The sequence below is a fragment of the Pseudomonas sp. PDM31 genome, from assembly GCF_019218965.1.
Taxonomy (GTDB): Bacteria; Pseudomonadota; Gammaproteobacteria; order Pseudomonadales; family Pseudomonadaceae; genus Aquipseudomonas.
Map to the genome: position 1 here is coordinate 113,078 of NZ_JAHUWS010000009.1, position 56,908 is coordinate 169,985.

Sequence of the window (56,908 nt, forward strand, 5' to 3'; positions counted from 1 at the left end):
CAGCATCTGCCCGGTGACTGCCTGGGGAAACGCCGACACCCCCTCGGCGACTACGCCGTGGTCGCCGGCAAAAATGGCGATCCATAGCTGATCCAGGCTCGGTTTGACCCGCCCTTGCAAACCGGCAAGCTGCACTGCCACCGACTCCAGCTCACCGAGAGAACCCGCTGGCTTGGTCAGTTGCTGTTGGCGCGCCTGCGCCTGTTCGAGCACTTGCGCATCGATCGGCTGGCACGGGTTCAGCCACCAGGATTGAGTCATAACGCAGTTCCTTTCAGAGTCAGGGGCAGGCCCGCCACGGTCAGCACGACTCGCTGACAGCGCTCGGCCAGGGCTTGATGCAGCCAACCGGCTTCATCGACGTAGCGGCGAGTCAATTCGCCCAGTGGCACGACACCCATTCCGGTTTCGTTGCTGACAAAAATGACTTCACCCGGCAAGGAAGCCAGGCAGTCGAGCAAGGCTTCGCGCTCGGCGTGCAGGCGTTCGGGGTTGTCGAGCATCAACAGGTTGGTCAGCCACAAGGTCAGGCAATCCACCAGCAGGCAACGGTCACTGCCGGCGTTTTCGCTCAGGACCCGGGCCAGTTCCAGGGGTTCTTCGACCAGCGCCCATTCGGCGGGACGGCGGGCGCGGTGATGGGCCACGCGATCGCTCATTTCACCGTCCAAGGGCTGGCTGGTGGCGATGTAGGTCACCTGAAGCTGACTGTCTGTTGCCATTTTTTCGGCCAGGCGACTTTTGCCGGAGCGCGCGCCGCCGAGGATCAGTTGGAGCATGGTTTATTCCTTAAGAACTTCGGTGAGGATGCAGGCCTATTCGCGGGCAAGCCCGCTCCCACAAGGATCGGGGCTGTTCACAACTTTGGGCACAATCACCGACCCGGTGGGAGCGGGCTTGCCCGCGATGGCGCCCTCAAACTCACCTCAAATCCCACAGAGCTGCCGCAGCTGTCGGGTATCCAGATGCTTCTCCACCAAATCTGCCAAGCGCTCGATATCGCGTTCGCGCAAGGCGTGGTAATCCACCGCCTGCACATCCTGCAAACCTGCCCAGCGCAACAGCGCGCTGCACGCCGCCGGTGACTCGAACAGGCCATGCAGATAGGTGGCGAAGATCTGCCCGTCGGCGCTTTGCGCACCATCACAGCGACCGTCATCGAGTTGCACCGCTGCGTTTTCCAGGGCCGGCCCGGTGGTCACGCCGGCGTGAATCTCATAGCCGGCAACCGGCGCATCTTCAAGCGCCAGGCGACCGCGCACATTGCGCAACTGTTTCTCTTGTTCGAGCTGCGTCTGGAACGCCAGCAAGCCCAGGCCGGCGCTGGAGCCCGGCGCCCCTTCGAGGCCGAGCGGGTCGTGCACTTGCTCGCCGAGCATTTGCAGGCCGCCACAGATACCCAGCAACTTGCCGCCGTAACGCAGGTGGCGGGCGATAGCGCTTTCCCAGCCGTTGGCGCGCAGATGAGCGAGGTCGCTGCGCACACTTTTCGAGCCGGGCAGAATGATCAGGTCGGCAGGCGGTATGGCCTGGCCGGGGCCGATGAATTGCAGGTCCACCTGCGGATGCAAGCGCAAAGGATCGAAATCGGTGTGATTACTGATGCGCGGCAGCACCGGCACCACGACTTTCAAGACCTGGTCGGCCTTGGCGGTCTGGCGCTGATCGATGCCGTCCTCAGCCTCCAGGTGCAGATCCATCACATACGGCAGGACGCCGATCACCGGCTTGCCGGTGCGTTGTTCCAGCCAGTCTAGACCCGGTTGCAGCAAGGCGATGTCACCGCGAAAACGGTTGATGATGAACCCCTTGACCCGCGCCTGCTCGCTCGCCGACAGCAGTTCCAATGTGCCCACCAGATGGGCGAACACGCCACCGCGATCGATGTCGGCAATCAGCACAACCGGGCAGTCCACCGCTTCGGCAAACCCCATGTTGGCAATGTCACCGGCACGCAGATTGATTTCGGCCGGAGAGCCCGCGCCTTCAACCATGACCAGCGGATACGCCGCGCTCAGGCGCTCGTGGGAGGCCAGCACCGCCTGCATGGCGATGGTCTTGTAGTCGTGATAGGCGACAGCGTTCATGGAGGTGACCGCACGGCCATGAATGATTACCTGGGCGCCGGTGTCGCTGTTGGGCTTGAGCAGCACCGGGTTCATGTCAGTGTGCGGTTCGAGGCCGGCCGCCTGGGCCTGCACCGCTTGCGCGCGACCGATCTCGCCACCGTCGGCGGTCACCGCGCTGTTGAGGGCCATGTTTTGCGGCTTGAACGGCACCACCCTCACGCCCTGGCGCGTGACCCAGCGACACAGCGCGGTCACCAGCGTGCTTTTGCCTGCATCCGACGTGGTGCCCTGCACCATCAGCGTGGTCATTGGTTATCCTTGGCGTATTCTTCGAAAGCCTGACTCAGGCGCACCCAATCCGCCTCTTCGCCAGGCAGGCCGAAGCGCAGACTGCTGTTGTGGGTGAACAAGCGCAGCAGAATGCCGCGCCGGGCCATGAACTCATACAGTTCTTCGGCGCGCTCGGTGATCAGCCACTGGAACAAGGCGCAACCACCCTGAGGTTTGAAGCCATATAGGTCCAGCAGCGCGGCCAGGCGTTCGCTGGCCTCCTCGGCGCGCTCTCGTTGCCTGGCCTGCGCTTGCGTATCGCGCAGGCAGGCTGCACCCGCCACCCGGGTCGGCCCGCTGACCGCCCATGGCCCCACTTGCTCGGCCAGCAACTTGAGCAGCCTGCGCTCGGCCAGCACGAAGCCCAGGCGCACACCGGCCAGACCAAAAAACTTGCCGAACGAACGCAATACAATCAAACCGACCTGGTGGGCAAATGGCGCCAAACTCAGTTGCGGCGTGTTGTCCATGAAAGCCTCGTCCACCACCAACCAGCCACCGCGCTGAGCCAGTCGCGAGTGCCAGTCGAGCAAGCGAGCGGGCGTCAGGCTCAACCCCGTGGGGTTATTCGGATTAACCACCACCAGCACGTCGAGGCTGTCCAGGAAGAAGTCGACTTCATGCTCCAGCACTTCGCGCACGATGTAGCCGTTGCGACGCCACGCTTCGGCATGCTCGGCATAACAGGGCGACAACACGCCGACCTTGCCCGCACGACGCAAGCGCGGCAGCAGTTGAATGGCCATTTGCGAGCCGGCCACCGGCAAGGCCTGCAAGGTGCCGTAATAATCGCAGGCAGCCTGCTCCAGTCCATCGTCGGTTTCCGGCAAGCGCGCCCAAGCCCGCAACGGAATGTCCGGCACCGCAAAAGGCCAGGGGGCAAGGCCGGTGGACAGGTCGAGCCATTCGGCTTCATCTATGCAGTAATCGAGCGCCGCCTTGCGCAACCGTCCACCGTGCTCAAGCATAAAATTCGGCCCCTATGCACAGGATCAGCAGCCATAACCATACCCCGCGCTGGACCAATTGCCAGCCCCGGTCGATCGAGTCGGCATCCGCCGGCAAGCCTTCGCCCAACTGTGGACGCTGATGCAGTTCGCCGTGATAAATCGCCGCCCCACCCAGCTCCACGCCCAGCGCCCCGGCTCCCGCCGCCATCACCGGACCGGCGTTGGGGCTGTCCCAGGTCGGCCCCTGGGTGCGCCAGCATTTGATCGCCAGCCGGGTTTTGCCAAGCACAGCGTAAGTCAACGCCACCAGCCGCGCAGGAATGTAGTTGAGTACGTCGTCGATCTTCGCCGCTGCCCAGCCGAAGCGCTCGAAGCGCTCATTGCGATAACCCCACATCGCATCCAGGGTGTTGCTCAAACGATAGAGCACGACGCCCGGCGCTCCGGCCACGGCAAACCAGAACAACGCGGCGAACACCGCGTCACTGCCGTTTTCCAGCACTGACTCGGTGGCGGCACGGGCGACCTCGGTTTTATCCAGGTCAGTGGTCTTGCGGCTGACCAGATAGCTCACACGGGTGCGCGCCTCCTCCAGGTCATCACTGCGCAGCGCTCTGGCAACTGGCTCTACATGCTCGCCGAGACTGCGCATGCCGAGCGCGCAATAAAGCGCGAGGATCTCGACTATCCAGCCAACATAAGGCGCCCAGGAAAATGCGGTGGCCAGCAGAGTCAGCGGCAATACGGCGATCACCCAGGCGGTGACGCCATGGCTGCGCCAGCCACGCCCACCACCATTGAAACGTTGCTCGACGCGCTCGGCAAAACGGCCGAACGCCACCAGCGGATGCCAGCGTTTGGGTTCACCCAGCAGCGCATCCAGCGCCACTGCGGCGACACTCAACAACGCCACACTCATTGACTCACTCCCCAATAATTTTCGTACAGCAGTTCGCTCAACGGACGCGCTTGCGCCCAGCCTTCGAGTACCAGCATCGGCGCTGGATAGAATTCTTTGACCGGCCCCAGGCACAGCACCGCGAGGGGTTTGGCGCCGGGTGGCAATTTCAGTAGATTGGCCAGCGCCTGCGGTTCGAACAGAGATACCCAGCCCATGCCCAGCCCTTCGGCGCGGGAGGCCAGCCACAGGTTCTGAATGGCGCAGGACAACGACGCCATGTCCATTTCCGGCAGGGTGCGGCGGCCGAAGATATGTCGCTCGCGATCATCCATCAGCGCGGCGACCAGCACTTCGGCGCAATCGCTGATGCCTTCGACCTTGAGTTTCATGAACTCATCGCTGCGCTCGCCGAGTGCTTCGGCGGTGCGGATACGTTCTTCTTCCACCAGTTGCCGGATCTGCCCGCGCAGCGTTCCATCGCTGATGCGGATGAAACGCCATGGCTGCATCAGGCCGACGCTGGGTGCCTGGTGTGCGGCTTCGAGCAGGCGCCGGAGCAGTTCGGGCTCGACGGTGCCGCCACTGAAATGGCGCATGTCGCGGCGTTCGGCGATGGCGCGGTAGACGGCAGCGCGTTCGGCTTCGGAAAAGGCGTTGTCAGTCATGGCCTCTTCGCGGGCAAGCCCGCTCCCACAGGGTTCTGCATTTCTTCAGGCAATACATCAATCCTTGTGGGAGCTGGCTTGCCAGCGAAGGCGGCTTCAGGCTCGGGGGCAAATAGTGCGGCAATCGCTGATGGGTTGGATGGAAAATAGAAGTGCACGTAGGAAGCCGTCATCCGCCCCTCGCGATAAACCGCCTCGGCCCCACGTCCGCCATTCGGGCTCAAGCCTCGGGCAATCGGCTCAAGTCCAGTGGTGGTCAGCGAATGGTGATACGTGTGCCCACGCAGCGCTCCCTCTGGCAACTCCACCGCTTGCAACGCCAGCGCCGCCAGACGCTTTTGCATGACAGCCTCACCCGGCAACAAACCGACCAGTTCGGCGCGGGTGCCCTCGACATCGGTCAACGAGTCGAGCAGGTAAAGCATGCCGCCACACTCGGCCAGTAGCGGTTTACCAGCTGCATGGTGGGCGCGGATCGCCGCCAGCATCGACGTGTTCCGCGACAGCGCCACGTGATGCAATTCCGGATAACCGCCCGGCAGATACAAACTGTCCGCCTCAGGCAAACCACTGTCGCGGATCGGCGAAAAGAATGACAACTCGGCGCCCATCGCTCGCAGCAGATCCAGGCTCGCGCCGTAGGTGAAGGCAAAGGCTTCATCACGGGCGATGGCAATGCGCACGCCGGCCAGTAACGGTTCGACTTCAAGCACATCGGGAGTCGCAAACTCTACCGCCGGTGGCAGCGTTACTTCGCAACTGCTGGCCAGGGCGTCGGCCGCGGCATCGAGACGCAAGTCGAGATCGTTCAATTCACTGGCCTGGACAAGTCCCAGGTGCCGGCTCGGCAATTCGATCCCGGTCTCACGGGACAAGGCACCATACCAGCGCAACCCTTCGGTGAGGCTGCCTTCGAGCAATTGCGCGTGACGCTGGGTGCCCACGCGGTTGGCCAGCACCCCGGCAAATGGCAAGTCCGGTTGATAACGCGCCAGACCCAGGGCCAGTGCGCCAAACGTCTGCGCCATGGCGGTGCCATCGATGACACCCAACACCGGCACACCAAAATGCCGGGCCAGATCGGCACTGGACGGCGTGCCATCGAACAGGCCCATGACCCCTTCGATAAGGATCAGGTCGGCCTCGCCGGCGGCTTCCCACAACAGGCGACGACTGTCCTGTTCACCGACCATCCACATGTCCAGTTGATACACCGGCGCACCGCTGGCGCGTTCGAGGATCATCGGATCGAGAAAGTCGGGTCCGCACTTGAACACCCGCACCTTGCGTCCCTGATTGCGATGCAAGCGGGCCAGCGCGGCGGTGACGGTGGTCTTGCCCTGACCGGAAGCCGGCGCGGCAATCAGCACCGCCGGACAATGACGGGATTGCTTCACAGCTCGACGCCTTTCTGCGCCTTGATCCCGGCCTGGAAGGCGTGCTTGATCATGCCCATTTCGGTGACGGTGTCGGCCAGCTCGATCATTTCCGCTTTCGCGGCGCGGCCGGTAACCACCACGTGTTGCATGGGCGGGCGGGCCTGCAGGTCGCTGAGCACCAGATCGAGGTCGAGGTAGCCGTGCTTGAGGGCGATATTCAATTCATCGAGTACTACCAGGCCTATGGCAGGGTCACGCAGCAGCTCGCGGCAAACCTGCCACGCCGCTTGCGCGGCGGCGATATCGCGCTGACGGTCCTGGGTTTCCCAGGTGAACCCCTCGCCCATCACATGAAAGCGCACCTGCTCCGGGAAACGCCGGAAGAACAGTTCTTCTCCGGTGCTGTTGCGTCCCTTGATGAACTGCACCACGCCGCATTGCATGCCATGGCCCATGGCGCGCGCGAGCATGCCGAAAGCCGAACTGCTCTTGCCTTTGCCGTTGCCGGTCAACACCAGCAACAGGCCGCATTCATTCGGGGAATTGGCGATGCGTTCGTCGATCACGGCTTTTTTGCGCTGCATGCGCGCCAGGTGACGTTCGTCACGATCGGGGGTATCAGTCATGGGGGAGCTCTCCGTTGAGTCTGGATAACGGCGGGCAGGCACAAGAATAGGTGGCAACAAGCCTGGCATCGCCCACCGTGATGCCACTGGATGAATCAGGCCGGTCTCCGGGCTCATGAGCGGCTTTGCGCCAGGCTGCGCGCCTTCCCATGTCGACAATGGACACAGTGGCTCAAGGCGCAGCTTTCACTCATTTACCGTTGCGGGGGCAGCGCCGGGATTGTGGGCTTTCGAACCCATCGAAGGCTCACTCACCGGCTTCCCTGTTTCACTCTGTCGACCCAAGCCACAGAGCACCTGAAACAAGCCGCGAAGGTTAGAGGGTTGGGGGTGGAGCGTCAATTAAAGCCGGGACGCTGGAGAGCAATTAAGTGCGCTTATCAATAATCCGACAGCGATCTTGTGCCTTGGCCTCAGCAGTGATATCAAAGCGCCATAAATTTACTACACAATAACAAGGGTGAACCCCATGCAAGGCATGATCATCAGCAATCCGAAGCTGGAATTCCTGCGCCCGGCGCTGGAACGCTGGTTCGACTGCATCGACCGTTACAACGCCATACGCGGCGACGCTGAAACGCCGTACTGGCACGACGAAAAGGCCAATCTTGGATTGCTCTCCGTGGCAGCCTGGATGGCCGAAATGGTCACCCTGCAACAGACGCAAACCCGCAAACAGACCGAAGAAGGCGAACGCAACAGCCGCGCCGATCTGTTTCTCGCGACACCCGACACCCGCGCCTACATCCAGACCAGCCAGCGCTGGCCACGGGTCAACAGCCTCAATGTGACTCAGGCATTGCTCGACGTCACCAGCGATGCCAGGCGCCTGAGTCATGCCAGCGAGCTGAAACTGGGCTGCCTGTTCGTCGCCCCGCACAAAGCCCAGCAGGGTGCCACGCCGGAAGAGCTGCAGGACATGGTCGACGACCTGCAAAAGGAGCATACCTGCGCCGTGGCTTGGTACTTCCCCTACGCCTATCGCAAGTTGCGCAACGAGGCCGGCAACTACCACCCCGGGATTGCCGTGCTTTTCAAAGAAGCTCGCACCTGAGGCGTTGAACCTTCGCGCGATAACGCTTCTCTATGATTAGAAGAAGGTATTCATAGGGAAGCCCAGCATGCGCACCGCCCAGCTCTTTGTCATGATTACGCTCGTCGGTGGGCTCGCCGCCTGCGGTGAAAGCGCCAGCCTGAAAGTCGCCGACGGCACCGGGCCGTCCCCCCAGCTCCCGCAACCCAACAAAACCCTGCTGCCGACGATCAACATAGCGCCGGCAACAGGCTGGCCGCAGGGCGCGAAACCGGTCGCCGCGACAGGAACTCAAGTGGCGGCGTTCGCCGAAAACCTGGACCACCCTAGATGGCTGTACGTGCTGCCCAACGGCGACATTCTGGTGGCGGAAACCAATGCGCCACCCAAACCCGATGATGGCAAGGGCGTTAAAGGCTGGGTAATGAAGAAGGTCATGGGCCGCGCGGGTGCTGGCGTACCGAGCCCGAATCGAATCACATTGTTGCGCGACAAGGACCACGACGGCGTTGCCGAAACCCGCACAGTGTTCCTGCAAAACCTCAACTCGCCGTTTGGCATGACCCTGGTCGGCAATGACCTGTACGTGGCCGACACCGACCGCCTGCTGCGTTTTCACTATGAAACCGGCGATACGGTGATCAAGGCGCAACCAATCAAAGTGCTCGACCTGCCGGGCGGCACGCTGAATCACCACTGGACCAAAAACGTCATCGCCAGCAAGGACGGCAGCAAGCTGTACGTTACCGTTGGCTCCAACAGCAACGTCGCCGAACACGGCATGAACAAGGAAGAGGGTCGCGCGGCGATCTGGGAAGTCGATCGCACCACCGGCAACCAGCGGATTTTCGCCTCCGGCCTGCGCAACCCCAACGGTATGGACTGGGAACCGAAAAGTGGCGCGCTGTGGACGGCGGTGAACGAGCGGGACGAGATCGGCAGCGACCTGGTGCCGGACTACATTACCTCGGTCAAGGACGGTGGCTTTTACGGCTGGCCGTACAGCTACTACGGCCAGCACGTCGACGTTCGCGTAGACCCGCAAAACCCGCAACTGGTGGCCAAGGCCATTCCTCCGGATTATGCCGTCGGCCCGCACACGGCCTCCCTGGGCCTGACCTTCGCCGAGGGCAGCAAGCTGCCTGCGCCATTTACCCAGGGTGCTTTCATCGGCCAGCAAGGCTCATGGAACCGCAAGCCGCACAGTGGCTACAAAGTGATTTTCGTGCCCTTCAACGCTGGCAAACCCGCCGGGCCGCCGGTTGATGTGCTGACCGGCTTCCTGAATGACGAGGAGCAAGCCATGGGTCGGCCGGTAGGCGTGGTGATAGACCGGCAGGGTGACTTGCTGGTGGCCGATGACGTGGGGAACAAGGTGTGGCGGGTGTCGGCGGTCAAATAACCGCGACGCGCCCTTAACTGTAGGAGCGAGCATGCTCCGGGCGGCGTTCCGACGATGAACTCAAGAACACCGCGGGGTATCAGACTCCCCGCGTTATCGTTAACGCCCATCGCGAGCATGCTCGCTCCTACAGAGGGGCGTCAGCGTTTGCGGCAGAGGGTCAGCCCATCCCCCAACGGCAACAACGACAGATCCACCCGCGCATCCTCCTTCAACGCACGATTGAGCGTCTGGATGGCACGGGTGTCCGCACTCTCGGGATCGCTCTCCAGCACCCGCCCACTCCACAGCGTGTTATCGAAAACCACCAACCCGCCTGATCGCAACAAACCCAAGGCATGCTCCAGGTATTGCGGGTAATTGGCCTTGTCAGCATCGATGAATACCAGGTCGAACTGCCCGCCCTGCCCTTGCCGTTCAAGCTCGGCCAGGGTTTCCAAAGCCGGCGCCAGGCGCAGGTCAATCCGCTCGGCGAGGCCGGCCTCCTGCCAGTAACGGCGTGCGGTAGCGTTGTAGTCCCCCGGGATATCACAGCAGATCAACGCACCGTCCGCCGGCAAAGCCGCCGCCATGCACAGCGCGCTATAACCGGTAAAGGTGCCAACCTCCAGCACACGCCTGGCACCGGTCAGTTTCACCAGCAGAGCAAGAAACTGCCCCTGCTCCGGTGCCACCTGCCAACGCGCCATGGCTAACGCCTGGGTTTCATCGCGCAGGCGCTCGAGCAACGGCGTTTCGCGCAGGGAAACATCAAGCAGGTATTGATACAAAGCGTCGTCAAGGTTGAGTGTGCGGGCGGTCATGGCCACAACCTCGGGCTACTACGGATTACGCGCCAGGTGCTCAGGTTCCAGCACACGTTTGGCACTCAGATAGGCCTTCTGCCAGTACGCCTTGGACAAACTGTCGAGCTTGACCGTGCCACCCGTGGCCGGTGCGTGCACGAAGCGTCCCTCGCCGACATAAATCCCGGCATGGCTGACCTGGGAGCCGCCATTGGTGGCGAAGAAGATCAGATCGCCGGTCTGCAGGCCTTCCTTGCCCACGTTGGCCGCTCGCATGGAGATCATTTCGCGAGTGGTCCGCGGCAAGGAGATCCCCGTGACATCACGGTACACGTAGGCGATCAACCCACTGCAATCAAATCCGGAATCCGGTGTGTTACCTCCCCAGCGATAAGGTGTACCCACAAGGCCCAGGGCGCGAAACAGCACATCTTCCGCTTCAGGTGAAAAGGCTTGTGAGGATCCGAATACGATGGGCGCGCGAACCACCGGCGCAGGAGGCGGTGTGCGACTGGCGCAGGCGCTGAGCAGCGCTGCGAAGCAGATGATTGCGAGGCGGGCCGAGGTCATCATTAGCAGTGCATCCTGATCTGGCTGCGGCTTTTTTCTGCCGGGAGTGCAGAAAAGAAAACCGCCTGCGTGTCACGCAGGCGGTTTGCCATCATTCGTAGATCAGAATTTTAGCGGCTACGCGGCAAACTTCAAGTAAGACTTTAAGTTAACCCTACAAAATGTCGGATTACTTGCGCGCCGTGACGATTGCAGGGCTTGCCGCCGGAGCCATCGCAAGGGCGCGCTTGGCTTCGATGAAGGTCTTGCTCCAGTAGCTGTCGCCCAGGCTATCGATGCGCACACCACCGCTGCGGCGGCTGCTGGAGTGGATGAACTGGTTGTCGCCCAGGTAGATGCCGGCGTGACTGACGCGACCGCGACGACCATTGGTAGCGAAGAACAGCAGGTCGCCCGGCTCAAGCTTGCTGCGTGAAACCAGCGGCGCATCGACGTTGATCATTTCGCGAGTGGAACGCGGCAGATTCATGCCCGCCTCTTCGCGGAACAGGTAACCGATGAAGCCACTGCAATCGAAGCCGGCTTCGGAGGTACCGCCGAAACGGTAACGGGTACCGATCAGGGACATGCCACGTTCGAGGATGCTGTCAGCCAGAACCGGGAGCTGGTACGACTTGCCATCGGCGAAGTCAGCCAGTTCTTTTTCAGTGGCCAGCTCTTCCTGAAAAACGCTGGAAGACTGGGCGGTAACAGAATTTTTTACCTGCTGTTGCGGGGCTTGCTCGGACACCGGAGTGTGGGCAGCGCAACCAAACAGAAGGGTAACGAGTGCGAGAGGCACGAGGGGTGCGAAGCGATTTAGCATGGGCACGACCGTGGCTGAAGTTGTAAAGAAGCCGAGACTATGCCCGCTATCAACCTCATTTGCAAATTCAATCAATCTTTTTGTGACTTATCAGTTTCTCGTTAACATCTAAGCGCTTAAGCCCATTTTGAAAAGTCGCGCAGCCTGCAACCCTGCAGGAAAGCGTGTTTTCTGGCGCCTGAAATATGCCGAGCCGGCCAAAAGCCCCGGTTTTAGCGGGCTCTACCAGCCCAGGGTTTCTTTGAGGAACGGGATGGTCAGCTTGCGCTGAGCCTGGAGCGAGGCCTGATCGAGACGCTCGAGCAACTCGAACAACGCACTCATGCTGCGGGTACCGCGAGTGAGGATGAAATGCCCGACTTCGTCGGTCAGGTGCAGACCGCGACGTGAAGCGCGCAATTGCAGGGCACGCAATTTGTCTTCATCGGAAAGCGGACGCATCTGGAAAATCAGCGCCAGGGTCAGGCGGGATTTGAGATCCGCCAGCTTGACCGGCAATTCGCGAGGCGAGGTCGATGCTGCAATCAGCAGACGTCGGCCACTGTCGCGCAAGCGATTGAATAGATGAAACAGTGCTTCTTCCCAGTCGGCTTTTCCGGCCACCGCCTGCAGATCATCCAGACAGACCAGCTCGTATTGTTCGAGGTTGTCGAGAATCTCAATGCCGCGATCGAGCAATTCAGCCAGCGGCAGATACACCGCAGGCTCCCCCAACTGCTCGAAACGCAGGCAAGCCGCCTGCAACAGATGCGTACGCCCTACCCCGTCCTTGCCCCAGAGGTAGATCAGGCTCTCGGTCCAGCCGGCGTCGGCTTCGCACAGCCGCTCGACATAGCCGAGTGCAGCGGCGTTGGCGCCTGGGTAATAGTTGATAAAGGTGGCGTCGTCACGCAGACGCACACCTAGGGGCAGCTGAATCGGTTTCATGCTGACTGAACAGTTCCAAAGGAACCGTTAGTGGCCTCTGTGTAAAGTTTGCGAAGTTTATACCCGTGAAGCTGGCCGCACAATGCGACAGACCACAAGCAAAATCAAAGGTTTGCGTTAACGCACTGGTTTTATGACAGTTTCTTTGGCGGTACATGTGACAGTCAGATGACGGACAAGGGCCACCCCGGCATCAAACCGGGTAGCCCGATGAACCCCGGCGACAACCTTATTGCCCAGGCCCCTCTACGTTGCCATAGGCATTTGAAACCTTATATAGGTCATGCATATGTCGCACCAGCACCATGATCACCGCCGCAACGGGCAACGCCAGCAGCACGCCGGTAAATCCGAACAGCTCACCACCGGCCAGAATCGCGAAGATCACTGCCACCGGGTGCAGGCCAATCCGGTCGCCCACCAACAGCGGCGTCAGCACCATGCCCTCCAGCGCCTGGCCGACCATGAAGACGGCGGCGATGCCCATCATCGGATACAGATCGCCACCAAACTGGAACAGACCCGCGATCAATGCCGCGCCAATGCCGATGATAAACCCCATGTACGGCACAATCGCGGCCAGGCCGGCAATCATCCCGATCAACAGCCCCAGCTCCAGGCCCACCAGCATCAGGCCGGCGGAGTAAATCACGCCCAATGCCACCATCACCAGCAACTGCCCGCGAATGAACGCACCGAGTACTTCATGGCATTCATCCGCCAGGGCGACAACGCGCTCTTCGCGATCACGGGGCAGCAGGCCGCGGATCTTGGCCATCATCAGATCCCAATCGCGCAGCAGGTAAAAACTGACCACCGGAATCAACACCAGATTGGCCAGCCAGCCAATCAACGCCAAGCCTGAAGCCGTTGCTTGCGTGAGTACCACGCCGACAATGTCGGATGTCTGGCCCACATGCTCGCTGATTGCCGCCTTTAGCTTGTCGAATTTCCAGAAACCTTCCGACAATCCGAACTTCGATTGCGCCCAGGGCAACGCCGTATGCTGCAGCCAGTCGAGCATTTGCGGCGCCAGCTCATACAAATGAAACAACTGCCTGGCAAGCATTGGCACCAGCACCAAAAGCAGCGCGCTGAAGATCAGGGTAATCAGCGCAAACACCGCTACCACGCTCCAGGTCCGTGACAGCCCGGCCTTCTCCAGCCGGTCGACCACCGGATCAAACAGATAAGCCAGCAGCAACGCCACCAGGAACGGCGTCAGGATCGGATGCAGCAACCAGAAAAAACCACAAAGCAGGACCACCCCACCAAGCCAAAACCACTGCCGCGTATCGGCCATGCACAACTCCTGCTTTTATATAAGGAAAGAAAAACTACCAGCGAAAACTCAACTGAGGCGTAGGCGCAGGCGCAGGCACAACAGCCGGTGCCGAACCGTCTGCCGCAGGCTGAGCCGGGGCTGGCGGCGCACTCACCGGCTGCTCCTGCAACCTCGCCAGCGACAGTTGCGCACGCAACTGGTCGGCGCTGCCATTGACCCGATAGAGAATCCGCTCGCCATTGACGCTTTGCACACGCCCGCCAAAGGGCTCCAGCAACCGCCCAAGCGTCGCATACCGCTCAAGGTTCATGCCCTGCACCTCGAGCAATTGCTGCCCCGTAGCGCCCGGCTTGGCGACGAATCGAGGCGCCAGGCGCTCGTTGACCTCCAGCATGACTGCATCGGCCACGCCGGCCTGATCAGCACCCTGGACGCTGCCTGCCTCTTTCTGGTCGCCCAGCCACAGCCGCCAATTGGCTTGCCATTGCCCACCTTCCTCACGGGCATGCACCGCCAGCAACGCATCGGCGTTGTAGCGCTCGGAGGCAGCATGCAAAGGTGCCGGATCGGCGCTTTCCAGGTTCGGCGCGGTGGCTACTATCTGCTCATTCAGGTCCGCCAGCGGCAGACGCAAGGGCAAACCACGGTGTTGGGCCGCCCGCCGCAGCGGCGCCGCGCTGGCCTGACCGTCACCCACCAGGCTGGTTCCCTCGGCAGATTCGTTCAGCCACCAGCCCAGGATCGACGGCCGATTAGCGCCCCACATGGGTAATCCGGCACGGCGCAAGGCCTGCTCGGTGGTGCCCGGATCGAAATCGACTTTCAACACTTCCGGTGGTCCGGCATCAAAGCCGTACTGGCTGATGATTTGCTGAGGGTCCTTGCGAATGGCCGCCAAACCCGGACTTTGCGCGGCTTTTGGATCGCCGGTCAGGCGCACCACCAGCGTATCGAGTGCCCGCTGAGTGGCCTGATCGCGCTCCTCTGCGGACTGCCCATTCACCGGCTCGCGCACCTGATAAAGGCCTTTGACGGTTTCTGCATGGCTGATCAGGCTGAACAAGGACAGACAACCCACAAACAAGAATTTACATAAACGCATGGAAGATTCCTGACGACAAGAGCGGCTGGAACTGACCGCATGAAGACAATAGAGCAAGGCTGTGACCCTCGCCCGACGCAAAACATTCACAGGTACCGGGTAAGTTTTCGCACTGTCATAACGATAGCCGGTTAATTGCGATACCTTTATACAGCCGTGCAGGATGCCACCGACACCGAGTCTGTAGCGGTTTTTTTAAGCGGATATGACCCTGTGGTCGGCCTGAGGATGGCCGCTGCGGCTCAAGCCTGATAAAATCGCGCGCCTTCGCAGACCGGCAACAGCCGGGCAGTGTCCGAATAGCGTGCAAGGCTCTCGCCTACGCAGTTTCGGCGTTCCCGCTGGGCTCGGTCGTTACCCAGAAATCCCCCCTAAAGGCCTGGATCATGAGCAAGCAACCCTCCCTGAGCTACAAGGACGCCGGTGTAGACATCGACGCCGGTGAAGCATTGGTCGAACGCATCAAGAGCGTCGCCAAGCGCACTGCGCGCCCGGAAGTCATGGGCGGCCTGGGCGGTTTCGGCGCCCTCTGCGAAATCCCGGCTGGCTACAAGCAGCCTGTGCTGGTTTCCGGTACCGACGGCGTCGGCACCAAGCTGCGCCTGGCACTGAACCTGAACAAGCACGACAGCATCGGCATCGACCTGGTTGCCATGTGCGTCAATGACCTGGTGGTGTGCGGCGCCGAGCCGCTGTTCTTCCTCGACTACTACGCCACCGGCAAACTGAACGTCGACACCGCTGCTCAGGTTGTGACCGGTATCGGCGCAGGCTGCGAACTGTCGGGATGCTCCCTGGTCGGCGGTGAAACCGCTGAAATGCCGGGCATGTACGAAGGTGAAGACTACGACCTGGCCGGCTTCTGCGTCGGCGTCGTGGAAAAATCCGAAATCATCGACGGCTCCAAAGTCGCTGCCGGCGATGCCCTGCTCGCCCTGCCGTCTTCCGGCCCGCACTCCAACGGTTACTCGCTGATCCGCAAGATCATCGAAGTGTCCGGTGCCGACATCGAAAACACCCAGCTCGACGGCAAGCCCCTGACCGACCTGCTGATGGCCCCGACCCGTATCTACGTGAAGCCGCTGCTCAAGCTGATCAAGGAAACCGGCGCTGTCAAAGCCATGGCCCACATCACCGGTGGCGGCCTGCTGGACAACATCCCGCGCGTTCTGCCAAAAGGCGCCCAGGCGGTGGTTGACGTGGCGAGCTGGACCCGCCCGGCAGTGTTCGACTGGCTGCAAGAGCAAGGCAACGTCGACGAAAACGAAATGCACCGCGTGCTGAACTGCGGTGTGGGCATGGTCATCTGCGTGGCTCAAGAGCACGTAGAAACCGCCCTGAAGGTTCTGCGCGAAGCCGGCGAACAGCCATGGGTCATCGGTCAGATCTCCACCGCTGCCGAAGGCGCGGCCCAGGTCGAACTGAAGAACCTCAAGGCACACTGATGCAAGAGCGGATGTCCAACACCTGTGATGTCGTGGTGCTGCTCTCCGGCTCCGGCAGTAACTTGCAGGCCTTGATCGACAGCACGCGGACCGGCGACAGCCCGGTCCGCATCGCCGCGGTGATTTCCAATCGTGCCGACGCCTACGGCCTGCAACGCGCCAGGGATGCGGGTATCGACACCCGTACCCTGGATCACAAGGCGTTCGAGGGCCGCGAAGCCTTCGATGCCGCGCTGATCGAACTGATCGACGCCTTCAACCCAAAACTCGTGGTACTGGCCGGATTCATGCGCATTCTCAGCGCCGGATTCGTGCGCCACTATCAGGGTCGCCTGCTCAATATCCACCCGTCGCTGCTACCCAAATACAAGGGGTTACACACCCATCAGCGCGCGTTGGAGGCCGGCGACACCGAACACGGCTGCTCCGTTCACTTCGTCACCGAGGAACTCGATGGCGGACCACTGGTCGTACAGTCAGTAATACCCGTAGAGTTGCAGGATTCGCCGCAGAGTCTGGCGCAGCGAGTCCATGTTCAGGAACACCTGATCTACCCGATGGCCGTACGCTGGTTTGCCGAAGATCGTTTATTGCTCGGCGAGCAAGGTGCTTTACTGGATGGACAGTTACTTGCGGCCAGCGGCCACTTGATTCGACCCTAGGAGATTTTATGCGTCGCGCCCTGCTCTTCGCTTGCGCTCTGCTCGCCCTGCCCTTTGCCCAGGCGGCAGAACTTCAACCTTTCTCCGCCAGCTACACCGCCGACTGGAAACAGTTGCCCATGAGCGGTACCGCCGAACGCAACCTGGAAAGTCTCGGCGATGGAAAATGGAAGCTCAGCTTCAAGGCGTCGATGATGATCGCCAGCCTGACCGAAGAAAGCACCCTGACCCTGGACAAGGACACCTTGCTGCCACAGTCCTACCACTTCGAACGTGGCGGTTTGGGCAAGGCCAAGAAGGCCGACCTGGACTTCGACTGGGCCAGCAAAATGGTCACCGGGACCGATCGCGGTGACGCGGTCAAGATTCCACTCAACCGTGGCATGCTCGATAAATCCACCTACCAGTTGGCGCTGCAGCACGACGTCGCCGCTGGCAAGAAAAGCATGAGCTATCAGGTGGTCGATGATGGCGAAGTCGATACCTATGACTTCCGCGTGCTGGGTCCGGAAAAAGTCGACACCAAGGCCGGCCAGATCGATGCGATCAAGGTCGAGCGCGTACGCGACCCGACACAAAGCAAGCGCATCACCGTGCTGTGGTTCGCCAAGGACTGGGACTATCTGCTGGTTCGCCTGCAACAGGTCGAAACCGACGGCAAGGAGTACAACATCATGCTCCTGGACGGCAAGGTCAACGGCAAGGCCGTCAAAGGCAACTGATCCGCACCGATACGACAAGCCCCGCACTCGCGGGGCTTTTTTTTGTGAATCAAAAGATCGCAACCTGCGGCAGCCCCTACACCGATCTCTAAGCTGCAGCAGGCTGCGATCTTTTGATTTGCCCCCGAAGCAATCCATTGGAACGCGAATCCAGCGTAATGCTCTATACCTTCAAGATCTTTTTGATCGAATGATTTTTCCTGCTACCAGCGAGGTTTGCTATGACTGTTACCGTCAATACCGTCTCCGCCGAAGGTTTTCGCCACAGCGTACAAATCGACGATCACGAACTCTTTGCCGATGTCCCGGTTTCCTCGGGTGGAGAAGGCTCGGCACCGGAACCCCACGATTATTTCGATGCCGCACTGGGCGCCTGCAAAGCCCTGACCCTGAAGCTGTATGCCAGGAAAAAAGACATTCCGCTCACTGGAGTAGGCGTCGAGGTCAAGCGCGACAACAGTCAGGAGAACAAAGGCCAATACGCGCTGCACGTCAAACTGACCCTCAAGGGCGTGCTCACCGATGCCCAGCGCGATGAACTGCATCGTGTGGCCGATCGCTGCCCGATCCACAAGCTGATGACCACCAGCGACGTCAGCATCGAAACTCACCTGTCCGAAGGTGCGTTCAGCCAATAGCGGCAAGGGCTGAGCAAGCGGGTTATGCTCGACCGCATCACCCGCTCAACCTGGAATGCACCATGAACACTCCGCTCGTGATCCGCCCTCGCGCCGAAGATGTAGAAGGCCAGCCGATTCTGCGTCCATTGCCGTCGGCCAAATGTCGCAGCGTCGGGCCATTCGTGTTTTTTGACCACATGCTGGAAACCCGTTATCCGGCAGGTAAAGGCATGAACATCCGCCAGCATCCACATATCGGCCTGTCCACCCTCACCTACCTGTTCCAGGGGCAGATCCAGCACAAGGACAGCCTCGGTTCCGATCAGGTGGTGGACGCCGGAGACGTCAGCTGGATGACCGCAGGCAGTGCCATTGCCCACGTAGAACGCACGCCGCAAGCTCTGAAGGACAGCGGTTTCACGATGCATGGCCTGCAGATCTGGCTGGCCTCGCCCAGGGATCACGAACAGGGGCCGGGGCACTACAGCCATCATCCGGCGGCGACACTGCCGGTCAGCGAAAACCTTGGGGTGAAGATCCGCATGATTGCCGGAACAGGCTTTTGCCTGGAATCACCAGTGCCGGTGCTTTCACCGACGCTGTACGCGCAATTGGAGCTGCAAACGGCGACGACGCTGGTGATTCCCACCGAGCATCAAGAGCGTGCGCTGTATGTATTGAGCGGCGAGGTGCAACTGGATGGCGAACTACTGGAGCCGCATTCGCTGGTGGTGCTGCCGGTCGGGGAAGAAATGACACTGTTCGCCGAGAGCGACTGTCATGCGGTGCTGTTTGGCGGTGCGCCGCTGGATGGGCCACGACGGATCAACTGGAATTTTGTCGCCAGCGACCCGGCGGCTATCGACGAAGCACGCCGGCGCTGGGCGGCCGGGGATTGGCCGACAGTGCCGGGGGAAGTTGAGCGGATCGAGTTGCCCTGATTTCTCTGGTGCCTGTGCTGGCCCCTTCGCGAGCAAGCCCGCTCCCACAGGGTTCGACGGTGAATCAAACCCTGTGGGAGCGGGCTTGCTCGCGAAGAGGCCGGTACAGGCGCCGACTGAGTCACCCCTTGAACACTTCATCCAGCAAATTGTGCATCGAGGTGAACGCCCGAGCCGCGATCTTCGCGTCATACATCATCATCCCCGGCACCTGGGCGTGCGGGTCGGTGAACGAGTGGAACGCACCGCCGTAGCTGAGCAACTGCCAGTCCACCCCGGCCGCGTTCATTTCCTCTTCGAACGCCGGCAGTTGCTCCTTGGGCACCAATGGATCGGAAGCGCCGTGCAGCACCAGCACCTTGCCCTTGATGTCGTTCGCATCGGCCGGGTTCGGCGTATCGAGGGTGCCATGGAACGACACCGCCGCTTTCACTGGCGCACCGGTACGGGCGAACTCCAGCGCACAGCAACCGCCAAAGCAGAAACCGAACGTCGCCAGTTTCGAGCTATCGACCACCGCCTCACCCTGGCTTTGCAGCTGTTCGAACGCCACTTGCATGCGCTTGCGCAGCAATGCCCGGTCATCCTTCAACGGCATCATCGCCGCGCCCGCCTCGTCGTTGTTCTGCGGGCGAAGTGATTGGCCATAGATGTCCGCGATCAACACCACGTAACCCTTGGCTGCCACCGATTTGGCAATCTCTTCGGCACCGGCGCTGACGCCCATCCAGTTCGGCGCCATCAACAGGCCCGGGCGCGGGCCTTTATGGTCAGCGTCGAAGGCCACACGACTTTCATACGGCTGGCCGTCAATCTGATAGACAACGGAACGTACAGTGACTTGGCTCATTTGTGACTCCTGATTGTTGAACACCAGAATGAAAAAACCCGCCGAAGCGGGTTTTTCTGCAACACAGTTAAGCCGATAACTCGACCAACAGCTTGTTCAGTCGGCGCACATATTCCGCCGGGTCTTTCAAGCTGTCACCGGCCGCCAGGGCTGCCTGATCGAAGAGGATGTGCGACAGGTCGCCGAAGCGCTCGTCGCTCTGCTCGTTGTCGAGCTTCTCGATCAGCGGGTGAGCCGGGTTGAATTCGAAAATCGGCTTCGAATCCGGAACCTTCTGACCGCTGGCTTCGAGGATCTGCCGCATCTGCAGGCCCAGGTCCTGTTCACCGATGGCCAGGATCGCCGGGGAATCGGTCAAACGATGGGATACCCGAACTTCAGCCACGGACTCGCCCAACGCGGTTTTCAGACGCTCAACCAGACCTTCTTTGGACTTGGCGACCTCTTCTGCGGCTTTCTTGTCTTCTTCCGAATCCAGATTGCCCAGGTCCAGGTCACCGCGAGCCACGTCGACAAAACTCTTGCCGTCGAAATCGCTGAGGTAGCTCATCAGCCACTCATCGATGCGGTCGGTCAGCAACAGCACTTCGATGCCTTTCTTGCGGAAGACTTCCAGGTGCGGGCTGTTCTTGACTTGCGCGTAGGTTTCGCCAGTCAGGTAGTAGATCTTGTCCTGACCTTCCTTGGCGCGGGCCAGGTACTCGGCCAGGCCGACAACCTGTTCGCCGTCGTTACCGTTGGTCGAGGCGAAACGCAGCAGGCCGGCGATTTTCTCTTTGTTGGCGAAGTCTTCCGCCGGGCCTTCTTTCATGACCTGGCCGAAGTTTTTCCAGAAGCCCTGATACTGCTCAGGCTCGTTTTTCGCCAGTTTTTCCAGCATGTCCAGGACGCGCTTGGTCAACGCCGACTTCATGGAGTCGATGATCGGGTCTTTCTGCAGGATCTCCCGCGACACGTTCAGCGACAGGTCATTGGAGTCAACCACGCCCTTGATGAAACGCAGGTAAAGCGGCAGGAAGGACTCAGCCTGATCCATGACGAACACGCGCTGTACATACAGCTTCAGGCCCTTTGGCGCTTCACGCTGGTACAGGTCGAACGGAGCACGGGTCGGCACGTACAGCAGCGAGCTGTATTCCAGCTTGCCTTCGACCTTGTTGTGGCTCCAGCTCAGCGGGTTTTCGAAGTCGTGAGCGATGTGCTTGTAGAACTCCTGGTATTCCTCGTCCTTGATTTCGGTGCGAGGACGGGTCCACAGGGCGCTGGCGCGGTTGACGGTTTCCCATTCGACAGCCGGCTGCTCTTCGCCTTCGACAGCGGCCACTTCTTTTGGCAACTCGATCGGCAAGGCGATGTGGTCGGAGTATTTCTTGATGATGTTGCGCAGGCGCCAACCATCGGCGAACTCGTCTTCACCGGACTTCAGGTGCAGGACGATGCGAGTGCCGCGCTCGGCCTTGTCGACGGTTGCAACTTCGAAATCGCCTTCGCCTTTGGACGACCAATGTACGCCTTCGCTGGCCGGGCTGCCGGCGCGACGGCTGAACACGTCGACTTTGTCGGCGACGATGAAGGCGGAGTAGAAACCAACACCAAACTGACCGATCAGGTGCGAATCTTTCTTCTGATCACCGGTCAGGTGCTTCATGAAATCTGCGGTGCCGGATTTAGCGATAGTACCCAGGTGGGTGATCGCATCTTCGCGGCTCATGCCGATGCCGTTGTCTTCGAGAGTGACGGTTTTAGCGTCCTTGTCGAAGCTCACACGGATTTTCAGTTCCGCGCCACCTTCCAGCAATTCTGGTTTGGCCAAGGCCTCGAAGCGTAACTTGTCGACGGCGTCAGAGGCGTTCGAGATCAATTCGCGAAGGAAAATTTCCTTGTTGGAATACAGCGAATGGATCATGAGGTGCAGCAGTTGCTTCACCTCGGTCTGGAAGCCCAGGGTTTCCTTTTGAGTTTCCACACTCATGGTCATCAAACTCCAATCAGATGGCATAAGCCGCGACCTTGAGGGTCGGCGGCGGGTTGTCATCAGAGTTTGGGGCGCCGTTCAGGATTTCAAGGGCTCCTGGAGTTTGAAATGTGCCCGGGCCGTCGCGATGGGTTCGGCCTCGGTGCTTTGCCAGGCGGTAATCGCCACGTTGGCGACCCGGCGGCCCTGGCGGCAAACCTGGCAACGGGCCCAGGTGTCGCGAAATTGTCCCGCCCGTAAATAGTCCAGGGAGAAGTCGATGATCTTCGGCACTCCGGGCGAGCCGGTAAAAATCAGCAGGTGCAAGGCTGCTGACAATTCCATGAAACCGGCAATCACCCCCCCATGGATTGCCGGCAACAGCGGGTTGCCGATGTTGTCCTTGTTGGCCGGGAGGCGGAACAGCAACTCATCGCCAACGCGAGAGCATTCGACACCGATCAGTCTGGCGTAGGGAATAAGATCGAGCAGCGAGGCGTAGTCGCCCTGCTCATGGGCCTGGCGCAATTGCTCCTGCAAAAACTCAGTCATTTCGCACCTCCGGCAATCCTGCCGGCCATGCCTTTGCCGCCCTTGATGCCCGTGCCCATGCGCATGAAGGTGCCGACTACATGCGCGATCGGTTGTTCGGGATCGTCCTGATAGGCAAAGCCACGGGCGAAAATCACGTCAGTGGTCACTCGGTAACACTGGGCAAAGCCGAAAACATCTTTGTGTGGTTCGGCGGCATGCATGTAATCGATGCGCAAATCGAGGGTCGGGCAGACTTCGAATTCGGGCAGCACGCAGAGCGTGGCCATGCCACACGCCGTATCCATCAATGTGGTCAAGGCACCGCCGTGAATGACCCCGGTCTGTGGATTACCAACGATTTGCCGGCTGTAGGGCAGAATGATCGTCATTCCATCGTTGCTGGCGCTGTGAACCTGCAAACCGAGTACCTGACAGTGCCGCAGGGCCGACATAAACCGTGTTGCGCGCTCAAAAACGGGGTTTTCAGCCATTTCATTAAACTCTGATGAGTGTCCGCGCTCTGGGGTAAAAACCCCTGCAAAAGTTCCGTTTTAGACTAAACATATATATCTGAAGGTTTTGAGGAACTTAACCCTGATGCCTGTGCTCGAAAGGCCAAGTAGATATTTTCCATAAGGAGAGACACCCCATGCGTAAGACTTTAGCTATTGCCTTGATGTTGACCGCTTCCCTCGGTCTCGCTGCCTGCGATAAAAAATCCGAGGACAAAGCTCAAGATGCAAACCAACACGCCGAGCAAGCTCAGCAGGACATGAACAAAGCTCAGGATAAAGTGAACGACGCTGCGAAAGAAAACGCCGAAGCCGCCAAAGCTCAGGCTGAATCGAACGAAGCCGCTGCAAAAGAAGCTGCACCTAAAAACTAAAACAGTTTTTAGCGTGATAAAGAAAACCCGCCTGCTGCGGGTTTTCTTTTGCCTGCGATTTTTTGTTTACAGCAAGATCGTTCTGAAAGTCGGACTGACCATCAGCAACAACGAACACACCAGCCCAACCAACCACACCAGACTGCGCTGCCAGGCCAGGTCTGCCCAGTAGCACAACAGGTACAGGATTCGTGCAATCACAAAGATGATTGCAAACGCGTCGATCAGCCATCCCGCCGTTTGAGTGGTATGCGCCATCAACACCCCCACCGCGAACAATATGAACGCCTCGAAACTGTTCTGATGAGCCGCAACCGCGCGGGCGCCGAAACCTGTGAGCTGTGCCTGTTGCTGACGCGGCAGGTGATTGTCGTAACCGCCCTGCTCTTTCATGGCCTTGGCCACCGGCATGCGGGCGACATAAATCAACAGTGCACTGATAAACACACACCAGAACGGAATACTCATCAAGCGGCCTCTTTATTCACCTCAGGCAACGGCGCCTCTGTAGGGGTATAGACCATCACGTCGAGAACGTCGGAATGAAACTCGCGGCGATACAACACCAGCACCACGCCGGCACTCATCAACATGAATAGCCAGGGGCTGACGAACCAGGCCAGCATGGTCATGCCGAAGTAGTAGGAACGCAGGCCGAAGTTGAACTGGTTGGCGGCCATGGAGATCACCCGTGCCGCCCGGGCGGCAAAGGCTTTGCGCTCTTGTTCGGAAACAAGGCGCTCGCCGACCATGGGCGCCGAGCCAACCAGAATCGCTGCAAAGTTGTATTGGCGCATGCACCAGCTGAAGGTGAAGAATGCATAGACGAACACCAGCGCCAGGCACAGCAGCTTGATCTCGGACATGCCTTGGGAGGCTTGCTGCACCATCGGGATATCCGCCAGCAACGAGACTGCCCGCTCTGATGCGCCGAGCACGGTGAGAATACCGGCGAGGATAATCAGTGTGCTGGAGGCGAAGAACGATGCGTTGCGCTCCAGATTGCCAATCACGCTGGCGTCGGCAATGCGGTTATCGCGCAGCAGCATGCGACGCATCCAGTCCTCACGGTACAGATGCAGCACACTGGCCAGGCACGCGGTGTCGCGGCCCTTCCACGTTGCGTAACGGGTGTAGCCACCCCAGCAGATGACGAACCAGAGGGCGGCGAGGATGTGGATCAAATTGGCTTGGATGAACGACATGCAGGTCCTTGTGATGTAGTGGCAGAACACCGAAACCTTGTGGGCGCGGGCTTTTGTGTGAGGGGCCTTTGTGTGAGGGGCCTTTGTGGCGAGGGGGCTTGCCCCCGTTGGGGCGCGTAGCGGCCCTTTACCAGTGTTCCGGGACTGCTACGCAGTCCAACGGGGGCAAGCCCCCTCGCCACAAGAGCAGCCCCCACATTCGGGTTTTGCATTGCTTCGACGTTAGCCCAAGAAAAAAGACACTGCATCCACTCCATAAAAAAATGCCCCGCATCGATTGATACGGGGCATTTCTTCAAGGCTCGAGACCCGCTTGTGGCGGGCCAATAAGCAGCTTAAGCCAGCGCTTCTTCGCGCTTGCCCAGCAGACGATCGCAAACCACCGCAACCACCAGCGTCATCACCGACGGCACCAGCCAGGCCAAGCCCTGCTCACTCAATGGCAGGTGAGACATCTGCTCCGGCATCCAGTCCGCCAGGCCGGCGCCCTTGAGGGCATCGATCAGACCGAAGATGAACGACACCAGCATCACCGGACCGACAATGCGGCCCTGCTCATGCCAGAAATCCTTGCAGAAGCTCAGGGCCACCAGAGCGATGCATGGCGGGTAGATCGCGGTCAGCACCGGGATCGAGAACGCAATCAGCTTGGTCAGCCCCAGGTTGGACACCAGCAGGGAGAACGCGGCCAGGATAATCACCAGGGTCTTGTAGGACAGTGGCAGCACACGGCTGAAGTATTCAGCGCAGGCACAGGTCAGGCCGACCGCCGTCACCAGGCAGGCCAGGGAAATCAGCACGGCCAGGAAACCGCTGCCCAGCGAGCCGAAGGTGTGCTGCACGTAGGCGTGCAATACCACCGCACCGTTGGTTGCACCGGCGGCCACTTCATGGCTGCCGGAACCAAGGCGGAACAGGCTGACATAAACCAGCACCAGGCCCAGACCGGCGATCAGACCGGCAATGATCGCGTAACGGGTGATCAGCGCCGGCGACTCGACGCCACGGGAACGGATGGCGTTGACGATGACGATGCCAAAGACCAACGCGCCCAAGGTATCCATGGTCAGGTAACCATTGATGAAGCCCTGGGAGAACGGTGCGGCAACGTATTCCGGTGTGGCGACACCGATGTCACCCGCCGGCAGGGCAAATGCCGCGATGCCCAGCACGGCCAGGGCGACGATCTTCAACGGTGCGAGAAAACGCCCCACGGTATCGAGCAGACGCCCCGGGTACAACGAGATGAAGAACACCAGCAGGAAGTACACCGAGCTGTAGAGGAACAGCGCCAGCGGGCTTTCGCCGGTCAACGGTGCCAGGCCGACTTCAAACGATACCGTCGCGGTACGCGGAGTCGCGAACAACGGGCCGACGGCCAGGTAGCAGGCAGCTGCCAGCAGGCCACCGGCAATTTTACCGATCGGGCTGCTCAATGCATCCATTGCCCCGCCGACCTTGGCCAGGGCGACAACGGTGATCACCGGCAGACCGACTGCGGTGACCAGGAAGCCCAGCGCCGCCATCCAGACGTTGGGGCCGGACTGCAAACCGACGATAGGCGGGAAGATGATGTTGCCAGCCCCGACGAACAGGGCAAACGTCATAAAACCAAGTGCCAGGATGTCCTGGCCTTTCAACACTTTCATTAAGGAAATACCACACTACTGAATCGGAATTTAGAGAGGGATTTCCCTATGGGTGAGGGAAATGCTGTCGGTCCGTATGGGACCAACCCTTTAAGCGCGTTACGGCCTTGTGGGCTGCGGACGCAAAAATGGCGCGTAGCCTAACGAATTTGTCTGACAAACGCACTGTTTGGGGGCGAACATTCCGATACGCGACATTTCCATGTCGCATTTACATATCTAATTTACCTTCACAGAACCCTGTGGCGAGGGGGCTTGCCCCCGTTGGGCTGCAAAGCAGCCCCGTATGCAGGCGATTGCACGTTGTCAGGTAGTCAATGAAAGCTGGTTTTGCGACTGCTGCGCAGCCGAACGGGGGCAACCCCCTCGCCACAAATAATACAAACCCCGGAAACGACAAAGGCCACCCGAAGGTGGCCTTTGTTTGGTGAAGCGTCAGCTAAGCGCGAGGCTTACTTGACAGCCCAACCGGTCAGCTCGGCCAGGGCCTTGCCGATGTCTGCCAGCGAACGCACGGTCTTAACGCCTGCGTCTTGCAGAGCAGCGAATTTCTCGTCTGCAGTGCCTTTGCCGCCAGAGATGATTGCGCCAGCATGGCCCATGCGCTTGCCCGGAGGAGCAGTCACACCAGCGATGTAGGAAACAACCGGCTTGGTCACGTGTGCCTTGATGTAGGCAGCCGCTTCTTCTTCAGCCGAACCGCCGATCTCGCCGATCATCACGATCGCTTCGGTCTTCGGGTCTTCCTGGAACAGCTTCAGGATGTCGATGAAGTTCGAACCCGGGATCGGGTCACCACCGATGCCGACGCAAGTCGACTGACCGAAACCGGCGTCAGTAGTCTGCTTCACAGCTTCGTAGGTCAGGGTGCCGGAACGGGAAACGATACCGACCTTGCCTGGCAAGTGAATGTGACCTGGCATGATGCCGATCTTGCATTCGCCTGGGGTGATCACGCCTGGGCAGTTAGGGCCGATCAGGATGACACCCAGCTCGTCGCACTTAACTTTAGCGTCCAGCATGTCCAGGGTAGGAATGCCTTCGGTGATGCACACGATCAGCTTGATGCCGCCGAAAGCAGCTTCCAGGATCGAGTCTTTGCAGAAAGGAGCCGGAACGTAGATAACGCTGGCGGTTGCGCCAGTGGCTTCTACTGCGTCTTTAACGGTGTTGAACACTGGCAGACCCAGGTGCTCGGTGCCGCCTTTGCCCGGAGTTACACCACCAACCATCTTGGTGCCGTACTCGATGGCTTGCTGGGTGTGGAAACTACCTTGCGAACCGGTAATACCCTGGCAGATAACTTTGGTGTCTTTATTGATCAGGACGCTCATTATTTGCCCTCCGCAGCTTTGACAACTTGTTGAGCAGCGTCGGTCAGGCTGGTAGCCGCGATGATGTTCAAACCGCTTTCTGCCAGTACTTTAGCGCCCAGCTCAGCGTTGTTGCCTTCAAGGCGAACAACAACCGGGATTTTCACGCCGACTTCTTTCACTGCACCGATGATGCCTTCGGCAATCATGTCGCAACGAACGATGCCGCCGAAGATGTTAACCAGTACTGCAGCGACGTTGGTGTCGGACAGAATGATTTTGAACGCTTCGGTAACGCGTTCTTTGGTAGCACCGCCGCCCACGTCGAGGAAGTTGGCTGGTTTGCCGCCATGCAGGTTGACGATGTCCATGGTACCCATGGCCAGGCCAGCACCGTTGACCATGCAACCGATGTTGCCTTCCAGTGCCACGTAGTTCAGCTCGAACTTGGCAGCGTGCGCTTCGCGCGGATCGTCTTGCGACGGATCGTGGAAAGTCTTCAGCTTAGGCTGACGGTACATGGCGTTGGCGTCGATGTTGATCTTGGCGTCCAGGCAGTGCAGATCGCCGTCAGCCTTGATCACCAGCGGGTTCACTTCCAGCAGGGCCAGATCGTGATCCTTGAACAGCTTGGCCAGACCTACGAAGATCTTGGCGAACTGAGCAACTTGCTTGCCTTCCAGACCCAGCTGGAATGCCAGCTCGCGACCCTGGAATGGCTGAGCGCCAACCAGTGGATCGATAGTGGCTTTCAGAATTTTTTCTGGAGTGTCGTGAGCGATTTTCTCGATGTCCACGCCACCTTCGGTGGAAGCCATGAACACGATACGACGGCTCGAACGGTCAACGACAGCGCCCAGGTACAGCTCTTTAGCGATATCAGTGCACGATTCAACCAGGATCTTGGTGACTGGCTGACCATTGGCGTCAGTCTGGTAAGTCACCAGACGCTTGCCCAGCCACTGCTGTGCGAAGGCTTTGGCGTCTTCTTTGCTGCGAACCAGCTTGACGCCGCCCGCTTTACCGCGACCACCGGCGTGGACCTGGGCTTTGACAACCCACTCACTGCCGCCGATTTTGTCGCAAGCTTCTGCTGCTGCTTCCGGGGTGTCTACTGCGTAACCAGTGGAAACTGGCAGGCCGTATTCAGCGAACAGCTGCTTACCCTGATACTCGTGAAGATTCATGCTTTTTACCGTCTTCGTTAGGTACTGCGCATTCGGTGCTGCACTTGTTCAAGTGCCGCACCACCTGTGACTGCTGCTTGCGTAGCCTTTCCGGACAACCGGTGCAGCTACGCAAGACTGCGTCCAGCGGATATTCCGCGGTGAGTCTTGCGTGCAAGGCTCACGACGGGCCAGACCGCCGTGGTTTCTTATTATGTCTTAACGCTTCTTGCGGTTGGCGATGTGGATGGCGCCGCCATTCACTGCCAAAGCAGCTTCGTGCAAGGCTTCAGACAGGGTCGGATGGGAGAAAACCATCATGCCCAGGTCTTCAGCGCTGGTGCCGAATTCCATACCGATTGCGCCCTGCTGAACCAGTTCGGCAGCGCTTGGGCCAATCACGTGGACGCCCAGTACGCGGTCAGTCTTGGCATCAGCGATGACCTTGACGAAACCACCGGTGTCGTTGGCAGCCATGGCACGGCCAGAGGCTGCGAACGGGAAGGTGCCAACGTTAACTTCAACGCCCTCAGCCTTCAAGGCCTGCTCGGTTTTACCAACCCACGCGATTTCCGGGTGAGTATAAATAACCGACGGGATCAGATCATAGTTCATCTGGGCCTTGTGACCCTTGATGCGCTCGACGACCATGATGCCCTCTTCCGAGGCCTTGTGCGCCAGCATCATGCCGCGAACCACGTCGCCGATGGCGTAAACGCCCGGTACGGTGGTAGCGCAGTGATCATCAACGTGCACGAAACCGCGCTCGTCCAGGGTCACGCCGCAGTCGGCTGCCAGCAGATCAGTGGTCACCGGACGGCGACCAACGGCTACGATCAGCTTGTCGAAAGTGATGGTCTGTTCGCCGTTGGCATCGGTGTAGTTCACCACGACTTCGTCGCCGTTCACTTTGGAGCCGGTCACGCGAGCGCCCAGCTTGATGTCCAGACCCTGTTTGGTCAGGGTTTTCAGCGCTTCCTTGGAGACAGCGGTGTCTGCTGCCATCAGGAAAGTGTCCAGGGCTTCCAGGACAGTCACTTCTGCACCCAGACGCGACCATACCGAACCCAGTTCCAGACCGATCACGCCAGCGCCGATAACGCCCAAGCGCTTAGGCACGGCCTGGAATTCCAGGGCGCCAGTCGAATCGACGATCACATTCTGGTCAACCGGAGCCGGTGGAATGTCGATCGGACGCGAACCTGGGGCCAGGATGACGTTCTCGGCTTCGATGACTTCTACCGAACCGTCTGGCTTGGTGACTTCGACTTTCTTGCCGGCCAGCAGCTTGCCGTGACCCTGGATGGAGGTCACACCGTTGGCTTTGAACAGGGTCGCGACACCGGAGGTCAGGCCTTTGACGATTGTGGCTTTACGGCCGACCATCGCTGGCACGTCCATGGTCACGCCGGCGTGGTTGATACCGTGGATCGCGAAGCCTTCTTTGGCTTCCTTGTACTTCCAGGAGCTGTCCAGCAGCGCCTTGGACGGAATGCAGCCGACGTTCAGGCAAGTACCGCCCAGAGCCAGTTTGTCATCCTTGTCGGTGTACTTCTCGATGCAGGCGGTCGAAAGACCCAGTTGGGCGGCCTTGATGGCAGCCACGTAGCCGCCAGGGCCAGCGCCGATCACTACTACGTCAAATTTCTGCGACATTCAAAAAATCCTCTTTAGCGAAAAGCTTCAAGCCGCAAGCTGCAAGCCAGGCCGCGGGTTTTCCGCCCGCCCGACTTGCAGCTCATGGCTGCTTCTATCAGATATCCAGCAACAGACGAGCCGGATCTTCCAGCAGGTTCTTGATGGTCACCAGGAAGGTTACAGCTTCTTTGCCATCGATCAGACGGTGATCGTAGGACAGTGCCAGGTACATCATCGGACGGATAACGACCTGGCCGTTGATGGCCATAGGACGCTGGATGATGTTGTGCATGCCCAGGATGGCTGCTTGTGGCGGGTTGACGATCGGGGTCGACATCATCGAACCGAAGGTACCACCGTTGGTGATGGTGAAAGTACCACCGGTCATTTCGTCCATCGACAGTTTGCCGTCACGGGCTTTCTTGCCGAAAGTGGCGATGCCGCCTTCGATTTCAGCCAGGCTCATCAGTTCGGCGTTACGCAGAACCGGTACAACCAGGCCGCGGTCGCTGGACACTGCAACGCCGACGTCAGCGTAGCCGTGGTAAACGATGTCGCCGCCGTCGATCGAGGCGTTGACAGCCGGGAAGCGTTTCAGCGCTTCGGTGGCCGCTTTCACGAAGAACGACATGAAGCCCAGGCGCACGCCGTTGTGGGACTTCTCGAACAGATCCTTGTACTTCGAACGCAGCGCCATGACTTCGGTCATGTCGACTTCGTTGAAAGTGGTCAGCATCGCCATGTTCGACTGAGCTTCAACCAGACGCTTGGCCACGGTGGCGCGAACGCGGGTCATCGGTACGCGCTTCTCGATGCGGTCGCCAGCGGCGAACACAGGAGCGGCAGCCGAAGGAGCAGCAGCCTTGGCAGGCGCGGCAGCCGGAGCGGCTTTCTTGGCAGCAACGGCTGCAACCACGTCTTCCTTGGTCACGCGACCGCCTTTGCCGGTGCCGGCAACGGAAGCGATGTTGATGCCGTTTTCTTCAGCCAGCTTGCGAGCAGCCGGTGCAGCAACAGGATCGTCTTCGCCTTCAGCGCCAGGAGCAGCAGCTTGGGCAGTGGCAGCCGGAGCGGCAGCGGCTGGAGCGGCAGCAGCGCCGCCCGCTTCGATGGAGCCCAGGACTTCGTCGGACAGAACGGTCTCGCCTTCGCCCTTGACGATAGCGCCCAGCACGCCGTCAGCGGTGGCCAGCACTTCCAGTACGACTTTGTCGGTTTCGATGTCGACGATCAGCTCGTCGCGCTTGACCGCGTCGCCCGGTTGTTTGTGCCAGGTGGCAACGGTGCCATCGGCAACCGATTCCGGGAAAGTGGGGGCTTTGATCTCGATAGCCATTGTCTGTGGTTCCTTAAATTCGGTTTCAGGTGCGCGAAGGCGTTAAACAGTAAAGGCCGTTTGCAGCAGTTGTTCCTGCTGTTCGGCGTGCATCGATGCGTAACCGCATGCAGGTGCAGCAGAAGCCTCACGGCCCGCGTACTCGAGTACGAGAGACTTGTTGAGGTTGCTGATGCTGCGACGCATGTGGTGTTGGCTGCAGTACCACGCACCCTGGTTCATCGGCTCTTCCTGACACCAAACGGCATGCTTGACGTTGGTATAAGGAGCCAGGACTTCTTTCAAGTCGTCCTCAGGGAATGGGTACAGCTGCTCGATACGCACGATGGCGATGTCGTCACGACCTTCGGCACGGCGTTTTTCCAGCAGGTCGTAGTAGACCTTGCCGCTACACAGAACAACGCGCTCGACCTTTTTCGGGTCTTGGGCATCGATTTCCGGGATAACGGTCTGGAACGAACCTTCGGCCAGATCTTCCAGCGTCGAGATGGCCAGCTTGTGGCGCAGCAACGACTTCGGAGTCAGGACTACCAATGGTTTGCGCAGCGGGCGAATCACCTGACGGCGCAGCAAGTGGTAGATCTGAGCCGGCGTCGTCGGCATGCACACCTGAATGTTGTGCTCGGCGCACAGCTGCAGGTAACGCTCCAGACGAGCCGAGGAGTGCTCCGGACCCTGACCTTCATAACCGTGCGGCAGCAGCATGGTCAGACCGCACAGACGGCCCCACTTGTGCTCGCCACTGGTGATGAACTGGTCAATTACAACCTGGGCGCCGTTGGCGAAGTCGCCGAACTGGGCTTCCCAGATAACCAGGGCATTAGGCGTGGTGGTCGAATAACCGTATTCGAACGCCAGTACCGCTTCTTCGGACAGGAACGAGTCGTACAGGTCGAAGCGTGGCTGACCGTCGTACAGGTTCTGCAGCGGGATGTAAGTCCCTGCGTCTTTCTGGTTGTGCAACACGGCATGACGGTGCGAGAACGTACCGCGGCCGATGTCCTGGCCAGTCATGCGGATCGGGTGACCTTCGAACGCCAGGGTCGCGTACGCCATGGTTTCGGCGTAACCCCAGTTGATCGGCAGGCCGCCGGCTTGCATCTTCTGACGGTCTTCGTAGATCTTCGCAACCTGGCGCTGAACCACGAAGCCTTCCGGGATTTCCAGCAGCTTGGCGGACAGTTCCTGCAAGGTCTTCAGATCGAAACGAGTGTCGTGACGCGCGGTCCAGGCGTGGCCCAGATACGGACGCCAGTCCACGAACAACTCTTTGTTCGGCTCTTTGACCAGGCTCTTCACTACGTGCAGACCGTTGTCCAGCGCGTTGCGGTACTCGTCGACCTTGGCCTGAACACGTTCAGCGTCCAGTACACCGGCCTGAGTCAGACGATCAGCGTACAGCTCACGGGTGGTGCGCTGCTTGGTGATCTGCTGATACATGATCGGCTGGGTGCCGCTTGGCTCGTCGGCCTCGTTGTGGCCGCGACGACGGTAGCAGACCAGGTCGATCACTACGTCACGCTTGAACTGCATGCGGTAGTCGATGGCCAGCTGGGTCACGAACAATACGGCTTCCGGATCATCACCATTCACATGGAGGATCGGCGCCTGGATCATTTTCGCGACGTCGGTCGCGTACTCGGTGGAACGCGAGTCCAGCGGGTTGCTGATGGTGAAACCGACCTGGTTGTTGATCACGATGTGCACGGTGCCGCCGGTCTTGAAACCGCGGGTCTGCGACATCTGGAAGGTTTCCATCACCACGCCTTGACCGGCGAATGCCGCGTCACCGTGGATGGAGATCGGCAGAACCTTCTCACCGGTAGGGTCGTTGCGACGATCCTGACGGGCGCGAACCGAACCTTCGACCACTGGAGAAACGATTTCCAGGTGGGACGGGTTGAACGCCATGGCCAGGTGAACTTCACCGCCGGTGGTCATCACGTTGGACGAGAAGCCCTGGTGGTATTTAACGTCACCGGAACCCAGCTCGACCTTCTTCTTGCCTTCGAACTCGTCGAACAGCTCGCGCGGGTTCTTGCCGAAGGTGTTGACCAGCACGTTCAGACGGCCACGGTGGGCCATGCCAATGACGATTTCCTTGGTGCCGTAGGAACCGGAACGCTGGATCAACTCATCGAGCATCGGGATCAGGCTTTCGCCGCCTTCCAGACCGAAACGCTTGGTGCCCGGGTATTTGGTGCCCAGGTATTTTTCCAGGCCTTCGCCAGCAGTCACGCGCTCGAGCAGGTGGCTCTTGATGTCGGCGGAGTACGTCGGACGACCGCGCACGCTTTCCAGACGCTGCTGGAACCACTGGCGCTGCTCGGAATCGGTGATATGCGTAAATTCAGCGCCGATGGTGCGGCAATATGTCTGCTGCAACGCTTCGTGAATTTCGCGTAGGCTCGCTTCCTCTTTGCCGATGAACAGGTCGCCGGCACGGAAGGTCGTATCAAGATCGGCATTGGTCAAGCCGTAATGATTGATCGACAGGTCTGCAGGTGCAGGACGCTGCCACAGCCCCAGCGGATCAAGCTGGGATGCCTGGTGGCCACGCATACGGTAGGCCTGGATCAATCGCAGCACTTCAACTTGCTTCTTCTCGTGCTCACTGCTCACGCTGCCGGCGGAAACCGGTTGGGCGCGGCGCTGGTTCTTTGCCAGCAGGACGAAATGATCGCGAATTGTGGAGTGCGAAACATCGGTGGCAGAGTTGCCGTCAGCAGGCAACTTCTGGAAGTAGGTGCGCCACTCTTCTGGCACAGCGTTAGGGTCGTGCAGGTAGAGCTCGTAGAGCTCTTCCACATAGGCAGCGTTACTACCGGACAGGTAGGCGCTGTTCCACATGCGCTGCATCACGCTTTCTTGCATGCTTGGTCACCCTCGGTTAGGGGAACACCACCGGTGTCGACACCGAGCAAACTTGCAGAAGTCCGAATGCAGCGACCAAAACAAGCCACTAGGATCACACTGATAGTCCGGGTACCAGCCCGGATGCCCCTGCTTGTCTCATTTCTTCAAAATAAGAGCCGCTGCCTTTAAAGCAGCTGCTCTGGTTATAGCTACGGCGCGGGTTGAAGCCCGCGCCGAAGCCTCTACGGCACAGCAGTACTACATTTACAACAGCTGAATCACACGCCGCTCGAGAGCAACATGTTACGGATGTGACCGATGGCCTTAGTCGGGTTCAGGCCTTTCGGACATACGTTGACGCAGTTCATGATCCCGCGGCAGCGGAATACGCTGAACGGGTCATCCAGCGAAGCCAGACGCTCGGACGTCTTGGTGTCGCGGCTGTCTGCCAGGAAGCGGTACGCTTGCAGCAGGGCAGCCGGGCCCAGGAACTTGTCCGGGTTCCACCAGAAGGACGGGCACGAAGTCGAGCAGCAAGCGCACAGGATGCACTCGTACAGACCGTCGAGCTTTTCACGCTCTTCAGGGGACTGCAGACGCTCGATGGCCGGAGCCGGCGTATCGTTCTGCAGGTAAGGCTTAACCTTCTCGTATTGCTTGTAGAAGATGCTCATATCGACGACCAGGTCACGAATAACCGGCAAACCTGGCAGAGGACGAACGATCAACTTGTTACCTTTTACGACGGCAGACAGCGGCGTGATGCACGCCAGGCCGTTTTTGCCGTTGATGTTCATGCCGTCCGAACCGCAGACGCCTTCACGGCAAGAGCGACGATAGGAGAAACCCTCGTCCTGCTCTTTGATCAGGGCCAGCACGTCCAGCACCATCAAGTCTTTACCACCGGTATCGACCGAAAATTCCTGCATGAACGGCGCAGCGTCCTGATCAGGGTTGTAGCGATAAACACTGACTTGCAACATGGCGGTCACCCTTAATAAGTCCGAATCTTAGGTTCAAAAGTCGGAACAGTCTTCGGCGAGAAGTTCACGGCACGCTTGGCAACGCGTTTCTCACCCGGGAAGTACAGGGTGTGGCACAGCCAGTTTTCGTCGTCACGGTCTTCGAAGTCTTCACGGGCGTGAGCACCGCGGGACTCTTTACGTACTTCGGCAGCGATGGCGGTGGCTTCAGCCACTTCCAGCAGGTTCTGCAGTTCCAGAGCTTCGATACGCGCAGTGTTGAAAGCCTGCGACTTATCGTTGATCTTCACGTTGGCGATACGCTTGCGCAGGTCGGCCAACTGGGCAATACCCTTCTGCATGTATTCGCCAGTACGGAATACACCGAAGTAGTTCTGCATGCAGCTTTGCAGCTCGCGACGCAGGGTAGCCACATCTTCGCCATCGGTACGCTCGTTCAGAGCGGACAGACGCGCCAGGGCGGCATTGATGTCGGCGTCGGTGGCTTCGTCGTATTCGATGCCGTCGGTCAGCGCCTTTTCCAGGTGCAGGCCGGCAGCACGGCCGAACACCACCAGGTCGAGCAGCGAGTTGCCGCCCAGACGGTTGGCGCCGTGAACCGATACGCAAGCCACTTCGCCTACAGCGAACAGGCCAGGGATGATGGTGTCTACGCCTTCGGCGTCCTGAGTGATCGCCTGACCATGAATGTTGGTGGCAACGCCGCCCATCATATAGTGGCACGTAGGAACAACCGGAACCGGAGCGACAACCGGGTCAACGTGTGCAAACGTTTTCGACAGTTCGCAGATGCCTGGCAGACGGCTGTGCAGCACTTCCTCGCCCAGGTGGTCGAGCTTGAGCATCACGTGGTCGCCGTTCGGGCCACAGCCGTTGCCAGCGATGATTTCTTTAACCATCGAACGGGCAACAACGTCACGACCAGCCAGGTCTTTGGCGTTCGGAGCATAACGCTCCATGAAACGCTCGCCGTGCTTGTTGATCAGGTAACCACCTTCACCACGGCAACCTTCTGTAACCAGTACACCGGCGCCGGCGATGCCGGTCGGGTGGAACTGCCACATTTCGATGTCCTGAACCGGCACGCCGGCACGCAGTGCCATGCCGACGCCGTCACCGGTGTTGATCAGGGCATTGGTGGTGGAGGCATAGATACGACCTGCACCGCCGGTGGCCAGAACGGTAGCCTTGGCACGGATGTAGGTGGTTTCGCCGGTCTCGATGCAGATAGCGATAACACCGACAAAGTCGCCTTGGGCGTTCTTTACCAAGTCAACAGCGTAGTACTCGTTCAGGAACACGGTACCGGCTTTCAGGTTGCCTTGATAAAGGGTGTGCAGCAGCGCGTGACCGGTACGGTCGGAAGCAGCGCAAGTACGGGCAGCCTGGCCGCCTTTACCGTAATCCTTCGACTGACCGCCGAATGGACGCTGGTAGATACGACCCTGCTCGGTACGCGAGAACGGCATACCCATGTGGTCCAGTTCGTATACAGCGGCCGGGCCTTCCTGACACATGTATTCGATAGCGTCCTGGTCACCGATGTAGTCGGAACCCTTGACGGTATCGTACATGTGCCAGCGCCAGTCATCGTTCGGGTCAGCGGACGCGATTGCGCAGGTGATGCCGCCCTGTGCCGACACAGTGTGCGAGCGGGTCGGGAAAACCTTGGTGATTACGGCAGTCTTGTGGCCGCCTTGAGCCAGCTGCAGCGCAGCGCGCATGCCGGCACCGCCACCACCAATAATGATGGCGTCGAAAGAAATCGTTGGAATGTTAGCCATGACTCAGATACCCCAGAGAATCTGCACACCCCAGACGAAGTAAGCGAACATCGCAACGCCGCATACTGCCTGGAAAAGGAAACGTATTGCAGTCGCGGACTTGCCGAACGCCATTGGCGTCAGGTAGTCGGTCGCAATGGTCCACATGCCGACCCAGGCGTGAGCGCCGAGGGCAACGAGAGCCAGGAGACTGAAAATACGCATCCAGTTATTGGCGAACAGTTCATGCCATTGGGCGTACTCGAGGCCAGGATGGGCCACGACGTATCCGATCAGGAAAATGAAGTAAGCCGCGAGAACGACCGCAGACACACGTTGCGCCATCCAGTCATAGAGGCCCGAACGCGACAGGTTCGTGACGTTAGTTACCATATCCAAACTCCTGCCAGAACGATTACCACCACGGAAACGGCGATAACGATTTTCGAGCCCAGCTTGCCGCCTTCCAGCGTCTCACCGATGCCCATGTCCATGATCAAATGGCGCACACCGGCTACCAGGTGATACAGCAGAGCGGACAGGATGCCCCAAATCACTAGCTTGGCTAGCGGACTGGTCAGACACGCTTTCACCTGACCGAAGCCTTCCTCGGAGCTCAGCGACTTGTCCAATGCGTAAAGCATGATGGCAAGGCACACGAAGAGGATGACACCGGAAATTCGGTGAAGGATGGACGTGTAAGCAGTGACTGGGAGTTTGATGGTCCTTAGGTCTAGGTTTACAGGTCGTTGGCTTTTCACGGCTTTTTTTTCACACTGAAGAGCCCCTAACAATCAGGGCAAAGTTGTTGGGGAGTGCACTGGTCAGGTAACCACCACCCAGGGATGCGACCCCCAATAAAAGCAAGCCCAAAAGCCCTTGGCGGTCGGTGGCCGAGTATAGACAGTTAGGCTACTAATGACAACGCAAACACCTAACCCAAACAGCTGATTGCGCAACTGACATAAAAGGCGTAAATGGCTGGCAATTTCGAGAAAAAAGTGCGGTTAAAGCCTTCTGGAGCAAGACTTTAGGCAAATTGACATTCAAATTTATCTCACTATAGTGGTGCGGGCCCTGCGTGGGGGGTCTGTCTGATGATTTCAAGCATAAATAGGAGGCCACATGGCTGACAAAAAAGCGCAGTTGATCATCGAGGGCGCAGCCCCCGTCGAGCTGCCCATTTTAACCGGCACCGTTGGTCCCGATGTTATCGATGTTCGGGGCCTGACGGCCACGGGCCGCTTCACCTTCGACCCAGGCTTCATGTCGACCGCTTCGTGCGAGTCGAAGATCACCTATATTGACGGTGACAACGGCATTTTGTTGCACCGCGGTTACCCGATCGAACAGCTGGCTGAAAAATCGGACTACCTGGAAACCTGCTATCTGCTGCTCAACGGCGAACTGCCGACCGCAGAACAGAAGGCTCAGTTCGTCAGCACCGTGAAGAACCACACCATGGTTCACGAGCAGCTGAAGACTTTCTTCAACGGTTTCCGTCGCGACGCCCACCCGATGGCCGTCATGTGCGGCGTAGTCGGCGCCCTTTCGGCGTTCTACCACGACTCCCTGGACATCAATAACCCGCAGCATCGCGAAATCTCCGCGATCCGCCTGGTTGCCAAGATGCCTACCCTGGCTGCAATGGTTTACAAGTACTCCATGGGTCAACCCATGATGTACCCGCGCAACGACCTGTCGTACGCGGAAAACTTCCTGCACATGATGTTCAACACCCCGTGCGAGATCAAACCGATCAGCCCGGTACTCGCCAAGGCCATGGACCGGATTTTCATCCTCCACGCCGACCACGAGCAGAACGCATCGACCTCCACCGTTCGCCTGGCCGGCTCTTCGGGCGCCAACCCGTTCGCCTGTATCGCCGCTGGTATCGCTGCACTGTGGGGCCCTGCCCACGGCGGCGCCAACGAAGCGGTACTGACCATGCTCGATGAAATCGGCGATGTTTCGAACATCGACAAGTTCATTGCCAAGGCCAAGGACAAGAACGATCCGTTCAAACTGATGGGCTTCGGTCACCGCGTTTACAAGAACCGCGACCCGCGCGCCACCGTAATGAAGCAGACCTGCGACGAAGTCTTGCGCGAACTGGGGATCAACAACGATCCGCAACTCGAACTGGCCATGCGCCTGGAAGAGATCGCCCTGACCGATCCGTACTTCATCGAACGCTCGCTGTACCCGAACGTCGACTTCTACTCGGGGATCATCCTCAAGGCGATCGGCATTCCAACCAGCATGTTCACCGTAATCTTCGCCCTGGCGCGGACCGTCGGCTGGATCTCCCACTGGAAAGAAATGCTCTCCAGCCCGTACAAGATCGGCCGCCCGCGCCAGCTGTACACCGGCTACGAGTCGCGTGACATCACCAAGCTGGAAGACCGCAAGTAAGACCTGTCTTGCGGTAGCGTCTTAGCCCTATCAAAAACGGCCTCTACTTATATAGGGGCCGTTTTTGATTGAGCGCTTTCGTAGTTTTGGGTCGCCTATCTATCCATCAACTAAGATCAAGCTCACTCAGGACTTCTTTCGGACAGCTCCCATCAACTGATCAATACGCTCGAGATCCTCCACTCCAAACCCCGTCGCCTTCCGCCAGTTCCGAACGGCATCATCCATTTTCGTCCTTGCCTGCCGCAAGGCTTTATCCTCAGTAATTACCCTTTTCAGATCGGCATCCGCCAAAGCTGAGTTCTCTAGCAATTGTTCGAAATCTTTAGCGGGCCCACCTTCAACGTACCGCGGCCCCACAAAGTTTTCGACCTTCGCTTTCTGGTCCAATGCGTGGTTCCGGGTGGTGGTGAAAGGTGGAGTGTCAGTTAAATTCGCTCTGATTTTTTTGAAATCTTCAATGGCAACAAGCCTTTCTGCATCCCTGGCGCGAGTCAGCTCGGCGGCTCGGTAGGAGGGACGCAGCTTGTTGACGGCATTGAGACCTCCTTGAACGCCACGGCCTACCTTAATTACCGCAGCAACCGTAGTATTGACGGCACGCTGTAGCAACGCACCACCAGACAATCCCGTTACAAGAGCGGGCGCGAAATAACGACCTGTCGGGTCCACCCGATTGATCGGATCGCCCTGACAATATGCATACGCATTCACCCCGCCCCTCCCAAACGGGCTCAAACCGTCTGGACTATTGAATCGCATCAACACCGGATTGAATGCGCGATAACCATTCCCAAGCAAATAATGTCCGGTCAGCGGATCCCTACGCTCGCCATTGAACGCCAGGAGACTGCTCAAACCACCTTCAGGAGAACGATACCCATAGGAGGAATAAACTGACTGATGGCGCTGACCGGCGGCGACTGAATGCAAAACCGAACGCTGCAGATCAGTAGCAAGCAAAGAGCTATCAAATCCACCCGCTTCATGACGCTGTTGCGCCAACAACTGCGCCTCATGCTCAAACACCGAATACCGGACCCGCCCCTGCAGTTCCGTGGCCAATCGATCTTTGCGGTAATAGCGCTGAATTCCCGGCTCGTTCAGCGGTACAAAACTTGCGACCCGATCCAATGGGTCATAGTGGTAGCGGCATAACAATGTGTCTCGCTGAACGATCATGACTGGCTCCAATTCGTAACCCGAGGAAGAGTTACTAGATTCGGAGCATTCGTGGCAATCGTCTACTATCAGAACCGATAGTCAGCAGACAGATTCCTGCCGGCTGTACCGACACCATCGCGTGCCTGCTCGCGATGCCGGAATGTCAAATAGCGCGAGATCCCCTGACCAACCGCAACCCCGCAATCACCACCGCAAATACCGCCAATGTCGTGTTGTACAACGCCAGCGCCGGGAACCCGAGCGCCAGTGCCAGCACGCCCAGCCACCACCCTGCCCGCCCCGGCAGCACGAACCCGATCAACGCGGCCGCCAGTGCGCCATACCCCATCACCTTGAAGTGAATCATCAAGCCCAGGCTCGACCGCACCTGACATTCCCACCGACTCGCCTCATCCACACAGACACCGACCCATTGCGCATCTTCCATGAAGCCATAGCGCGCACCATAGCTGGCGGCCAGCCAGACAGGCAGTAAAACAAGCAGCAGAATCACGGGCAGACGGCGGGACATGAAGCACTCCAATAGACGAAAAGCGGCGGTCAGCTTAATCGCCCGAAAGCGTTAAGCAAGTACCAACAACAGTTACTGGCCTTTCAATCACTGCAAAGTGTATCGTCAAGCTACTATTACTTGGGATTCTGGCCTATTTGGTGCCGATGCTTGGCACTTTGGCGCAACTCCGGTGGTCATAGCCTGCGAAATTCAATCGGCACCTTCCTTCTAAGGGATCTAGTCATGCTCCGTTCCTTGCGCTTCGCCGCCCTGTTTGGCGGCCTTATATTGAGTGCGTCCGCACTGGCGGTCGACATCGACGCCGCCAGTTATGGCTATCCCCTGACCAACCCGTTCGAGGCAACCATTGCCACGACACCACCGGATTTGCGTCCGGAACTGCCGCTGGACGACGACATCGATCAATCTACGCGCAGCGTTACACTGCGGCCTGAGCGTGAGTTCCAATTGCCGGACAACTTTTGGGCGGTGAAGAAACTCGAGTACCGTATCGCCACGCAGGACAAGGCCGCGCCGCTGATTTTCCTCATCGCCGGTACTGGCGCACGCTATGACAGCACCCTGAACGAATACCTGAAGAAGCTGTACTACAAGGCCGGCTACCACGTGGTGCAACTGTCGTCGCCTACCAGCTTCGACTTCATCAGCGCCGCATCACGCTTTGCCACACCGGGCATCACCAAGGAAGACGCCGAAGACATGTACCGGGTGATGCAGGCCGTTCGGGCACAGAACCCGAAACTGCCAGTCACCGACTACTACCTCACCGGCTACAGCCTGGGCGCACTGGATGCGGCCTTCGTCGCGCACCTGGACGAAACCCGCCGCAGCTTCAACTTCAAGAAAGTCCTGCTGCTCAACCCGCCAGTCAACCTCTATACCTCAATCACCAATCTCGACAAGCTGGTACAAACCGAAGTAAAGGGCATCAACACCTCGACCACCTTCTATGAACTGGTCCTGGAAAAACTGACCCGCTACTTCCAGCAAAAGGGCTACATCGACCTCAACGATGCCCTGTTGTATGACTTCCAGCAGTCCAAGCAGCACCTGACCAACGAACAGATGGCCATGCTGATCGGCACCTCGTTCCGCTTCTCGGCGGCCGACATTGCCTTCACCTCGGACCTGATCAATCGTCGCGGACTGATCACCCCGCCGAAGTTTCCGATCACCCAGGGCACCAGCCTCACGCCATTCCTCAAGCGCGCCTTGCAGTGCGACTTCGATTGCTACATCACCGAACAAGTGATCCCGATGTGGCGCGCGCGCACCGACGGCGGCAGCCTGCTGCAACTGATCGACCAGGTCAGCCTGTATGCACTGAAGGATTATCTGCAAAACAGCCCGAAAATCGCCGTGATGCACAACGCCGATGACGTGATCCTCGGCCCGGGCGACCTGGGTTTCCTGCGCAAGACCTTTGGCGATCGCCTGACTGTTTATCCGCTGGGCGGCCATTGCGGCAACCTTAACTACCGCGTCAACAGCGACGCCATGCTGGAGTTCTTCCGTGGCTAAATATCTCCTGGTTATCGCAGCGTTACTCTGTGCAGGTGTCGCCAACGCCGACAACAGCAACGCCAACGCACCCGTGGTGGTTGACAGTGATGGCTTCAAAGAGCCGCTGAGCAAACTCAAAATCAACCCGGGCCTGGACCAACGCGAGTTCGAGCGTTCGACGCTAAACGCCCTGGCGGTCTACGACCCGCTGGAGGAGTGGAACCGTCGTGTTTACCACTTCAACTACCGCTTTGACCAATGGGTGTTCCTGCCAGTGGTCGATGGCTATCGCTACATTACGCCAAGCTTCTTGCGCACCGGGGTGAGCAACTTCTTCAACAACCTGGGCGATATCCCGAACCTGTTGAACAGCATGCTGCAACTCAAGGGCCAGCGCTCACTGGAAACTACCGGTCGCCTGCTGCTTAACACCACCCTCGGCGTCGCCGGCCTGTGGGATCCGGCCACTGCCATGGGCCTGCCACGCCAGAGCGAAGACTTCGGTCAGACCCTGGGCTTCTACGGGGTCCCGGGCGGCGCGTACTTCGTACTACCGATCTTCGGTCCTTCGAACCTGCGGGATACAGGCGGCCTGGCAGTGGATTTCACTGCCGAGTCGGCAATCAACTTCCTCAACGTCTCCGAAGTCAGCTCCAACCATCCGGAAGTCTTGATCCTGCGCGGCATCGATAAGCGCTACCAGACCAGCTTCCGTTATGGCCAGATGAACTCGCCGTTCGAATACGAGAAAGTGCGTTACGTGTACACCGAGGCCCGCAAGCTGCAGATCGCCGAGTAATACCGGCGACCGCAAGACACCTCGGGACCTGTGGGAGCGGGCTTGCTCGCGAATGCGGTGTACCAGTCAAGATCAATGCTGACTGACGCACCGCATTCGCGAGCAAGCCCGCTCCCACAGTTGTTTATGTGTTGCACATAAACGGGCGACCCAGGCTTCAGCTTTTGAGCGTTTTCCATATTTTGCTGGTGAGCATCACCCCTGCCAGCACCACTGCCCCCGCCACAATCCCCGCCACCGCATTGAGCAGCACCGGCACGATAAATCCTCCACCACCTGCCGCCGCGCTGACACTCTCGATCCAGTGATGCACCACCGGCACGCCGTGAGTGAGAATCCCGCCACCCACCAGAAACATCGCCGCCGTGCCGATCACCGACAGGCTTTTCATCATGTAGGGTGCCGCGCGCAGAATCGCGGCGCCAATGCCTTTGGCCATCCGCCCGGGTTTTTGCGTCAGCCACAGGCCCAGGTCATCGAGCTTGACGATGCCGGCGACCAGGCCATAGACGCCGATGGTCATGACAATGGCGATACCCGACAGCACGATGACTTGCTGGGTCAACGGCGCATCAGCCACGGTACCGAGGGTGATGGCGATGATTTCCGCCGAAAGGATAAAGTCGGTGCGGATCGCCCCCTTGATCTTGTCCTTCTCGAACGCCACCAGATCAGTGGCAGGGTCGGCCACGGCCTCGACCAATTGCGCATGCTCGACTGCGTCTTCAACCTTGCTGTGCAGGAACTTGTGGGCGAGTTTCTCGAAACCCTCGAAACACAGATAAGCGCCGCCAACCATCAGCAACGGAGTGACAAGCCAGGGTACGAACGCACTGATGGCCAATGCCGACGGCACCAGGATCAGTTTGTTGATAAAAGAACCCTTGGCGACCGCCCAGACCACCGGGATTTCCCGCTCGGCACGCACGCCGCTGACCTGCTGGGCATTGAGCGCCAGGTCGTCACCGAGGACACCGGCGGTCTTCTTGGCGGCCATTTTGGTCATCAACGCAACATCGTCCAGTACAGCGGCGATGTCATCGATCAGCACCAGCAAACTGCTTCCAGCCATGGATCGGGTTTCCTTCTTGAATGATTGCCGTGCAGCATAGCGCGACACAACGGCGCGTGGCGCATTCTTGAGCGCTGCGCGAGGCCGGTGATACCATGCGCAACCGCCAGAGCAGGCAAGGAATCACCCGGTTTATGAGCACTATCCGCGAGCGCAACAAACAACTGATCCTGCGTGCCGCCAGTGAAGAATTTGCCGACAAAGGCTTCGCTGCGACCAAAACCAGCGACATCGCCGCCAAGGCGGGATTGCCCAAGCCGAACGTCTACTACTACTTCAAATCCAAGGAAAACCTCTATCGCGAGGTCCTGGAAAGTATCATCGTGCCAATCCTGCAGGCCTCGACACCGTTCAATCCGGACGGTGAGCCCAGCGAAGTGCTCAGCGGCTACATCCGCTCGAAAATCCGCATTTCCCGCGACCTGCCCTTCGCCTCCAAAGTGTTCGCCAGTGAAATCATGCACGGTGCACCGCACTTGAGTGCCGACCTGGTCGAGCAACTGAATGGCCAGGCCAGACACAACATCGACTGCATCCAGACCTGGATCGACCGCGGCCAGATCGCCCCGATCGACCCCAACCACCTGATGTTCAGCATCTGGGCTGCGACCCAGACCTACGCCGACTTCGATTGGCAGATCAGCGCCATCACCGGCAAGGCCCGGCTGGATGAAGAGGATTACGAGGCGGCCGCGCAGACGATCATCCGGTTGGTGCTCAAGGGGTGCGAGCCGGACTGATGCACCGCGGCCATTCGCGAGCAAGCCCGCTCCCACATTGGGTTTGTGTTTGACGCAGATCAAATGTGGGAGCGGGCTTGCTCGCGAATGGGGCAACTCGGTCCCCGGTCAAACCCAGATCGCATCCCACAACGGATAGTCGCCAAGCTTTTCGACTAATCCCGCCCTCAGCGGATTGGCCACTACGTAGCGAGCAAGTTTGACCAGATCCTCTTCCTTGCGAAGCGCATGATCATGAAATCCCTGTTGCCAGAGGCTACCTGCTCTGCCGGTTGCCGCATTGATTGCTCGGGTACTCAAGGATTTCGCCTGGCACATCAGTTGCCCCAATGAGCCCTTGTTCAATTGAATCAACCAATGAAAATGATCGGGCATGACCACCCAGGCCAATGAATCGGCGAAGCCATCGTCCTGTGCTTGCTTGAATTGCTGAACGACCAGCCTGCCAAGGGTGTAATCCCTGAAGACAGGTTCCCGTTTCAAAGTATTGGCAGTCAGAAGGTAGATGCGGTTTTGTTCGGCATAGCGGCCGATACGTAGACGATGCGAAGCTGACAATTCAGGCATTCCCTTGCCCTCTCCCATGTTGAAATCATGGGAAGGCTAGATCAGCGCACTCAGAGTTGCAGGGCAGACTTTTAGCTGGATGTGACTGGGAGATTGTCTTCGCGAGCAAGCCCGCTCCCACAGGGGACTTGTGGTGTTAACAGAATTTTCGTCCACCGACGATCCCATGTGGGAGCGGGCTTGCTCGCGAAGGCTGCAAATCAGTCACCCATCAATCAAGCCGCAACCCCCGCATCCGCCCTCAACCCCAACGCCTCGATCGCAGTGATCGCACACTGCTCATCAACATCCGACAAATCCCCGCTGATCCCCACCGCTCCCAGCACACTCCCGGCCTGGTCGCGAATCAGCACACCACCCGGTGCCGGCACAACGCTGCCCTGCCCCAGGCTGTTCAGCGCGGCAATAAACGCCGGGCGTTGCTGCGCATCCAGCGCCAGCAGGCGCGAGCCTTTGCCTAATGCGATGGCCCCCCAGGCTTTGCCGATGGCGACGTGCGGGCGCAGCAGGCTTGCGCCGTCTTCGCGTTGCAGGGTGACCAAGTGCCCACCGGCATCGAGCACCGCGATGGTCAGGGGTGCCGCTGAAATGGCCCGCCCTGCAGAGATGGCCTCATTGACCAGGTTGACTGCGACTTTCAAGGTTAAAGCGCTCATGGTGCCGTCCTCATTTTGTTTTTCGGAAAGCCAGTGGGCTGCGCGTTTGTGCCGCAGCCAGATGCAACAAATAGAACACAATGAGTTATTTTTTTGTATACAATAATTCTCGAAAAGCGCCACATGCGACGAAAAGCCACAGTAGATTGGGCTTCAGACAAATGAAACGAGCGCTTGAGAAAATGGATTGACCTGCGCCGTCCGCCGTGAATACACTCTGCGCAAAGCCACTTGTATACAATTACAAAACGTAAGAGGCACAAAACCATGAGCAAAATGAGAGCAATCGAAGCCGCCGTTCTGGTGATGCGCCGTGAAGGGGTTGATACCGCTTTTGGCATCCCGGGTGCCGCCATCAACCCGCTGTACTCCGCCCTGCAAAAGGTCGGTGGCATCGATCACGTCCTCGCTCGCCACGTTGAAGGCGCGTCGCACATGGCCGAGGGTTACACCCGCACCAAGGCCGGCAACATCGGCGTGTGCATCGGTACTTCCGGCCCGGCCGGCACCGACATGGTCACCGGGCTCTACAGCGCCTCGGCCGACTCGATCCCGATCCTCTGCATTACCGGGCAAGCACCCCGCGCCCGTATGCACAAGGAAGATTTCCAGGCTGTCGATATCACCAGCATCGTCAAGCCAGTCACCAAGTGGGCAACCACCGTTCTGGAACCTGGCCAGGTGCCTTACGCGTTCCAGAAAGCCTTCTATGAAATGCGCTCTGGCCGTCCAGGCCCGGTGCTGATCGACCTGCCGTTCGACGTGCAGATGGCCGAGATCGAATTCGACATTGACGCTTACCAGCCATTGCCGCTGGCCAAGCCAACCGCCAGCCGCGTTCAGATCGAGAAAGCTTTGGCCCTGCTCGATCAGGCTGAGCGTCCATTGCTGGTAGCGGGTGGTGGCATCATCAATGCCGACGCCAGTGAGTTGCTGGTGGAGTTCGCCGAGCTGACCGGTATTCCGGTCATCCCGACCCTGATGGGCTGGGGCACCATCCCGGACGATCACCCGCTGATGGTTGGCATGGTCGGCCTGCAGACTTCGCACCGCTACGGCAACGCAACCATGCTCAAGTCCGACGTGGTGCTGGGTATCGGTAACCGTTGGGCCAACCGCCACACGGGCTCGGTAGACGTGTACACCGAAGGCCGCAAGTTCATTCACGTCGACATTGAAGGCACCCAGATCGGCCGTGTATTCACTCCGGACCTGGGCATCGTCTCCGACGCCGCTGCCGCGCTGACAGTGTTCATCGAAGTCGCTCGCGAATGGCAAGCCGCCGGCAAGCTGAAAAACCGCAGCGCCTGGCTGCAAGACTGCCAGCAGCGCAAAGCCAGCCTGCAGCGCAAGACCCACTTCGACAACGTACCGGTCAAACCGCAGCGCGTTTACGAAGAGATGAACCAGGTGTTTGGCAAAGACACTTGCTACGTCAGCACCATCGGTCTGTCGCAGATTGCCGGCGCGCAGTTCCTGCACGTCTACAAGCCGCGTCACTGGATCAACTGCGGTCAGGCCGGTCCCCTGGGCTGGACCATTCCGGCAGCGCTGGGTGTGGTCAAGGCTGACCCGAACCGCAAGGTTGTCGCGCTGTCGGGCGACTATGATTTCCAGTTCATGATCGAAGAACTGGCGGTGGGCGCGCAATTCAAGCTGCCGTACATTCATGTTGTGGTAAACAACTCGTACCTGGGGCTGATCCGTCAGTCGCAGCGCGGTTTCGACATGGACTACTGCGTGCAGTTGTCCTTCGATAACCTGAACGCGCCGGAACTCAACGGTTACGGTGTCGACCACGTCGCGGTTGCCGAGGGCCTCGGTTGCAAGGCACTGCGTGTGTTCGAACCGGCCCAGATCCAGCCGGCCCTGCGCAGGGCCCAGGAGCTGATCGAAGAGTTCAAGGTGCCGGTGATCGTCGAGATTATTCTGGAGCGTGTGACCAACATTTCCATGGGTACCGAGATCAACGCCGTCAACGAATTCGAAGACCTGGCGCTGGTCGGCAACGACGCACCGACTGCGATTTCGATGCTTGATTGACTCGATCTGGCTCCCTCTCCCTCTGGGAAAGGGCTGGGGTGAGGGAAAGGTTTTGCGGTGTTCGCAGGATCGGGATCAGACTCAAGATTCCCCCTCACCCTAACCCTCTCCCCAGGGAGAGGGGACTGATTGCGTTTAGTCAGACCTACCCGTATCAAATCTGTTTCAGGAGACCACCATGCCGCGTTTCGCAGCCAACCTGTCCATGCTGTTCACAGAACAGGATTTCCTCGCCCGTTTCGAAGCGGCCGCCAAGGCCGGCTTCAGTGGTGTCGAATACCTGTTCCCTTACGACTTCAGCTCCGCCGAAATCAAGGCCCAGCTCGACGCCAACGGCCTGACCCAAGTGTTGTTCAACCTGCCGGCCGGTGACTGGGCCAAGGGCGAGCGCGGTATCGCGTGCCTGCCGGATCGGGTTGAAGAATTCCGCGCCGGTGTCGATCTGGCGATCGCCTACGCGCAAGTGCTGGGCAATACCCAGGTCAACTGCCTGGCCGGCATCCGCCCACAAGGCGTTGACGATGCCACCGTGGAAAATACCTTCGTCGCCAACCTCAAGTACGCAGCCGACAAGCTGCAAGCGGCGGGTATCAAACTGGTGATGGAAGCGATCAACACCCGTGACATTCCAGGCTTCTACCTGAACAACACGGCCCAGGCCCTGTCGATTCGCGAGCAGGTCGGCAGCGCCAATCTGTTCCTGCAATACGACATCTATCACATGCAAATCATGGAAGGCGACCTGGCCCGCACCCTGCAATCGCACCTGGGCGAGATCAACCATGTGCAGCTCGCAGACAACCCGGGGCGCAACGAACCTGGCACCGGAGAAATCAACTACCGCTTCCTGTTCGAACACCTGGACCGCATCGGGTACCAGGGTTGGGTCGGCTGCGAATACAAGCCGCTGACGACTACGGAAGCGGGCCTGGGCTGGCTGAAAACCCACAACGCAATCTGATTGTCAGAAGCGCTTTTGTGGCGAGGGGGCTTGCCCCCGTTCGATTGCAAAGCAGGCGTATAACCAGCAAATGCGTTCTATCTGACTGACTGCGTAAATACATTGGGGCCGCTTCGCGACCCAACGGGGGCAAGCCCCCTCGCCACAAAGAGCTCACCGGCCAAGTGCCAGGAGCTACACAAAAACAAGAGGATTTTCTCATGGCTAAAATCGGATTTATCGGCACCGGCATCATGGGCCACCCAATGGCGGCGAACCTGCAGAAAGCCGGTCACAGCCTGTTCCTGTCGGCACACCACGACGCTGCCCCGGCAGACCTGGTCGCCGCTGGCGCCATTGCCCTGGCGAACCCGAAAGAAGTCGCCCAGGAAGCCGAATTCATCATCGTCATGGTCCCGGATACCCCGCAGGTCGATGACGTGCTGTTTCGCGCAGACGGCATCGCTGCCGGCGTTGGCAAAGGCAAGGTGGTGATCGACATGAGCTCGATCTCGCCGACCGCCACCAAGGCCTTCGCCGCGAAGATCAACGAAAAAGGCGCGCAATACCTGGACGCCCCGGTATCCGGCGGTGAAGTCGGCGCCAAGGCCGCGACCCTGAGCATCATGGTCGGTGGCGATGCCGACGCCTTCGAACGCGCCCTGCCACTGTTCCAGGCCATGGGCAAGAACATCACCCTGGTCGGTGGCAACGGCGACGGTCAAACCGCGAAAGTCGCGAACCAGATCATCGTCGCCCTGAACATCCAGGCCGTGGCCGAAGCCCTGCTGTTCGCTTCGAAAAACGGTGCCGATCCAGCCAAGGTGCGTGAAGCACTGATGGGCGGGTTCGCTTCGTCGAAGATCCTTGAAGTACACGGCGAGCGCATGATCAAGGGCACCTTCGATCCAGGCTTCCGCATCAGCCTGCACCAGAAGGACCTGAACCTGGCCCTGCAAGGCGCCAAGGAGCTGAACATCAACCTGCCGAACACCGCCAACGCCCAGCAAGTGTTCAGCACATGCGCGGCCATCGGTGGCAGCAACTGGGACCACTCGGCGCTGATCAAAGGCCTGGAGCACATGGCGAACTTCTCGATTCGCGACAAGAAGTAAGCCCTGCCGCCCCCCAATGTGGGAGCGGGCTTGCTCGCGAAGAGGGAGTGTCAGTCGATATCAATGCTGACTGATACCCCGCCTTCGCGAGCAAGCCCGCTCCCACACTGGATCGAGTGCCCTTCCAATAACAAGAATTCCGGGAGCCCGCCATGTCGGTCGAACCACAACAATTGCTACGCGAACTGTTCGCTACAGCCATCGACGCGGCGCATCCGCAACATGTCCTCGAAGCTCATCTGCCCAAGGACCGCAGTGGTCGCGTGATCGTCATCGGTGCCGGCAAGGCCGCGGCCGCCATGGCCCAGGTGGTCGAGCGCTGCTGGCAGGGCGAAGTCACAGGGCTGGTAGTCACCCGCTACGGTCACGGCGCTTGCTGCGAAAAAATCGAAGTGGTCGAAGCCGCGCATCCGGTTCCCGATGCCGCCGGCCTGGCGGTAGCCAAGCGCGTGCTGGCGCTGGTCAGTGACCTCAGCGAAGACGACCGGGTGATCTTCCTGTTGTCCGGTGGTGGTTCGGCGTTGCTGGCCCTCCCTGCTGCCGGCATTACCCTGGCCGACAAGCAAGCGATCAACAAAGCCCTGCTCAAATCCGGCGCGACCATCGGCGAGATGAACTGCGTGCGCAAGCACCTCTCGGCGATCAAGGGCGGCCGCCTGGGCAAAGCCTGCTGGCCGGCAACCGTTTACACCTACGCGATTTCCGACGTGCCGGGCGACCTTGCCACGGTCATCGCCTCCGGCCCTACGGTGGCCGATCCGAGCACCTCGGACGAAGCCCTGGCGATCCTCAAACGCTACAACATTGAAGTGCCAGTCTCGGTGCGCAACTGGTTGCAAAGCCCGGAATCGGAAACCGTCAAGCCCGGCGACCCGAGCCTGGCGCGCAGCCATTTCCAGCTGATCGCACGCCCCCAGCAATCCCTCGAAGCCGCTGCGGTGAAGTGCCGCCAGGCCGGCTTCAGCCCTCTGATCCTCGGTGACCTGGAAGGCGAATCGCGCGAAGTGGCGAAAGTCCACGCCGGCATCGCCCGACAGATCGTCCTGCACGGTCAACCATTGGCCGCCCCCTGCGTGATTCTCTCCGGTGGTGAAACCACCGTCACCGTGCGCGGCAACGGCCGTGGCGGGCGTAACGCCGAGTTCCTGCTGAGCCTGACCGACAGCCTCAAAGGCTTGCCCGGCGTCTACGCCCTGGCCGGTGACACCGATGGCATCGACGGCTCCGAAGACAACGCCGGCGCGATCATGACCCCGGACAGCTACGCCCGCGCCGAGTCCCTCGGTTTGAGCGCCAGCGACGAGCTCGACAACAACAACGGCTATGGCTACTTCGAGGCGCTGGACGCACTGATCGTCACCGAGCCGACCCGCACCAACGTCAACGACTTCCGTGCCATCCTGATTCTCGAGAACCCTAAACATGACGCCTGATAAAAAGGTCAAAATCCTCGCCACCCTCGGCCCCGCCACATTAGGCATCGACGATATCCGCGAGCTGGTCGAGGCCGGGGTCAATATTTTTCGCCTGAACTTCAGCCATGGCGATCACGCCGATCACGCCCAGCGCTATCAGTGGATTCGTGAAGTCGAGCGCCAGCTCAATTATCCGCTGGGCATTCTGATGGACCTGCAGGGCCCGAAACTGCGGGTCGGCAAGTTCGCCGAAGGCAAGGTCCAACTGGTGCGCGGCCAGGCCCTGCGCCTGGACCTCGATGCCACGCCGGGGGATGAGCGCCGGGTCAACCTGCCGCACCCGGAAATCATCGCCGCGCTGGAGCCGGGCATGGACCTGCTGCTGGACGACGGCAAACTACGCCTGCGGGTCGTGAGCAAATACGCCGACGCGATCGACACCACCGTTCTCAACGGCGGCGAACTGTCGGACCGCAAAGGCGTGAACGTGCCGCAAGCGGTGCTCGACCTCAGCCCGCTGACGGCCAAGGATCGTCGCGACCTGAGCTTCGGTCTGGAACTCGGTGTGGACTGGGTGGCGCTGTCCTTTGTGCAGCGCCCGGAGGATATCCGCGAAGCCCGTGCGCTGATCGGCGACAAAGCGTTTTTGATGGCCAAGATCGAAAAACCGTCGGCGGTCAACCAACTGCGGGAAATCGCCGAACTGAGCGATGCGATCATGGTCGCCCGGGGTGACCTGGGCGTGGAAGTGCCGGCCGAAAGCGTGCCGCAGATCCAGAAGAACATCATCAGCACTTGCCGCCAACTCGGTAAACCGGTGGTGGTGGCGACGCAGATGCTGGAGTCGATGCGCTTCTCGCCTGCACCTACTCGTGCCGAAGTGACCGATGTCGCCAATGCCGTGGCCGAAGGCGCCGATGCGGTCATGCTGTCGGCGGAAACCGCGTCCGGCGAATACCCGCTCGAGGCCGTGCAGATGATGAGCAAGATCATCCGCCAGGTGGAGAACGGCCCGGACTATCAGACCCAACTGGATGTCAGCCGGCCGAAAGCCGAAGCGACCCTTTCCGATGCCATCAGCTGTGCGATTCGCCGCATCAGTAACGTGCTGCCGGTAGCGGTGCTGGTCAACTACAGCGAGTCCGGCGCTTCGAGCCTGCGCGCGGCACGGGAACGGCCGACGGTGCCGATCCTCAACCTGACACCCAACCAGCAGACCGCTCGCCGCCTGACCGTGGCCTGGGGCGTGCACTCGGTGGTCAATGATCGGCTGCGCCAGGTGGATGAAGTGTGTTCGACGGCGCTGGAGATTGCCCAGGCCCAGGGCATGGCGCAGCGTGGCGATACATTATTGATTACCGCCGGTGTGCCGTTTGGGCAGCCGGGGTCGACTAACTCATTGCGCATCGAGACGTTGATCTAGAGCGCCCATACCGGCCTCATCGCCAGAAGGCTGGCTGCCACATTGGTTTTGTGTCGATCACACAATCAAGACTGAACAAAGATTCAGTGTGGGATCCAGCCTGCTGGCGATGCAGCAAACCCGGTTTCACTGACTTTCAGACTTGCCATGCCTGCCAATCACTTCAACACCCACTGTCCCGACTGGGCCACGGCCCTGCTCAACGGCTTTAGCCAGATCTTCCTGCAGCGCCACCCACTGTTTGGTTTGCTGTGCCTTTTGGCAGTACTTTTCACGGCGCCAGCCCTGCTTGGCGGCGCATTGCTCGGTGGCGTCGCCGGGCTGCTCACCGCACAGCGTCGCGGCTATGAAAAGGCTGACCGCCAGGCCGGCCTGTTCAGCTATAACGGCGTATTGCTCGGCCTGCTGCTGAGCCTGTACTTCCCCTGGTCGGCCATGCTGCCTTTAATGATCATTGCCTGCGGCGGCTTGAGCGCGATGCTCACCCAACAGTGGCTCAAGCGCTCCCGGATCAGCCGATACCTGCCCGCCTACACCGCGCCCTTCGTGGGCCTGGGCTGGTTACTGCTGGGTTTCGCCACGCCGTCGACCCAGGCGCATCTGATCGAAGTCACCGCACTGAACATGCTCGCCGCACCACTCAAAGGCCTCGGCCAGGTGATGTTCCTCGGTCATCCGCTGGCCGGAGCGTTGATTGCCGCCGGCTTGCTGATCGCTGACCGTCGCGCATTCTGCTGGGCGTTGTTGGCATCTGTCGCGGGCATGGGCTGGAGCCTGCTGCACCACGACTTCTACACCGCCCTGCTCGGCCTTGGTGGTTATAACGCGGTGCTCGCTGCCCTCGCCTTCAGCGCGCAGCGCCAGCAGCCGTGGCTACCACTGATCGGCATTGCAGCGGCGCTGCTGCTGACGCCAATGTTTGCCGCTATTGGCCTGCCCACGCTGACCGCGCCGTTCATCCTCGCCTGCTGGCTGCTGCGTACGGTTGTTCAAGTGCTCGGCAAAGCCACGGATGCCAGTGCACCTTGCACTCCCGGGGAGAATCAACCTAGGCTGCGTTGATTCCCGGTTCAGGCGTTCTCCATGGACAGCAGCAAAAACTGGCGTGAAGACCTTTACGTCATGATTTTCCAGAGCGACACCAAGGCTGGTCGGCGCTTCGACGGCATTTTGCTGTTGATCATCCTCGCCAGCCTGGTGATCGTGATGCTCGACAGCATCGACAGCATTCACCGTGACTACGCCGATGTGCTGGCGTACATCGAGTGGGGCTTCACCGTTATCTTCCTGGGCGAGTACATCCTGCGCCTGTACTGCTCGCCCAAGCCCCTGCGCTACGCCTTCAGCTTTTACGGCCTGGTGGATTTGCTGGCGATCGTGCCCGGGATACTTGCGCTGTATTACGCCGATGCGCAGTACCTGTTGATCATCCGGATCATCCGCATGCTGCGGATTTTCCGCGTGCTCAAGCTGAGCCCCTACCTGAAACAAGCCAACTACCTGATGTCGGCGCTGCGCGGCAGCAAGCAGAAGATCGTGGTGTTTCTGGTCAGCGTCTGCACTCTGGTGACGGTGTTCGGCACCTTGATGTACGTGATCGAAGGCCCGGAACATGGCTTCACCAGTATTCCCAAAGGCATCTACTGGGCTATCGTTACGCTGACCACCGTGGGCTTCGGCGACATAGTGCCAAAGACGCCTCTGGGCCAGGTGATTTCGTCACTGGTGATGATCACCGGTTACTCGATCATCGCCGTGCCAACAGGGATTTTCACCGCAGAGCTGGCCAACGCCATGCGCGGCGAACAACTGCAACACGACTGCCCGGTGTGCCGCAAAAACAGCCACGAACACGGCGCAGCGTTCTGTTCACGTTGTGGTAATGCCCTGTTCAAGAAAATGGAATAAGCAAAGTACTTTTTAATCTTTAAAGGACTATGAAAGCACGGCTATAGTCGCTGGCAAAACGCAATCACCCCTATTTCAACAACACCCCTGTAGAACAAGGAATGCGCAGTGAAAAAACTCTTTGGCGCCTCACTTCTCGCCGCTGGCCTGGCCTTGGGCAATATGGCCCACGCCGCACCGACCCTGCTCAACGTTTCCTACGACGTGATGCGAGATTTCTACAAGGACTACAACACTGCGTTCCAGAAGCACTGGCAAGCTGAACACAACGAAAACATCACCCTGCAGATGTCCTTCGGCGGCTCCAGCAAACAGGCGCGCTCGGTGATCGACGGCCTGCCGGCTGACGTCATCACCATGAACATGGCCACCGACATCAACGCCCTGGCGGACAACGGCAAGCTGGTCCCGGACAACTGGGTGACCCGCCTGCCGAACAACAGCGCGCCATTCACCTCGGCCACGGTGTTCATCGTCCGCAAAGGCAACCCGAAAGCCCTCAAAGACTGGCCAGACCTGCTCAAGGATGGCGTACAGGTCATCGTTCCGAACCCGAAAACCTCCGGCAACGGCCGCTATACCTACCTCTCGGCTTGGGGTTACGTGCTGAAAAACGGCGGTGACGAGAACAAGGCAAAAGAGTTTGTCGGCAAACTGTTCAAGCAAGCACCAGTGCTCGATACCGGTGGCCGTGCAGCCACCACCACCTTCATGACCAACCAGATCGGCGACGTGCTGGTGACCTTCGAAAACGAAGCCGAGATGATTGCCCGCGAGTTCGGTCGCGAGCAGTTCGAAGTCATCTACCCAAGCGTCTCCGCCGAAGCCGAGCCACCGGTGTCGGTGGTCGACAAAACCGTCGACAAGAAAGGTACCCGTGCCGCCGCCGAGGAATACCTGAAGTACCTGTGGTCGCCTGAAGGTCAGGAAATCGCGGCCGCCAACTACCTGCGTCCCCGCGACCCGGCCGTGTTGGCCAAGTACACCGATCGTTTCCCGAAAGTCGACTTCCTCTCGGTGGAAAAAACCTTCGGCGACTGGCGTACCGTGCAGAAGACCCACTTCAATGATGGTGGCGTTTTCGACCAGATTTACACCGGCCAGTAAACGCTGAGTGGCAATGCCAAAGGCGACCTGCGAAGGTCGCCTTTTTTATGGGCTCTGCGATTTGTTACGCAAGCTACGCAGGCTGTGCATCCAGGCAGTCGTGGTTCAGGCCACCCATGCCGCAAGGGAATAATCACTATCACTGCAATTACTC

Annotated in this window: 55 protein-coding genes and 1 riboswitch (1 of these 56 only partly in view); of the genes, 20 read left to right on the forward strand and 35 right to left on the reverse strand. The window is 59.5% G+C overall.

Going from position 1 to position 56,908, the window contains the following annotated elements:
* The 8 genes from cobT to cobO form a co-directional block, all read right to left on the reverse strand.
* On the reverse strand, window positions 1-261 hold the beginning of the coding sequence (gene cobT / locus KW839_RS18545) for a nicotinate-nucleotide--dimethylbenzimidazole phosphoribosyltransferase (RefSeq protein WP_218425135.1). The gene continues 795 nt to the left of window position 1, outside the view; the window shows 261 of its 1,056 coding nt (coding positions 1-261); its start codon is at window positions 259-261; its stop codon lies beyond the left edge, outside the window.
* Window positions 258-779: a bifunctional adenosylcobinamide kinase/adenosylcobinamide-phosphate guanylyltransferase gene (cobU, locus tag KW839_RS18550; RefSeq protein ID WP_060541503.1), complete on the reverse strand. Its 522-nt coding sequence runs from the start codon at window positions 777-779 to the stop codon at window positions 258-260. The genes cobT and cobU overlap by 4 nt, the downstream gene beginning before the upstream one ends.
* Before the next feature lie 147 nt (window positions 780-926).
* Window positions 927-2,378, reverse strand: a complete 1,452-nt coding sequence (locus tag KW839_RS18555; RefSeq protein WP_218425136.1) for a cobyric acid synthase — start codon at window positions 2,376-2,378, stop codon at window positions 927-929.
* Window positions 2,375-3,367, reverse strand: a complete 993-nt coding sequence (gene cobD / locus KW839_RS18560) for a threonine-phosphate decarboxylase CobD (protein ID WP_218425137.1) — start codon at window positions 3,365-3,367, stop codon at window positions 2,375-2,377. The genes KW839_RS18555 and cobD overlap by 4 nt, the downstream gene beginning before the upstream one ends.
* A complete protein-coding gene (gene cbiB, locus KW839_RS18565) occupies window positions 3,360-4,268 on the reverse strand; it encodes an adenosylcobinamide-phosphate synthase CbiB (protein ID WP_218425138.1) in 909 nt (302 codons plus the stop codon). The genes cobD and cbiB overlap by 8 nt, the downstream gene beginning before the upstream one ends.
* Window positions 4,265-4,915: a 5,6-dimethylbenzimidazole synthase gene (bluB, locus tag KW839_RS18570; protein ID WP_218425139.1), complete on the reverse strand. Its 651-nt coding sequence runs from the start codon at window positions 4,913-4,915 to the stop codon at window positions 4,265-4,267. The genes cbiB and bluB overlap by 4 nt, the downstream gene beginning before the upstream one ends.
* Window positions 4,912-6,312, reverse strand: coding sequence for a cobyrinate a,c-diamide synthase (locus KW839_RS18575; RefSeq protein ID WP_218425140.1), 1,401 nt, complete (start codon window positions 6,310-6,312; stop codon window positions 4,912-4,914). Before KW839_RS18575 ends, bluB begins: the two co-directional genes overlap by 4 nt.
* Window positions 6,309-6,920, reverse strand: a complete 612-nt coding sequence (gene cobO, locus KW839_RS18580; protein ID WP_060541497.1) for a cob(I)yrinic acid a,c-diamide adenosyltransferase — start codon at window positions 6,918-6,920, stop codon at window positions 6,309-6,311. The genes KW839_RS18575 and cobO overlap by 4 nt, the downstream gene beginning before the upstream one ends.
* An 80-nt stretch (window positions 6,921-7,000) precedes the next feature.
* Window positions 7,001-7,236: riboswitch (cobalamin riboswitch) on the reverse strand.
* 153 nt (window positions 7,237-7,389) lie between these two features.
* Here cobO and KW839_RS18585 point away from each other — a divergent pair.
* Window positions 7,390-7,974: a hypothetical protein gene (locus KW839_RS18585; protein ID WP_060541496.1), complete on the forward strand. Its 585-nt coding sequence runs from the start codon at window positions 7,390-7,392 to the stop codon at window positions 7,972-7,974.
* A 67-nt stretch (window positions 7,975-8,041) separates the two neighbouring features.
* Window positions 8,042-9,355 carry a sorbosone dehydrogenase family protein gene (locus tag KW839_RS18590; protein ID WP_218425141.1) on the forward strand — a complete coding sequence of 438 codons (1,314 nt, stop codon included), beginning with the start codon at window positions 8,042-8,044 and terminating at the stop codon, window positions 9,353-9,355.
* Window positions 9,356-9,495: 140 nt separating this feature from the next.
* On the opposite strand, the gene KW839_RS18595 is transcribed toward KW839_RS18590, so the two are convergent.
* The 6 genes from KW839_RS18595 to KW839_RS18620 all read right to left on the reverse strand — a co-directional run bounded on the left by KW839_RS18595 (window position 9,496) and on the right by KW839_RS18620 (window position 14,829).
* Complete coding sequence (locus KW839_RS18595; protein WP_060541494.1) at window positions 9,496-10,158, reverse strand: O-methyltransferase; 663 nt, start codon at window positions 10,156-10,158, stop codon at window positions 9,496-9,498.
* A gap of 18 nt (window positions 10,159-10,176) precedes the next feature.
* Entirely contained in the window at window positions 10,177-10,713 is a 537-nt protein-coding gene (locus tag KW839_RS18600) for a C40 family peptidase (protein ID WP_060541493.1), read from the reverse strand.
* Between the two features lie 166 nt (window positions 10,714-10,879).
* Window positions 10,880-11,515, reverse strand: a complete 636-nt coding sequence (locus tag KW839_RS18605) for a C40 family peptidase (protein ID WP_060541492.1) — start codon at window positions 11,513-11,515, stop codon at window positions 10,880-10,882.
* A gap of 222 nt (window positions 11,516-11,737) precedes the next feature.
* The gene (gene hda / locus KW839_RS18610) at window positions 11,738-12,442 is read right to left on the reverse strand and encodes a DnaA regulatory inactivator Hda (RefSeq protein ID WP_007898944.1); all 705 of its coding nucleotides are present in this window, start codon (window positions 12,440-12,442) and stop codon (window positions 11,738-11,740) included.
* A 229-nt stretch (window positions 12,443-12,671) separates the two neighbouring features.
* Window positions 12,672-13,745 (reverse strand): AI-2E family transporter, encoded by a 1,074-nt coding sequence (locus tag KW839_RS18615; RefSeq protein WP_218425142.1) that lies wholly within the window; start codon window positions 13,743-13,745, stop codon window positions 12,672-12,674.
* A gap of 34 nt (window positions 13,746-13,779) precedes the next feature.
* On the reverse strand, window positions 13,780-14,829 hold the full coding sequence (locus KW839_RS18620; RefSeq protein WP_218425143.1) for a DUF2066 domain-containing protein: 1,050 nt from the start codon (window positions 14,827-14,829) through the stop codon (window positions 13,780-13,782).
* A gap of 386 nt (window positions 14,830-15,215) precedes the next feature.
* Here KW839_RS18620 and purM point away from each other — a divergent pair, with 386 nt between their 5' ends.
* The 5 genes from purM (at window position 15,216) to KW839_RS18645 (ending at window position 19,219) form a co-directional block, all read left to right on the forward strand.
* Window positions 15,216-16,274, forward strand: coding sequence for a phosphoribosylformylglycinamidine cyclo-ligase (purM, locus tag KW839_RS18625; RefSeq protein WP_060541489.1), 1,059 nt, complete (start codon window positions 15,216-15,218; stop codon window positions 16,272-16,274).
* 11 nt (window positions 16,275-16,285) lie between these two features.
* A complete protein-coding gene (purN, locus tag KW839_RS18630; RefSeq protein WP_060541594.1) occupies window positions 16,286-16,936 on the forward strand; it encodes a phosphoribosylglycinamide formyltransferase in 651 nt (216 codons plus the stop codon).
* A gap of 8 nt (window positions 16,937-16,944) precedes the next feature.
* Entirely contained in the window at window positions 16,945-17,658 is a 714-nt protein-coding gene (locus tag KW839_RS18635; RefSeq protein ID WP_218425144.1) for a DUF3108 domain-containing protein, read from the forward strand.
* Window positions 17,659-17,879: 221 nt separating this feature from the next.
* Entirely contained in the window at window positions 17,880-18,296 is a 417-nt protein-coding gene (locus tag KW839_RS18640; RefSeq protein ID WP_218425145.1) for an OsmC family protein, read from the forward strand.
* Between the two features lie 62 nt (window positions 18,297-18,358).
* Window positions 18,359-19,219: a pirin family protein gene (locus KW839_RS18645; RefSeq protein ID WP_060541486.1), complete on the forward strand. Its 861-nt coding sequence runs from the start codon at window positions 18,359-18,361 to the stop codon at window positions 19,217-19,219.
* Between the two features lie 121 nt (window positions 19,220-19,340).
* On the opposite strand, the gene KW839_RS18650 is transcribed toward KW839_RS18645, so the two are convergent.
* From KW839_RS18650 to KW839_RS18665, 4 genes are all read right to left on the reverse strand, one after another.
* Window positions 19,341-20,069, reverse strand: a complete 729-nt coding sequence (locus tag KW839_RS18650) for a dienelactone hydrolase family protein (protein WP_218425146.1) — start codon at window positions 20,067-20,069, stop codon at window positions 19,341-19,343.
* Between the two features lie 67 nt (window positions 20,070-20,136).
* Entirely contained in the window at window positions 20,137-22,041 is a 1,905-nt protein-coding gene (htpG, locus tag KW839_RS18655; RefSeq protein WP_218425147.1) for a molecular chaperone HtpG, read from the reverse strand.
* An 81-nt stretch (window positions 22,042-22,122) separates the two neighbouring features.
* Complete coding sequence (locus KW839_RS18660; protein ID WP_060541484.1) at window positions 22,123-22,575, reverse strand: PaaI family thioesterase; 453 nt, start codon at window positions 22,573-22,575, stop codon at window positions 22,123-22,125.
* Entirely contained in the window at window positions 22,572-23,048 is a 477-nt protein-coding gene (locus KW839_RS18665; RefSeq protein WP_060541483.1) for a PaaI family thioesterase, read from the reverse strand. Before KW839_RS18665 ends, KW839_RS18660 begins: the two co-directional genes overlap by 4 nt.
* Before the next feature lie 158 nt (window positions 23,049-23,206).
* Between KW839_RS18665 and KW839_RS18670 the strand changes: the two genes are divergently transcribed.
* Entirely contained in the window at window positions 23,207-23,443 is a 237-nt protein-coding gene (locus KW839_RS18670) for a hypothetical protein (protein ID WP_034146354.1), read from the forward strand.
* A 66-nt stretch (window positions 23,444-23,509) separates the two neighbouring features.
* Here KW839_RS18670 and KW839_RS18675 read toward each other — a convergent pair whose 3' ends face one another.
* The 12 genes from KW839_RS18675 to sdhC all read right to left on the reverse strand — a co-directional run bounded on the left by KW839_RS18675 (window position 23,510) and on the right by sdhC (window position 38,113).
* Window positions 23,510-23,911: an MAPEG family protein gene (locus tag KW839_RS18675; protein WP_218425148.1), complete on the reverse strand. Its 402-nt coding sequence runs from the start codon at window positions 23,909-23,911 to the stop codon at window positions 23,510-23,512.
* On the reverse strand, window positions 23,911-24,648 hold the full coding sequence (locus KW839_RS18680; RefSeq protein ID WP_060541481.1) for a DUF599 domain-containing protein: 738 nt from the start codon (window positions 24,646-24,648) through the stop codon (window positions 23,911-23,913). Before KW839_RS18680 ends, KW839_RS18675 begins: the two co-directional genes overlap by 1 nt.
* A 335-nt stretch (window positions 24,649-24,983) precedes the next feature.
* Complete coding sequence (gene brnQ / locus KW839_RS18685; RefSeq protein WP_060541480.1) at window positions 24,984-26,297, reverse strand: branched-chain amino acid transport system II carrier protein; 1,314 nt, start codon at window positions 26,295-26,297, stop codon at window positions 24,984-24,986.
* A 452-nt stretch (window positions 26,298-26,749) separates the two neighbouring features.
* On the reverse strand, window positions 26,750-27,631 hold the full coding sequence (gene sucD, locus KW839_RS18690) for a succinate--CoA ligase subunit alpha (protein WP_060541479.1): 882 nt from the start codon (window positions 27,629-27,631) through the stop codon (window positions 26,750-26,752).
* The gene (gene sucC, locus KW839_RS18695; RefSeq protein ID WP_007919879.1) at window positions 27,631-28,797 is read right to left on the reverse strand and encodes an ADP-forming succinate--CoA ligase subunit beta; all 1,167 of its coding nucleotides are present in this window, start codon (window positions 28,795-28,797) and stop codon (window positions 27,631-27,633) included. Before sucC ends, sucD begins: the two co-directional genes overlap by 1 nt.
* A gap of 198 nt (window positions 28,798-28,995) precedes the next feature.
* Window positions 28,996-30,432 (reverse strand): dihydrolipoyl dehydrogenase, encoded by a 1,437-nt coding sequence (gene lpdA / locus KW839_RS18700; RefSeq protein WP_060541478.1) that lies wholly within the window; start codon window positions 30,430-30,432, stop codon window positions 28,996-28,998.
* A 97-nt stretch (window positions 30,433-30,529) separates the two neighbouring features.
* Window positions 30,530-31,750 (reverse strand): 2-oxoglutarate dehydrogenase complex dihydrolipoyllysine-residue succinyltransferase, encoded by a 1,221-nt coding sequence (gene odhB / locus KW839_RS18705; RefSeq protein WP_218425149.1) that lies wholly within the window; start codon window positions 31,748-31,750, stop codon window positions 30,530-30,532.
* A 42-nt stretch (window positions 31,751-31,792) separates the two neighbouring features.
* On the reverse strand, window positions 31,793-34,624 hold the full coding sequence (locus KW839_RS18710; RefSeq protein WP_218425150.1) for a 2-oxoglutarate dehydrogenase E1 component: 2,832 nt from the start codon (window positions 34,622-34,624) through the stop codon (window positions 31,793-31,795).
* 260 nt (window positions 34,625-34,884) lie between these two features.
* Window positions 34,885-35,589 carry a succinate dehydrogenase iron-sulfur subunit gene (locus KW839_RS18715; protein ID WP_060541475.1) on the reverse strand — a complete coding sequence of 235 codons (705 nt, stop codon included), beginning with the start codon at window positions 35,587-35,589 and terminating at the stop codon, window positions 34,885-34,887.
* Window positions 35,590-35,600: 11 nt separating this feature from the next.
* Complete coding sequence (sdhA, locus tag KW839_RS18720) at window positions 35,601-37,373, reverse strand: succinate dehydrogenase flavoprotein subunit (protein ID WP_060541474.1); 1,773 nt, start codon at window positions 37,371-37,373, stop codon at window positions 35,601-35,603.
* A gap of 3 nt (window positions 37,374-37,376) precedes the next feature.
* Window positions 37,377-37,745 (reverse strand): succinate dehydrogenase, hydrophobic membrane anchor protein, encoded by a 369-nt coding sequence (gene sdhD / locus KW839_RS18725; protein ID WP_034146346.1) that lies wholly within the window; start codon window positions 37,743-37,745, stop codon window positions 37,377-37,379.
* Window positions 37,739-38,113, reverse strand: a complete 375-nt coding sequence (gene sdhC / locus KW839_RS18730) for a succinate dehydrogenase, cytochrome b556 subunit (RefSeq protein WP_016773673.1) — start codon at window positions 38,111-38,113, stop codon at window positions 37,739-37,741. Before sdhC ends, sdhD begins: the two co-directional genes overlap by 7 nt.
* 364 nt (window positions 38,114-38,477) lie before the next feature.
* Between sdhC and gltA the strand changes: the two genes are divergently transcribed.
* Window positions 38,478-39,767, forward strand: a complete 1,290-nt coding sequence (gene gltA / locus KW839_RS18735; RefSeq protein WP_053156800.1) for a citrate synthase — start codon at window positions 38,478-38,480, stop codon at window positions 39,765-39,767.
* A 126-nt stretch (window positions 39,768-39,893) separates the two neighbouring features.
* Here the strand turns inward: gltA and KW839_RS18740 are convergent, their stop codons facing one another.
* Together KW839_RS18740 and KW839_RS18745 are read right to left on the reverse strand one after the other, a co-directional pair.
* Window positions 39,894-40,949, reverse strand: coding sequence for an RHS repeat-associated core domain-containing protein (locus tag KW839_RS18740; protein WP_218425151.1), 1,056 nt, complete (start codon window positions 40,947-40,949; stop codon window positions 39,894-39,896).
* 145 nt (window positions 40,950-41,094) lie between these two features.
* Window positions 41,095-41,463 (reverse strand): hypothetical protein, encoded by a 369-nt coding sequence (locus KW839_RS18745; RefSeq protein ID WP_218425152.1) that lies wholly within the window; start codon window positions 41,461-41,463, stop codon window positions 41,095-41,097.
* 225 nt (window positions 41,464-41,688) lie between these two features.
* Between KW839_RS18745 and KW839_RS18750 the strand changes: the two genes are divergently transcribed.
* Complete coding sequence (locus KW839_RS18750) at window positions 41,689-42,987, forward strand: serine/threonine protein kinase (RefSeq protein WP_060541471.1); 1,299 nt, start codon at window positions 41,689-41,691, stop codon at window positions 42,985-42,987.
* Window positions 42,980-43,768 (forward strand): VacJ family lipoprotein, encoded by a 789-nt coding sequence (locus KW839_RS18755; protein WP_060541470.1) that lies wholly within the window; start codon window positions 42,980-42,982, stop codon window positions 43,766-43,768. Before KW839_RS18750 ends, KW839_RS18755 begins: the two co-directional genes overlap by 8 nt.
* A gap of 157 nt (window positions 43,769-43,925) precedes the next feature.
* On the opposite strand, the gene KW839_RS18760 is transcribed toward KW839_RS18755, so the two are convergent.
* Window positions 43,926-44,840 (reverse strand): DUF808 domain-containing protein, encoded by a 915-nt coding sequence (locus tag KW839_RS18760; protein WP_218425153.1) that lies wholly within the window; start codon window positions 44,838-44,840, stop codon window positions 43,926-43,928.
* A gap of 134 nt (window positions 44,841-44,974) precedes the next feature.
* Between KW839_RS18760 and KW839_RS18765 the strand changes: the two genes are divergently transcribed.
* Window positions 44,975-45,580 (forward strand): TetR/AcrR family transcriptional regulator, encoded by a 606-nt coding sequence (locus KW839_RS18765; protein WP_060541468.1) that lies wholly within the window; start codon window positions 44,975-44,977, stop codon window positions 45,578-45,580.
* 108 nt (window positions 45,581-45,688) lie between these two features.
* Here KW839_RS18765 and KW839_RS18770 read toward each other — a convergent pair whose 3' ends face one another.
* Together KW839_RS18770 and KW839_RS18775 are read right to left on the reverse strand one after the other, a co-directional pair.
* The gene (locus KW839_RS18770; protein WP_060541592.1) at window positions 45,689-46,147 is read right to left on the reverse strand and encodes a transposase; all 459 of its coding nucleotides are present in this window, start codon (window positions 46,145-46,147) and stop codon (window positions 45,689-45,691) included.
* 215 nt (window positions 46,148-46,362) lie between these two features.
* Window positions 46,363-46,803 carry a heme-binding protein gene (locus KW839_RS18775; RefSeq protein WP_060541467.1) on the reverse strand — a complete coding sequence of 147 codons (441 nt, stop codon included), beginning with the start codon at window positions 46,801-46,803 and terminating at the stop codon, window positions 46,363-46,365.
* 267 nt (window positions 46,804-47,070) lie between these two features.
* On the opposite strand from KW839_RS18775, the gene gcl reads away from it, so the two are divergent.
* The 8 genes from gcl to KW839_RS18815 all read left to right on the forward strand — a co-directional run bounded on the left by gcl (window position 47,071) and on the right by KW839_RS18815 (window position 56,754).
* Window positions 47,071-48,846, forward strand: a complete 1,776-nt coding sequence (gene gcl / locus KW839_RS18780; RefSeq protein ID WP_060541466.1) for a glyoxylate carboligase — start codon at window positions 47,071-47,073, stop codon at window positions 48,844-48,846.
* 178 nt (window positions 48,847-49,024) lie between these two features.
* Window positions 49,025-49,807: a hydroxypyruvate isomerase gene (hyi, locus tag KW839_RS18785; RefSeq protein ID WP_060541465.1), complete on the forward strand. Its 783-nt coding sequence runs from the start codon at window positions 49,025-49,027 to the stop codon at window positions 49,805-49,807.
* Between the two features lie 200 nt (window positions 49,808-50,007).
* Window positions 50,008-50,901 (forward strand): 2-hydroxy-3-oxopropionate reductase, encoded by an 894-nt coding sequence (locus KW839_RS18790; protein ID WP_060541464.1) that lies wholly within the window; start codon window positions 50,008-50,010, stop codon window positions 50,899-50,901.
* Window positions 50,902-51,053: 152 nt separating this feature from the next.
* Complete coding sequence (locus tag KW839_RS18795; RefSeq protein WP_060541463.1) at window positions 51,054-52,334, forward strand: glycerate kinase; 1,281 nt, start codon at window positions 51,054-51,056, stop codon at window positions 52,332-52,334.
* A complete protein-coding gene (gene pyk, locus KW839_RS18800; RefSeq protein WP_060541462.1) occupies window positions 52,324-53,739 on the forward strand; it encodes a pyruvate kinase in 1,416 nt (471 codons plus the stop codon). Before KW839_RS18795 ends, pyk begins: the two co-directional genes overlap by 11 nt.
* A gap of 147 nt (window positions 53,740-53,886) precedes the next feature.
* On the forward strand, window positions 53,887-54,801 hold the full coding sequence (locus KW839_RS18805) for an urea transporter (protein WP_060541461.1): 915 nt from the start codon (window positions 53,887-53,889) through the stop codon (window positions 54,799-54,801).
* A gap of 21 nt (window positions 54,802-54,822) precedes the next feature.
* Complete coding sequence (locus KW839_RS18810) at window positions 54,823-55,647, forward strand: ion transporter (RefSeq protein WP_060541460.1); 825 nt, start codon at window positions 54,823-54,825, stop codon at window positions 55,645-55,647.
* Window positions 55,648-55,755: 108 nt separating this feature from the next.
* Window positions 55,756-56,754, forward strand: coding sequence for a sulfate ABC transporter substrate-binding protein (locus KW839_RS18815; protein WP_060541459.1), 999 nt, complete (start codon window positions 55,756-55,758; stop codon window positions 56,752-56,754).
* The last annotated feature ends 154 nt before the right edge of the window (window positions 56,755-56,908 follow it).

Bases quoted from the DNA above. Each gene is read 5' to 3' on its own strand.
- cobU (WP_060541503.1), bottom strand. From the start codon at position 779: ATGCTCCAACTGATCCTCGGCGGCGCGCGCTCCGGCAAAAGTCGCCTG.
- KW839_RS18555 (WP_218425136.1), bottom strand. From the start codon at position 2,378: ATGACCACGCTGATGGTGCAGGGCACCACGTCGGATGCAGGCAAAAGC.
- cobD (WP_218425137.1), bottom strand. From the start codon at position 3,367: ATGCTTGAGCACGGTGGACGGTTGCGCAAGGCGGCGCTCGATTACTGC.
- cbiB (WP_218425138.1), bottom strand. From the start codon at position 4,268: ATGAGTGTGGCGTTGTTGAGTGTCGCCGCAGTGGCGCTGGATGCGCTG.
- bluB (WP_218425139.1), bottom strand. From the start codon at position 4,915: ATGACTGACAACGCCTTTTCCGAAGCCGAACGCGCTGCCGTCTACCGC.
- cobO (WP_060541497.1), bottom strand. From the start codon at position 6,920: ATGACTGATACCCCCGATCGTGACGAACGTCACCTGGCGCGCATGCAG.
- KW839_RS18585 (WP_060541496.1), top strand. From the start codon at position 7,390: ATGCAAGGCATGATCATCAGCAATCCGAAGCTGGAATTCCTGCGCCCG.
- KW839_RS18590 (WP_218425141.1), top strand. From the start codon at position 8,042: ATGCGCACCGCCCAGCTCTTTGTCATGATTACGCTCGTCGGTGGGCTC.
- KW839_RS18595 (WP_060541494.1), bottom strand. From the start codon at position 10,158: ATGACCGCCCGCACACTCAACCTTGACGACGCTTTGTATCAATACCTG.
- KW839_RS18600 (WP_060541493.1), bottom strand. From the start codon at position 10,713: ATGATGACCTCGGCCCGCCTCGCAATCATCTGCTTCGCAGCGCTGCTC.
- KW839_RS18605 (WP_060541492.1), bottom strand. From the start codon at position 11,515: ATGCTAAATCGCTTCGCACCCCTCGTGCCTCTCGCACTCGTTACCCTT.
- hda (WP_007898944.1), bottom strand. From the start codon at position 12,442: ATGAAACCGATTCAGCTGCCCCTAGGTGTGCGTCTGCGTGACGACGCC.
- KW839_RS18615 (WP_218425142.1), bottom strand. From the start codon at position 13,745: ATGGCCGATACGCGGCAGTGGTTTTGGCTTGGTGGGGTGGTCCTGCTT.
- KW839_RS18620 (WP_218425143.1), bottom strand. From the start codon at position 14,829: ATGCGTTTATGTAAATTCTTGTTTGTGGGTTGTCTGTCCTTGTTCAGC.
- purM (WP_060541489.1), top strand. From the start codon at position 15,216: ATGAGCAAGCAACCCTCCCTGAGCTACAAGGACGCCGGTGTAGACATC.
- purN (WP_060541594.1), top strand. From the start codon at position 16,286: ATGTCCAACACCTGTGATGTCGTGGTGCTGCTCTCCGGCTCCGGCAGT.
- KW839_RS18635 (WP_218425144.1), top strand. From the start codon at position 16,945: ATGCGTCGCGCCCTGCTCTTCGCTTGCGCTCTGCTCGCCCTGCCCTTT.
- KW839_RS18640 (WP_218425145.1), top strand. From the start codon at position 17,880: ATGACTGTTACCGTCAATACCGTCTCCGCCGAAGGTTTTCGCCACAGC.
- KW839_RS18645 (WP_060541486.1), top strand. From the start codon at position 18,359: ATGAACACTCCGCTCGTGATCCGCCCTCGCGCCGAAGATGTAGAAGGC.
- KW839_RS18650 (WP_218425146.1), bottom strand. From the start codon at position 20,069: ATGAGCCAAGTCACTGTACGTTCCGTTGTCTATCAGATTGACGGCCAG.
- htpG (WP_218425147.1), bottom strand. From the start codon at position 22,041: ATGAGTGTGGAAACTCAAAAGGAAACCCTGGGCTTCCAGACCGAGGTG.
- KW839_RS18660 (WP_060541484.1), bottom strand. From the start codon at position 22,575: ATGACTGAGTTTTTGCAGGAGCAATTGCGCCAGGCCCATGAGCAGGGC.
- KW839_RS18665 (WP_060541483.1), bottom strand. From the start codon at position 23,048: ATGGCTGAAAACCCCGTTTTTGAGCGCGCAACACGGTTTATGTCGGCC.
- KW839_RS18670 (WP_034146354.1), top strand. From the start codon at position 23,207: ATGCGTAAGACTTTAGCTATTGCCTTGATGTTGACCGCTTCCCTCGGT.
- KW839_RS18675 (WP_218425148.1), bottom strand. From the start codon at position 23,911: ATGAGTATTCCGTTCTGGTGTGTGTTTATCAGTGCACTGTTGATTTAT.
- KW839_RS18680 (WP_060541481.1), bottom strand. From the start codon at position 24,648: ATGTCGTTCATCCAAGCCAATTTGATCCACATCCTCGCCGCCCTCTGG.
- brnQ (WP_060541480.1), bottom strand. From the start codon at position 26,297: ATGAAAGTGTTGAAAGGCCAGGACATCCTGGCACTTGGTTTTATGACG.
- sucD (WP_060541479.1), bottom strand. From the start codon at position 27,631: ATGAGCGTCCTGATCAATAAAGACACCAAAGTTATCTGCCAGGGTATT.
- sucC (WP_007919879.1), bottom strand. From the start codon at position 28,797: ATGAATCTTCACGAGTATCAGGGTAAGCAGCTGTTCGCTGAATACGGC.
- lpdA (WP_060541478.1), bottom strand. From the start codon at position 30,432: ATGTCGCAGAAATTTGACGTAGTAGTGATCGGCGCTGGCCCTGGCGGC.
- odhB (WP_218425149.1), bottom strand. From the start codon at position 31,750: ATGGCTATCGAGATCAAAGCCCCCACTTTCCCGGAATCGGTTGCCGAT.
- KW839_RS18710 (WP_218425150.1), bottom strand. From the start codon at position 34,624: ATGCAAGAAAGCGTGATGCAGCGCATGTGGAACAGCGCCTACCTGTCC.
- KW839_RS18715 (WP_060541475.1), bottom strand. From the start codon at position 35,589: ATGTTGCAAGTCAGTGTTTATCGCTACAACCCTGATCAGGACGCTGCG.
- sdhA (WP_060541474.1), bottom strand. From the start codon at position 37,373: ATGGCTAACATTCCAACGATTTCTTTCGACGCCATCATTATTGGTGGT.
- sdhD (WP_034146346.1), bottom strand. From the start codon at position 37,745: ATGGTAACTAACGTCACGAACCTGTCGCGTTCGGGCCTCTATGACTGG.
- gltA (WP_053156800.1), top strand. From the start codon at position 38,478: ATGGCTGACAAAAAAGCGCAGTTGATCATCGAGGGCGCAGCCCCCGTC.
- KW839_RS18740 (WP_218425151.1), bottom strand. From the start codon at position 40,949: ATGATCGTTCAGCGAGACACATTGTTATGCCGCTACCACTATGACCCA.
- KW839_RS18745 (WP_218425152.1), bottom strand. From the start codon at position 41,463: ATGTCCCGCCGTCTGCCCGTGATTCTGCTGCTTGTTTTACTGCCTGTC.
- KW839_RS18750 (WP_060541471.1), top strand. From the start codon at position 41,689: ATGCTCCGTTCCTTGCGCTTCGCCGCCCTGTTTGGCGGCCTTATATTG.
- KW839_RS18760 (WP_218425153.1), bottom strand. From the start codon at position 44,840: ATGGCTGGAAGCAGTTTGCTGGTGCTGATCGATGACATCGCCGCTGTA.
- KW839_RS18765 (WP_060541468.1), top strand. From the start codon at position 44,975: ATGAGCACTATCCGCGAGCGCAACAAACAACTGATCCTGCGTGCCGCC.
- KW839_RS18770 (WP_060541592.1), bottom strand. From the start codon at position 46,147: ATGCCTGAATTGTCAGCTTCGCATCGTCTACGTATCGGCCGCTATGCC.
- KW839_RS18775 (WP_060541467.1), bottom strand. From the start codon at position 46,803: ATGAGCGCTTTAACCTTGAAAGTCGCAGTCAACCTGGTCAATGAGGCC.
- gcl (WP_060541466.1), top strand. From the start codon at position 47,071: ATGAGCAAAATGAGAGCAATCGAAGCCGCCGTTCTGGTGATGCGCCGT.
- hyi (WP_060541465.1), top strand. From the start codon at position 49,025: ATGCCGCGTTTCGCAGCCAACCTGTCCATGCTGTTCACAGAACAGGAT.
- KW839_RS18790 (WP_060541464.1), top strand. From the start codon at position 50,008: ATGGCTAAAATCGGATTTATCGGCACCGGCATCATGGGCCACCCAATG.
- KW839_RS18795 (WP_060541463.1), top strand. From the start codon at position 51,054: ATGTCGGTCGAACCACAACAATTGCTACGCGAACTGTTCGCTACAGCC.
- pyk (WP_060541462.1), top strand. From the start codon at position 52,324: ATGACGCCTGATAAAAAGGTCAAAATCCTCGCCACCCTCGGCCCCGCC.
- KW839_RS18805 (WP_060541461.1), top strand. From the start codon at position 53,887: ATGCCTGCCAATCACTTCAACACCCACTGTCCCGACTGGGCCACGGCC.
- KW839_RS18810 (WP_060541460.1), top strand. From the start codon at position 54,823: ATGGACAGCAGCAAAAACTGGCGTGAAGACCTTTACGTCATGATTTTC.